This window comes from Massilia sp. Root335 (assembly GCF_001425685.1).
Lineage (GTDB): Bacteria > Pseudomonadota > Gammaproteobacteria > Burkholderiales > Burkholderiaceae_D > Telluria > Telluria luteola.
The window spans coordinates 25,601-82,884 of record NZ_LMCY01000049.1 but is presented as its reverse complement, the minus strand read 5'-3'; the positions used below and the strand labels follow the sequence as shown (position 1 = coordinate 82,884).

The 57,284-nt window shown below is 67.6% G+C and carries 47 protein-coding genes and 1 tRNA gene (1 of these 48 cut by a window edge); 27 read left to right on the top strand and 21 right to left on the bottom strand.

Annotated features, from left to right (window positions below; all coding sequences use genetic code 11):
- The 5 genes in view from ASC93_RS25560 to wrbA are tightly spaced (at most 13 nt apart) and all read right to left on the bottom strand, a layout consistent with a single transcriptional unit that may run on beyond the window.
- Positions 1-971: the start of an FtsX-like permease family protein gene (locus ASC93_RS25560; protein WP_056449514.1), read on the bottom strand. The gene continues 1,579 nt to the left of window position 1, outside the view; only the first 971 of its 2,550 coding nucleotides appear in the window; it begins with the start codon at positions 969-971; its stop codon lies beyond the left edge, outside the window.
- An 11-nt stretch (positions 972-982) separates the two neighbouring features.
- Positions 983-1,417 (bottom strand): DUF4124 domain-containing protein, encoded by a 435-nt coding sequence (locus tag ASC93_RS25555; RefSeq protein ID WP_056449446.1) that lies wholly within the window; start codon positions 1,415-1,417, stop codon positions 983-985.
- Between the two features lie 13 nt (positions 1,418-1,430).
- A complete protein-coding gene (locus ASC93_RS25550; protein ID WP_056449441.1) occupies positions 1,431-2,840 on the bottom strand; it encodes an FAD-binding oxidoreductase in 1,410 nt (469 codons plus the stop codon).
- Entirely contained in the window at positions 2,833-3,231 is a 399-nt protein-coding gene (locus ASC93_RS25545) for a DUF2069 domain-containing protein (RefSeq protein WP_056449438.1), read from the bottom strand. The genes ASC93_RS25550 and ASC93_RS25545 overlap by 8 nt, the downstream gene beginning before the upstream one ends.
- Before the next feature lie 3 nt (positions 3,232-3,234).
- The gene (gene wrbA / locus ASC93_RS25540; RefSeq protein ID WP_056449435.1) at positions 3,235-3,846 is read right to left on the bottom strand and encodes an NAD(P)H:quinone oxidoreductase; all 612 of its coding nucleotides are present in this window, start codon (positions 3,844-3,846) and stop codon (positions 3,235-3,237) included.
- A 78-nt stretch (positions 3,847-3,924) separates the two neighbouring features.
- Here wrbA and ASC93_RS25535 point away from each other — a divergent pair, with 78 nt between their 5' ends.
- Complete coding sequence (locus tag ASC93_RS25535; protein ID WP_229412875.1) at positions 3,925-5,301, top strand: YihY family inner membrane protein; 1,377 nt, start codon at positions 3,925-3,927, stop codon at positions 5,299-5,301.
- Here the strand turns inward: ASC93_RS25535 and ASC93_RS25530 are convergent, their stop codons facing one another.
- The 3 genes from ASC93_RS25530 to ASC93_RS25520 are packed head-to-tail and all read right to left on the bottom strand — an operon-like array spanning position 5,302 to position 7,598.
- Positions 5,302-5,610, bottom strand: a complete 309-nt coding sequence (locus ASC93_RS25530; RefSeq protein WP_056449432.1) for a DUF962 domain-containing protein — start codon at positions 5,608-5,610, stop codon at positions 5,302-5,304.
- Between the two features lie 40 nt (positions 5,611-5,650).
- Positions 5,651-6,460: an alpha/beta fold hydrolase gene (locus ASC93_RS25525; protein ID WP_056449429.1), complete on the bottom strand. Its 810-nt coding sequence runs from the start codon at positions 6,458-6,460 to the stop codon at positions 5,651-5,653.
- Position 6,461: 1 nt separating this feature from the next.
- Positions 6,462-7,598: a PLP-dependent transferase gene (locus tag ASC93_RS25520; protein WP_056449426.1), complete on the bottom strand. Its 1,137-nt coding sequence runs from the start codon at positions 7,596-7,598 to the stop codon at positions 6,462-6,464.
- Positions 7,599-7,787: 189 nt separating this feature from the next.
- On the opposite strand from ASC93_RS25520, the gene ASC93_RS25515 reads away from it, so the two are divergent.
- Complete coding sequence (locus tag ASC93_RS25515; protein WP_056449417.1) at positions 7,788-8,243, top strand: CBS domain-containing protein; 456 nt, start codon at positions 7,788-7,790, stop codon at positions 8,241-8,243.
- 112 nt (positions 8,244-8,355) lie between these two features.
- Here the strand turns inward: ASC93_RS25515 and ASC93_RS25510 are convergent, their stop codons facing one another.
- A complete protein-coding gene (locus tag ASC93_RS25510; RefSeq protein WP_056449415.1) occupies positions 8,356-10,596 on the bottom strand; it encodes an EAL domain-containing protein in 2,241 nt (746 codons plus the stop codon).
- Positions 10,597-10,774: 178 nt separating this feature from the next.
- On the opposite strand from ASC93_RS25510, the gene aroC reads away from it, so the two are divergent.
- Positions 10,775-11,869, top strand: coding sequence for a chorismate synthase (gene aroC / locus ASC93_RS25505; protein WP_056449412.1), 1,095 nt, complete (start codon positions 10,775-10,777; stop codon positions 11,867-11,869).
- 161 nt (positions 11,870-12,030) lie between these two features.
- Here the strand turns inward: aroC and ASC93_RS25500 are convergent, their stop codons facing one another.
- Both ASC93_RS25500 and ASC93_RS25495 read right to left on the bottom strand, forming a co-directional pair.
- A complete protein-coding gene (locus ASC93_RS25500) occupies positions 12,031-13,524 on the bottom strand; it encodes an HDOD domain-containing protein (protein WP_056449406.1) in 1,494 nt (497 codons plus the stop codon).
- Positions 13,521-15,182: a bifunctional diguanylate cyclase/phosphodiesterase gene (locus ASC93_RS25495; protein ID WP_056449397.1), complete on the bottom strand. Its 1,662-nt coding sequence runs from the start codon at positions 15,180-15,182 to the stop codon at positions 13,521-13,523. Before ASC93_RS25495 ends, ASC93_RS25500 begins: the two co-directional genes overlap by 4 nt.
- A gap of 413 nt (positions 15,183-15,595) precedes the next feature.
- Here ASC93_RS25495 and ASC93_RS25490 point away from each other — a divergent pair, with 413 nt between their 5' ends.
- From ASC93_RS25490 to ASC93_RS25475, 4 genes are all read left to right on the top strand, one after another.
- Positions 15,596-17,287 carry an isovaleryl-CoA dehydrogenase gene (locus ASC93_RS25490; RefSeq protein WP_056449394.1) on the top strand — a complete coding sequence of 564 codons (1,692 nt, stop codon included), beginning with the start codon at positions 15,596-15,598 and terminating at the stop codon, positions 17,285-17,287.
- A 120-nt stretch (positions 17,288-17,407) separates the two neighbouring features.
- Positions 17,408-18,058: a uracil phosphoribosyltransferase gene (gene upp / locus ASC93_RS25485; protein WP_056449392.1), complete on the top strand. Its 651-nt coding sequence runs from the start codon at positions 17,408-17,410 to the stop codon at positions 18,056-18,058.
- Positions 18,055-18,429 carry an Hpt domain-containing protein gene (locus tag ASC93_RS25480; RefSeq protein WP_056449389.1) on the top strand — a complete coding sequence of 125 codons (375 nt, stop codon included), beginning with the start codon at positions 18,055-18,057 and terminating at the stop codon, positions 18,427-18,429. Before upp ends, ASC93_RS25480 begins: the two co-directional genes overlap by 4 nt.
- A gap of 295 nt (positions 18,430-18,724) precedes the next feature.
- Positions 18,725-18,928: a cold-shock protein gene (locus tag ASC93_RS25475; RefSeq protein WP_036166698.1), complete on the top strand. Its 204-nt coding sequence runs from the start codon at positions 18,725-18,727 to the stop codon at positions 18,926-18,928.
- 75 nt (positions 18,929-19,003) lie between these two features.
- On the opposite strand, the gene ASC93_RS25470 is transcribed toward ASC93_RS25475, so the two are convergent.
- A complete protein-coding gene (locus ASC93_RS25470) occupies positions 19,004-19,930 on the bottom strand; it encodes a LysR family transcriptional regulator (protein ID WP_056449386.1) in 927 nt (308 codons plus the stop codon).
- 173 nt (positions 19,931-20,103) lie between these two features.
- On the opposite strand from ASC93_RS25470, the gene aceB reads away from it, so the two are divergent.
- Positions 20,104-21,693 (top strand): malate synthase A, encoded by a 1,590-nt coding sequence (aceB, locus tag ASC93_RS25465; RefSeq protein ID WP_056449382.1) that lies wholly within the window; start codon positions 20,104-20,106, stop codon positions 21,691-21,693.
- Between the two features lie 38 nt (positions 21,694-21,731).
- Here aceB and ASC93_RS25460 read toward each other — a convergent pair whose 3' ends face one another.
- Positions 21,732-22,385 carry a 2-hydroxychromene-2-carboxylate isomerase gene (locus tag ASC93_RS25460; protein WP_056449373.1) on the bottom strand — a complete coding sequence of 218 codons (654 nt, stop codon included), beginning with the start codon at positions 22,383-22,385 and terminating at the stop codon, positions 21,732-21,734.
- A 7-nt stretch (positions 22,386-22,392) separates the two neighbouring features.
- Complete coding sequence (gene gloB, locus ASC93_RS25455; protein WP_056449362.1) at positions 22,393-23,190, bottom strand: hydroxyacylglutathione hydrolase; 798 nt, start codon at positions 23,188-23,190, stop codon at positions 22,393-22,395.
- A gap of 23 nt (positions 23,191-23,213) precedes the next feature.
- Between gloB and ASC93_RS25450 the strand changes: the two genes are divergently transcribed.
- The 5 genes from ASC93_RS25450 to ASC93_RS25430 all read left to right on the top strand — a co-directional run bounded on the left by ASC93_RS25450 (position 23,214) and on the right by ASC93_RS25430 (position 27,813).
- Entirely contained in the window at positions 23,214-23,999 is a 786-nt protein-coding gene (locus ASC93_RS25450) for a class I SAM-dependent methyltransferase (protein ID WP_056449359.1), read from the top strand.
- Between the two features lie 24 nt (positions 24,000-24,023).
- Positions 24,024-24,464: a ribonuclease HI gene (gene rnhA, locus ASC93_RS25445; protein WP_056449351.1), complete on the top strand. Its 441-nt coding sequence runs from the start codon at positions 24,024-24,026 to the stop codon at positions 24,462-24,464.
- A gap of 50 nt (positions 24,465-24,514) precedes the next feature.
- Positions 24,515-25,222 carry a DNA polymerase III subunit epsilon gene (gene dnaQ / locus ASC93_RS25440; protein ID WP_056449350.1) on the top strand — a complete coding sequence of 236 codons (708 nt, stop codon included), beginning with the start codon at positions 24,515-24,517 and terminating at the stop codon, positions 25,220-25,222.
- Positions 25,223-25,292: 70 nt separating this feature from the next.
- Positions 25,293-25,367, top strand: a tRNA-Val gene (locus ASC93_RS25435).
- A 283-nt stretch (positions 25,368-25,650) separates the two neighbouring features.
- Complete coding sequence (locus ASC93_RS25430) at positions 25,651-27,813, top strand: galactosylceramidase (protein WP_162251948.1); 2,163 nt, start codon at positions 25,651-25,653, stop codon at positions 27,811-27,813.
- A 31-nt stretch (positions 27,814-27,844) separates the two neighbouring features.
- Here the strand turns inward: ASC93_RS25430 and ASC93_RS25425 are convergent, their stop codons facing one another.
- The 3 genes from ASC93_RS25425 to acnA are packed head-to-tail and all read right to left on the bottom strand — an operon-like array spanning position 27,845 to position 32,163.
- On the bottom strand, positions 27,845-28,579 hold the full coding sequence (locus ASC93_RS25425; protein ID WP_056449347.1) for an ABC transporter substrate-binding protein: 735 nt from the start codon (positions 28,577-28,579) through the stop codon (positions 27,845-27,847).
- 20 nt (positions 28,580-28,599) lie between these two features.
- Positions 28,600-29,496, bottom strand: a complete 897-nt coding sequence (locus ASC93_RS25420; RefSeq protein ID WP_056449343.1) for a GntR family transcriptional regulator — start codon at positions 29,494-29,496, stop codon at positions 28,600-28,602.
- A 39-nt stretch (positions 29,497-29,535) separates the two neighbouring features.
- Positions 29,536-32,163, bottom strand: coding sequence for an aconitate hydratase AcnA (acnA, locus tag ASC93_RS25415; protein ID WP_056449340.1), 2,628 nt, complete (start codon positions 32,161-32,163; stop codon positions 29,536-29,538).
- Between the two features lie 212 nt (positions 32,164-32,375).
- Between acnA and ASC93_RS25410 the strand changes: the two genes are divergently transcribed.
- From ASC93_RS25410 to ASC93_RS25365, 10 genes are all read left to right on the top strand, one after another.
- Positions 32,376-33,449, top strand: a complete 1,074-nt coding sequence (locus ASC93_RS25410) for a lactonase family protein (RefSeq protein ID WP_056449336.1) — start codon at positions 32,376-32,378, stop codon at positions 33,447-33,449.
- Positions 33,450-33,467: 18 nt separating this feature from the next.
- On the top strand, positions 33,468-34,796 hold the full coding sequence (locus ASC93_RS25405; RefSeq protein ID WP_056449334.1) for an MFS transporter: 1,329 nt from the start codon (positions 33,468-33,470) through the stop codon (positions 34,794-34,796).
- 101 nt (positions 34,797-34,897) lie between these two features.
- Positions 34,898-35,962: a porin gene (locus tag ASC93_RS25400; protein ID WP_056449331.1), complete on the top strand. Its 1,065-nt coding sequence runs from the start codon at positions 34,898-34,900 to the stop codon at positions 35,960-35,962.
- A 106-nt stretch (positions 35,963-36,068) separates the two neighbouring features.
- Positions 36,069-37,694: a benzoate-CoA ligase family protein gene (locus ASC93_RS25395; protein WP_056449326.1), complete on the top strand. Its 1,626-nt coding sequence runs from the start codon at positions 36,069-36,071 to the stop codon at positions 37,692-37,694.
- Entirely contained in the window at positions 37,691-40,075 is a 2,385-nt protein-coding gene (locus tag ASC93_RS25390) for a bifunctional salicylyl-CoA 5-hydroxylase/oxidoreductase (protein ID WP_056449320.1), read from the top strand. Before ASC93_RS25395 ends, ASC93_RS25390 begins: the two co-directional genes overlap by 4 nt.
- Entirely contained in the window at positions 40,075-40,830 is a 756-nt protein-coding gene (locus ASC93_RS25385) for an SDR family NAD(P)-dependent oxidoreductase (RefSeq protein WP_056449315.1), read from the top strand. The genes ASC93_RS25390 and ASC93_RS25385 overlap by 1 nt, the downstream gene beginning before the upstream one ends.
- The gene (locus ASC93_RS25380) at positions 40,827-41,318 is read left to right on the top strand and encodes a MarR family winged helix-turn-helix transcriptional regulator (protein WP_056449312.1); all 492 of its coding nucleotides are present in this window, start codon (positions 40,827-40,829) and stop codon (positions 41,316-41,318) included. Before ASC93_RS25385 ends, ASC93_RS25380 begins: the two co-directional genes overlap by 4 nt.
- A 15-nt stretch (positions 41,319-41,333) precedes the next feature.
- Positions 41,334-42,188: an enoyl-CoA hydratase family protein gene (locus ASC93_RS25375; protein WP_056449309.1), complete on the top strand. Its 855-nt coding sequence runs from the start codon at positions 41,334-41,336 to the stop codon at positions 42,186-42,188.
- A 1-nt stretch (position 42,189) separates the two neighbouring features.
- Entirely contained in the window at positions 42,190-43,347 is a 1,158-nt protein-coding gene (locus tag ASC93_RS25370; protein ID WP_056449306.1) for an acyl-CoA dehydrogenase family protein, read from the top strand.
- The gene (locus ASC93_RS25365; RefSeq protein ID WP_056449303.1) at positions 43,347-43,736 is read left to right on the top strand and encodes a RidA family protein; all 390 of its coding nucleotides are present in this window, start codon (positions 43,347-43,349) and stop codon (positions 43,734-43,736) included. The genes ASC93_RS25370 and ASC93_RS25365 overlap by 1 nt, the downstream gene beginning before the upstream one ends.
- On the opposite strand, the gene ASC93_RS25360 is transcribed toward ASC93_RS25365, so the two are convergent.
- The 3 genes from ASC93_RS25360 to ASC93_RS25350 form a co-directional block, all read right to left on the bottom strand.
- Positions 43,733-44,329: a TadE/TadG family type IV pilus assembly protein gene (locus ASC93_RS25360; RefSeq protein ID WP_056449300.1), complete on the bottom strand. Its 597-nt coding sequence runs from the start codon at positions 44,327-44,329 to the stop codon at positions 43,733-43,735. The two genes, ASC93_RS25365 and ASC93_RS25360, sit on opposite strands and share 4 nt — an antisense overlap.
- Positions 44,326-45,819 carry a pilus assembly protein TadG-related protein gene (locus ASC93_RS25355; RefSeq protein ID WP_056449298.1) on the bottom strand — a complete coding sequence of 498 codons (1,494 nt, stop codon included), beginning with the start codon at positions 45,817-45,819 and terminating at the stop codon, positions 44,326-44,328. Before ASC93_RS25355 ends, ASC93_RS25360 begins: the two co-directional genes overlap by 4 nt.
- A gap of 63 nt (positions 45,820-45,882) precedes the next feature.
- The gene (locus ASC93_RS25350; protein WP_082548337.1) at positions 45,883-46,359 is read right to left on the bottom strand and encodes a TadE family protein; all 477 of its coding nucleotides are present in this window, start codon (positions 46,357-46,359) and stop codon (positions 45,883-45,885) included.
- Positions 46,360-46,633: 274 nt separating this feature from the next.
- On the opposite strand from ASC93_RS25350, the gene ASC93_RS25345 reads away from it, so the two are divergent.
- Both ASC93_RS25345 and ASC93_RS25340 read left to right on the top strand, forming a co-directional pair.
- Positions 46,634-51,382 carry a discoidin domain-containing protein gene (locus ASC93_RS25345; RefSeq protein ID WP_056449294.1) on the top strand — a complete coding sequence of 1,583 codons (4,749 nt, stop codon included), beginning with the start codon at positions 46,634-46,636 and terminating at the stop codon, positions 51,380-51,382.
- A 9-nt stretch (positions 51,383-51,391) separates the two neighbouring features.
- A complete protein-coding gene (locus ASC93_RS25340) occupies positions 51,392-52,012 on the top strand; it encodes an NF038129 family PEP-CTERM protein (protein ID WP_056449291.1) in 621 nt (206 codons plus the stop codon).
- 75 nt (positions 52,013-52,087) lie between these two features.
- Here ASC93_RS25340 and ASC93_RS25335 read toward each other — a convergent pair whose 3' ends face one another.
- Entirely contained in the window at positions 52,088-54,358 is a 2,271-nt protein-coding gene (locus tag ASC93_RS25335; protein ID WP_082548336.1) for a LamG-like jellyroll fold domain-containing protein, read from the bottom strand.
- A 421-nt stretch (positions 54,359-54,779) separates the two neighbouring features.
- On the opposite strand from ASC93_RS25335, the gene ASC93_RS25330 reads away from it, so the two are divergent.
- Together ASC93_RS25330 and ASC93_RS32420 are read left to right on the top strand one after the other, a co-directional pair.
- Positions 54,780-56,261 carry a glycoside hydrolase gene (locus ASC93_RS25330; protein WP_157202119.1) on the top strand — a complete coding sequence of 494 codons (1,482 nt, stop codon included), beginning with the start codon at positions 54,780-54,782 and terminating at the stop codon, positions 56,259-56,261.
- A 47-nt stretch (positions 56,262-56,308) separates the two neighbouring features.
- Positions 56,309-57,284: sugar-binding domain-containing protein (locus ASC93_RS32420; RefSeq protein WP_368854549.1), on the top strand; the 976-nt coding region annotated here is incomplete at its 3' end.

Sequence of the window (57,284 nt, the reverse complement as noted above, 5' to 3'; positions counted from 1 at the left end):
ATGCCGAGCAGGGCGCCGAGCACGCCCAGGATCGCACCTTCCAGCAGCACCTGGCGCAGCAGCGCGCGCCGTTCCAGCCCGAGCACGCGCAGCAGCGCGAACTGGCCGCGCCGGCGCAGCACGGACAGGGCCTGCGTGGAAAACACGAGGAACGCGCCGGTAAACAACGCGACGAGCGCCAGCACGGTCAGGTTCACACGGTAGGCGCGGCTGAGGTTATTGCTGCGGCTTTCCTGGTTGGCGTCGCCCGGCCGGCCGACCGTGAAGCGGCCCGGATAATCGCGCTGGAGCTCCGCCGCCAGCGCCCGTTCGAACGCGGCGCGGTCGACGCCGTCGCGCAGTTTCAGGTCGATCCGCGACAGTTTGCCGGTGAGATGGAAACGCCACTGCAGCGCGCCGATGTCCATCACGCCGAGGCGCTGGCCGCTGCGCGCGCGCAGGATGGGGCCCGCCACGCGCAGATGCAGGTCGTGCGTGCCGGCGCGCACGGCGATGGTGTCGCCGCGCGCCTTGCCCAGCCACGCCTGCGCGGCCGGGGACAGGAACACGGCGTCGTCGGCCAGCACGTCGTAGGGGTGCGCGGCATCCGGCACGCCCATCAGGTCGGGCGCGATGTAGCCGGCGCGGAAGGCGTCGAGACCCACGATCTTGAGCGACCCCTGGCCATCCGGGCGCGCGGCGTCCACTTCCAGCACGGGCGACGCGAGGGCGACGCCTTCATGCGTGGCGAGGCGCGGATAGATGTCTTCGTCGAACAGCGCTTCGCGGCCCGTGACCTGGACGTCGGCCTGGCCGGACAGGCTGTGCACGGCCGCGTTGAATTCGTTGAACGCGGCCGTGTTGATCAGGTGGATCGCAAAACCCATCGCCACGCCGACGGCGATGGCGACGACGGCCAGCACGGCGCGCATCGGATGCGAGCGCCATTCGCCGAACAGCAGCCAGCGCGCCAGCGTGTTCATGCCGGACATTACGCCGGACGTCACGCCGGACATTCCACCGCCATCGCCTCGCGTGCGCGCTGCGCCCGGCGTTGCGCCGCCACGCGCCCGCGGCCGGTCAGGCGCGCGGCGTCTTCCTCGGCCCATTGCCGGCGCAGGTGCAGGCGTGCGCATTGCTTGCGGTGCGCGGCGGCGGCGCGGGCCGTGCGCGCGTCCGCCTTGGCGCTGCGCTGCTGTTCCCGTTCGCGCGCGAGGCGCAGCTTTTCCAGCTCGACGAGCGTGCGCGCATCGCGCGTGGCGACCGTCTCCGCGCCTTCGGGGCGGATGCCGGCGGGCGCCGGCAGTTCGACGGATCTGCCTTGCGCGCAAGGGCGGTCCGCATAGGTCGTCCTGCCGTCGTGCGTGTACTTGTAGACGGGTTGGGCGAGGGCGCCGGACAGGACGCCGGCTGCCAGCAGGGGGAACAAACGCATCATGACGATCTCCCGGTCACAGGATTTTACCGGGGTTCATGATGCCGAGCGGGTCGAGGGCGGTCTTGATGGCACGCATCAGGTCCAGTTCGACCGCGGATTTGTAGCGCGGGAGTTCGTCCCGCTTCAGCGCGCCGACGCCGTGTTCGGCCGAGATCGAGCCGCCGTGCGCCGCCGCGCTGTCGTGCACGATGCGGTTGATGGGGCCCTGCTGCGCGAGGAAATCGTCGTGGCGGATGCCTTCCGGCGGTGCCACGTTGTAGTGCAGGTTGCCGTCGCCCAGGTGGCCGAAGCAGACCACCTGCACGCCCGGATAATCCGCCGCCAGCCGGGCGTCCGTCGTCTCGATGAAATCGGCGATACGCGAGATGGGCACGGAGATGTCGTGCTTGATGTTCTTGCCGGCCGCCGCCTGCGCGAGCGGGATGTGCTCGCGGATGGCCCACAGCGCACGCGACTGGGCGATCGACGTCGCGACGACGGCGTCCCGCGCGACGCCGTCTTCCAGCGCCCGTTCGATGGCGCGCTCCAGCAGCGCGACGCCGTGTTCTTCCGATTCGTGGCTCGACAATTCGAGCAGGGCGTATTGCGGATAGCGTTCCGGGAACGGTTTCGGCAGGTCGGGGAAGTGGGCGGCGACGAGGCGCAGGCTGACGTCGCTCATCAATTCATAGCCCGTCAGCGTCGGGCCGCACGCCGCCTCCACGAGCTTCAGCAGCGCGAGGGCGTCGCGCGGGCTGGCCAGCGCGACGAGCGCGGTGATCGCCGCCTTCGGCTGCGGGAACAGCTTCAGCACGGCCGCCGTGATGATGCCGAGCGTGCCTTCGGCCCCGACGTACAGGTCGCGCAGGTCGTAGCCGGTGTTGTCCTTGCGCAGGCCGCGCAGCGCGTCCCACACGTCGCCCTGCGCCGTGACGACTTCCAGGCCCAGGCAGAGTTCCCTCGTGTTCCCGTAGCGCAGCACGCCGGTGCCGCCCGCATTGGTGGACAGGTTGCCGCCGATGGTGCAGCTGCCCTCCGCCGCCAGCGACAGCGGGAACAACAGGCAGTGGGCGCTGGCCGCCTGCTGGATGTCGTGCAGGATGCAGCCGGCGTCCACCGTCATCGTGCGGTTGAAGGTGTCGACGGCGCGGATGCGGTCGAGGCGCCGCAGCGACAGCACGATGGCGTCGCCGCTGGCGTCCGGCACGCTGCCGAGCACGAGGCCCGTGCGGCCGCCCTGCGGGACCACCGGCACGCGCAGGTCGCGGCACAGGCGCACGACGGCCGCGACTTCCGCCGTGTTCGCGGGCCGGACGACGGCGCGGGCGCGCCCCGTGAAGCGGCCGCGCCAGTCGGTGAGGTACGGGGCGGTGTCGTGGTCGTCGACGAGGACGTTCGCCTGGCCGACGATGGCGCTGCAGCGTTCGATGAAGCCGTCAGTCATGCGGTACTTTGACCTTGTCGAGCAATTCCTTGGCCAGCTTCTGCGCCTGTTTCTTGTACGGGCGCAGGTACAGCAGGGCGAACAGGAAGTAGGCGCAGACGAGCAGGGTTTCGCCCAGGGCCATCATGCGCGAGATTTCCGTGCGGTCGCTCCAGGCGCGCACGATGCCCTCGACCAGGTAGATCAGGATCACCATCGACGACCATTGCAGCGTGTACAGGTCGCGTTTGAGCACCCCGCGCAGCGGCAGCAGCAGCGGCAGGGCCTTGAGCGCGAGCAGCGAGCCGCCCGGATGGAGCGGCGCCACGGCGATTTCCCAGGCCAGCAGCCAGGCGAACAGGATGACCAGGCTGGTCACCGCGCCCGTATGAAACACCCTTAGCACTTGCATTGCTTAATCCGTCCCCTGCAGTTTGCGGCTTGCTTGTGCGAGGCGCCGGCCGAGCGCGATCGCAAGCCGCTTCTCGTCTTCGGTCACCGGGCGGTTGCCGTCCACGCCGGACCAGTGGGTCGCGCCGTAGGGACTGCCGCCGCTGGCGGTGGTCATCAGTTCCGGCTCGGTGTAGGGCAGGCCCATCACCATCATGCCGTGGTGCAGCAGCGGGATCATCATCGACAGCAGGGTCGATTCCTGGCCGCCGTGCAGGCTGCCCGTCGACGTGAACACCGCGGCCGGCTTGCCGGCCAGCGTGCCGGACAGCCATTGCGCCGAGGTGCCGTCGAGGAAATATTTCATCGGCGCCGCCATATTGCCGAAGCGCGTGGGCGAACCCAGCGCCAGTCCGGCGCATTCGGCCAGGTCCTCGAGCTCCACGTAGGGCGCGCCGGACCGCGGGATATCGGGTTCCGTCGCTTCGGCCACCGTCGATACCGCGGGGACAGTCCGCAACCGGGCTTCCAGCCCCGGTACGCTGTCGATGCCCTGGCCGATCAGTTCGGCCAGCCGGCGGGTCTTTCCATGACGCGAGTAATACAACACGAGGATAATCTGATTGGTTGGGTTCATCGTTGGTATTATAGGGCGCTTTACAAGATGACACGTTCGCGCAGGATGCTTTTTCTCGCCGGCGCGGCGACCCTATCGATGCTTTCCAAGACCGTCACCAACCTTTCCCGCAGCACGACCGAGATGATCAACACGGGCGTCGACCGGGTGCGCGGGTTGACGTGGAACGAGGCGCGCGACCTCGTGCGCTTCGCGCGCCGCCGCGTGACCGAAGAAAAACTGCCGCAGGTGGCCGGCAGCCTGACGTTCACGACGACCTTGGCGCTGGTTCCCCTGCTGACCATCGTGCTGGCCATCTTCACCACGTTTCCCATGTTCGGCAAGCTGCGCACGGCGCTGGACAATTATTTCGTCCAGATGCTGATGCCCAGGGCCATCGCGAACACGATCACGGCCAACCTGACGCAGTTCGCCAGCAAGGCGACCGGCTTGTCGGCCGTGGGCGGTATCGCGCTCGTGTTCACGTCGGTCGCCATGATCAGCACCATCGAGCGCGCGTTCAACCAGATCTGGAAGGTGCGCCAGCCGCGCCCCCTCGTCCAGCGCGTGCTCGTGTACTGGGCGCTCGTCACGCTGGGGCCGCTCGCGTTCGGTATCTCGCTGACCCTGACGTCGCAGCTGTTTTCCGCCACCAACGGCCTGACGAGCCTCGTGCCGTTCCTCGGCGCGGTCTTCTACACGGTCGTGTCGGTCGCGCTGACGACGGGCGCCTATGTGCTGCTGTACATGACGGTGCCGAACCGCGACGTCGACTGGCGCGACGCCGTCTGGGGCGGCCTCGTCGCCGCGATCGCGTTCGAGGTCGCCAAGCGCGTGTTCGCCATCTTCATCCGCCAGTTCCCGACCTACGCCATCATCTACGGCGCGCTGGCGGCGCTGCCGCTGTTCCTCGTCTGGATGTATCTGTCGTGGATGATCACGCTCGTGGGCGCGCTGCTGACGGCGGCGCTGCCGATCGTCAAGTACGAGCGCTGGTGGTACGAACCCGTGCCGGGCGGCGCGTTCGTCGACGCGATGGCCGTGCTCAAGGTCCTGCAGGGCGGCGCGCGGATCACGGGCACGGCGATGGTGTCGAACGCGCAGATCCGCGCGTGCACCCGCATCGGCTACGACGAGATGACGTCGTTGCTGGAGCAGATGGTGGCGGCAGGCTGGGTCGGCCGGGTGCAGGCAGAGACGGCCGTCGCGCTGCGCTGGGGCCGGGGCGCGCGTGCCGGGACCCAGTGCTGGGTGCTGCTCGTCGATCCGCGCCTGATCCGCCTGGCCGACGTCTACCGCCTGTTCGTGTTCGGCGGCATCGGCAGCGAGGGCGGTCCGGCGGGCGCGGCGGCGCAATCGCCGCTCGCGCTGGATACGGCCGCGCTGGCGCGCCAGGTCGAGGCCGCCGTCGAACGGGGCCTGGACGAGACGCTGGCCGAGCATTTCGAGCGCACCGGACCCGGCCCGCTCGGCTGATTACCAGCTGAGCTTGCCCGTCAGCATCTGCCAGTACATCACCCAGTCCGCGCGGAACGAATACCACGGGTAGTCGAACGTGGCCGGGCGGTTCTTTTCGAAAAAGAAGTGTCCGATCCAGGCGCCGCCGTAGCCCGTCACGACGGCCACGAGCAGCCACCAGGGGTTCAGGCTGTCGATGTACTGGGCGATGCCCGCGATGGCCGACGACGTCCCGAGGAAGTGGGCGCGCCGGCACAGCTGGTTCTCGTGCTGGGCCAGGTAGTACGGATAGAACTGCGCGAAGCTGTCGTAGCGAACGGCGGCCATGCCATGTCTCCTGATCGTTGCCCCCGCTGCCCAGTGTAGATCAATTCAGGCCGCGCACGAAGTCCGCCAGCGCGGTGCTCACGGCATCCGGCTGTTCCGTCATCATCGCATGCCCGCAATCGATCGCCACCACCCGCGCGTGCGGGATCGCGGCCAAGAGCGCCTGCGCCGAGCGGGGCGGCGTCATGACGTCGCGCCGGCCTTGCACGAACAGTGTCGGACACGCGACGGCGCCTGCCGCCGCGCCGCCGTGCGCATACGTGTTGCATGCGACGAAATCGGTGTGGAACAGCTGTGCCGGATTCAGCTGCGACAGCCGCTGCATCAGCCGGCGCGAGGCGCCCGGCGCCCAGAAGCCTTGCGGGCTGCCGGCCGCCGCCGGCGCGATGCTCGCGTGCGACCACAGGTTGACCATGTCGATGGCGCCCGCTTCATCCGTGCGGGCCGTTTCCAGCAGGGCGTCCGAGACCTTCATCGGCCACGTGCTGCCCAGCAGGGCGAGCCCGCGCACGCGCGCCGGCGCGCGGGCCGCGGCGTCGAGGGCGATCAGCGACCCCATGCTGTGGCCGGCGAGCACGGCGCGTTCGATGGCGGCGGCGTCGAGGAGGGCGAGCAGCCAGGCGGCCATCCCGTCCACCGTCGCCAGCGCGGGACCGGCGCTGCGGCCATGGCCGGGCAGGTCGACGGCCAGCACGTCGTGGCCCTGGCGCGCCAGCGCGCGGGCCTGGGCCGTCCACACCGAATGGTCGTTCTGGGCGCCGTGGATGAACACGATGGCGGGGCGGCCCGCGGCCGGGGCGGTGCCGGCGGTGTAGGCGTAGGCGGTGTTGCCGTTCACGTCGATCAGCATGTCAGGCTCCTTTTTGTGCCAGTTTCAGGGCGCGGGCGAGGTCGTCCAGCAGGTCGTCGGCGTCTTCCAGGCCGAGCGCGAGGCGGACCGCGCCTGCGCTGCCCGCAGTCGCCTGCGAGCGGGCGCCGCCGCCGTCGTGCGCGCAGCCGAATACCTTGAGCGCATCGAGGAAGCGGGCGGCGGCCGCCGGGCCGCCCTGCAGCGTGAACGGGACCACGGCGCCGCAACCGCGCGGCAGCAGGCGCTGGGCGGTCGCGTGGTCGGGGTGGCTGTCCAGGTCCGGATACGCGACGCCGGCGACGGCAGGATGCGCGGCGAGCGCTTCGGCCACTTTGCGCGCGACAGCGACGTGGCGCTCCATGCGCACGCCCAGCGTTTCCAGGCCGTGCAGCATGGCGGCGGCATCGTGGGCGCCGAGCGTGGCGCCGAAAGCGCGCAGCCCGGCGTGGCGGGCGCGCAGCGCGAAGGCGCCGACCGTCGACTCTTCGGCGAAGACGCGGCCGTCGCAGCCCGGGTCCGGCGCGCACAGGCCGGCGAAACGGCCGGTGCGCGCATGGGCCGCGGCCCAGTCGAACGTGCCGCCGTCGACGAGCAGCCCGCCCGCGGCAAAGGGCTGCCCGGCGAGATAGCCGGCGCCATGGAACACGAGGTCCGCGCCGTGGTCGAACGGGGTCAGGAGCCACGGCGTGGCGAGCGTCGCGTCCACAAGCAGCGGCAGGTCGTGTTCGTGCGCGATGGCGGCGACCTGCGGAATGTCGAGCACGTCGAGGGATGCATGGCCCAGCGCTGCGCCGACCAGCAACCGCGTGTCGGGCCGGATGGCGGCGCGCCAGGCGTCGGGATCGCGCGGGTCGACGAAGGTCGTGGCGACGCCGAAGCGTCCGAGGCCGTACGCGAGCAGCGCTTGCGCGTCGCCGTGCAGATTGCGCGCGGCGACGACGTGGCGGCCGGCGCCGGCCAGCGTGGCCACGGCCAGGTGCAGGGCGGCCTGGCCGCTGGCCGTGGCGATGCCGGCCACGCCGCCTTCGACGGCGGCGATGCGTTCTTCCAGCGTGGCGGCGGCCGGGGGCGAAACCTGCGCGCCTGCGGCCGTGTGCAGCGCGAGGGTGGTGAAGCCGGGATATCGGGGTCCGCTCATGGCGTGCTGTTCCTGAAGACGAAGACGGCGCATGCTAGCATTCGATAGCGCTAACCGTTTCATTTATTCATCATCATGGTGCGTTGTGCACGGTTGTAGGGCGGAAAGCTGGATTTTTTGGGGAGCTTAGGCTAGAGTCACCTTATGAGTTATACAACGCAGCACGCATCTCCAATCAAGGGGGTCCAAATGAAGGTATCGGAAATCCTGCAGGTCAAGGGCGACATCCTCTATACGGTATCGCCGGACACCGACCTCGCCAACGCCGCCGCCACGATGGCCGAGCGCGACATCGGTTCGCTCGTCGTGATGGAATACGGCGACCTGGTCGGCATGCTGACCTTCCGCGAGGTCATCAAGGCCTTGCATGCGCATGGCGGCTCGCTGGAGCCGGCGGGCACCGTGCGCAAGCACATGGACGACAGTCCGATCACCGTCACGCCGGACACCGAAGTCAACGAAGTGCGCCGCATCATGCTGGAAAAGCACGCGCGCTACCTGCCCGTCATGAACGCGCGCACGCTGCTGGGCGTGATCTCGTTCTACGACGTCGCCAAGGCCGTGCTGGAAGCGCAGAGCTTCGAGAACCGCATGCTCAAGGCGTATATCCGCGACTGGCCCGCGGAGCAGATGGCCGACGACTGACGGTTCGGCGCAGGCATGTCGTAGGGTGGGCACCCTGTGCCCACGATGGCGTCGCTACGGATGCGTTTGGTGGGCACGGGGTGCCCACCCTACTGCGTTGACCGCGTGCTGATCACGCGGCGCGCGTCAGCGCGTCGTTGCCGAGCCACTCGATGAGCGCCTCCGGCGCCAGCGGCCGCGCGAACAGGTAGCCCTGCGCCAGCGGGCAACCCAGCGTCTGCAGGATCTGCGCCTGGCGCTCGTCTTCCACGCCCTCGGCGATGATCGACAGGCCCAGGTTGCGCCCCAGCTCGATGACCATCTCGGCGATGCTGCTGCCGCGCGCCGCGTCCGTGATTTCGGTCACGAAGGCGCGGTCGATCTTCAGGCGGTCCACGCGCAGGCGCTGCAGATACGACAGCGACGAAAACCCGGTCCCGAAGTCGTCGATGGCGATCGATACGCCGGTGCGCTTGATCTCGGCGAGGCGTTCGATCAGCAGGTCGGGCTCTTCCATCGCCATCGATTCCGTGATCTCCAGCTCCACGCGTTCCGGCGGCGCGCCGGTGTCGGCCAGTGCCTGGCGCAACATGTCGATGAAATGCGGGTGGCGGAACTGCACCTGCGAGACGTTGATCGACATCGTGAAGTCCACGTGCCCGGCCGCGCGCACGCGCACGAGTTCCGCGCACGCTTCGCGCAGCACCCACGCGCCGATGTCGATGATCAGGCCCGAGTATTCGGCGATGGGGATGAAGCGGTCGGGCGGCACGAAGCGGCCGTCCTCGGTGCGCCAGCGCAGCAGGGCTTCGGCACCGAACGTGCGGCGCGCCGCGAGTTCGACCTGGGGCTGGTACGCGAGAAACAGTTCGCCGCGGGCGAAGCCGCCGCGCAGCGCGTGCATCAGGCGGACGCGTTCGCGGATCTCCACGCCCATGCCGCGCGAAAAATAGAAATGGCCGCCGCGACGCTGGCTCTTCGCGCGCTTGAGGGCGATGTCGGCATCCTTGAGGGCGTCGGCCGCGCTGCCGTCGTGTTCGAGCAGGCGCACGAGACCGAGCGTGGCCGACACCTGCACGTCCTGGCCTTCGATCGAGAACGGGGCCGCGAACAGGTCCTGCACGGCGGCCGGTTCGATCAGGTCGGCCTGGCCCAGCAGGCAGAAGATGTCGCCGCCGATGCGCGCCAGCGCCAGGCCGGCGTCCAGGCGCAGGCGCAGGCGTTGCGCCACGGCCCCGAGCAGCGCGTCGCCGAACTGGTGGCCGAGGGCGTCGTTCGTTTCCGCGAACTGGTCGATGTCGACGAGGCACAGGGTCGCGTCGGCGCGGGTCTGCAGGCTGTCGTCGATGAGTTCGACGAGGCGCGTGCGGTTCGGCAGGCCGGTCAGCGCATCGTAGAACGCGGCGCGGTGCAGGTCGGTCATCAGCGCGACGTTGTCCAGGCCGACGGCGATGCTGCTCGTGAAGACGTCGATGAGGCCGCGGCGCAGCGCGTCCAGCGGCCGCGCCAGCCGCACCCACGCGGCGAAGTCGCAATGCGCCTTGCCGCTGAAGTAGAGGGCGAGGTGGTCGTCCTCGTAGACGTTGCGGCGCCCGGCCAGCGCCAGCGCGATGGCGGCCGCCGGTCCTTGCGTCGAGGCGGGCAGCATGCCGTCGCGCGCCAGCGCCGCGCTGGCCCCGCAGCTGGCCAGCACCTGCCAGCCGGCGGCGGCGCCCGGCGGGCACGCGCACAGCAGGCCGTCGGCCGGCTGGCCGGCGAGGGCGGCCACCTCGCGCAGGATGCCCAGGGTCATCTCGCCGACCGAATGCATGGCCATCAGCTCGCTGTTCGCGCGCACGACTTCGGCCAGGCCGGTGCGGCTGTCTTCCAGCGCGTGGATCTGCTGGTAGGCGCGGATGGCGGCGGCCACGCTCGTGTAGAGCTTCGTGCGGGTGAGTTCGGACTTGGTGCGGTAATCGTTGATGTCGTAACCGCGGATGGCGTCCATTTCCGGCGCATAGCCGGGCTGCCCCGTGCGGAGGATGATGCGCACGTCGTGGCGGCCAAGGGTGTCGCGCACGTGACGCACCAGGTGCAGGCCGGCGTCGGCCTGTTCCATCACGACGTCGAGCAGGATCACGGCGATGTCGTGCTCGCGCTCCAGCATCGCCATGGCCTGGGCGGCGGAGTAGGCGTGCAGGAATTCCAGCGGCCGTCCGTGCATCTCGAGGGCGCCCAGCGCGAATGTCGTCGTCGAATGCACGTCGGCATCGTCGTCGACGATCAGCACGCGCCATGCCCCGCTGCCTTTGCCGGGCGCGACTGCCGGCGTCTCGTCAGCGAACACCAGGTCATCGTCCTGCGCGGCGCCGGCGGGCGTGTTCGGTGCGGGCATGTGCTGCGTCTCCAGGTTAAGCTCCGTGATTGCGAACCAGTATATATGCAATGCTAGCAACTCCGGCAGAAAAATTCCACAAAGAAACATTTTTCTTGATGCATATAGGGCGTTTCCCCGCCCGTCTGCCCATGCTGGTAAAATCTTTCATTCCATTCGCACAACCCAACGAGAATCCATGTCCGGCAACACATTTGGCAAGCTGTTTTCCGTAACCACTTTCGGCGAGTCGCACGGTCCCGCGATCGGCTGCGTGATCGATGGCTGCCCGCCGGGACTGGCGCTGTCCGAGGCCGACATCCAGCCGGAGCTGGACCGCCGCAAGCCGGGCACGTCGCGCCACGTGACCCAGCGCCAGGAAGCGGACCAGGTCAGGATCCTGTCCGGCGTCTACGAGGGCGTGACGACGGGCACGCCGATCGCGCTGCTGATCGAGAACACGGACCAGCGCAGCAAGGACTACGGCAACATCGCCGACACCTTCCGCCCCGGCCATGCCGATTACACCTACTGGCACAAATACGGCGTGCGCGACCCGCGCGGCGGCGGCCGCTCGTCGGCGCGCCTGACGGCACCCGTCGTCGGCGCCGGCGCGATCGCCAAGAAGTGGCTGCGCGAAAAATTCGGGACCGAGTTCGCGGGCTGCATGAGCCAGCTGGGCGACATCGCCGTGCCGTTCCAGGACTTCAAGCACGTGCACGACAACCCGTTCTTCGCCGCGACGGCCGACGCCGACCTGATCGCGCGCATGGAAACGGCGATGGACGAACTGCGCCGCGCCGGCGATTCGATCGGCGCCCGCATCGACGTGGTGGCGAAGAACGTGCCGGTCGGCCTCGGCCAGCCGATCTACGACAAGCTCGATGCAGACATCGCTTATGCCATGATGGGCATCAACGCGGTCAAGGGCGTGGAGATCGGCGCGGGCTTCCACTCGGTCGAGCAGAAGGGTTCCGAGCACGGCGACGAACTGACGCCCGAGGGCTTCGTGGGCAATAACGCGGGCGGCGTGCTGGGCGGGATTTCGACGGGCCAGGACATCACGGTGTCCATCGCCATCAAGCCGACGTCGTCGATCCGCACGCCGCGCCGGTCGATCGACAAGGCGGGAAATGCGGTGTCGGTCGAAACGTTCGGCCGCCACGACCCGTGCGTGGGCATCCGCGCGACGCCGATCGCGGAAGCGATGCTGGCGCTGGTGCTGATCGATCACGCGCTGATGCACCGCGCGCAGTGCGGCGACGTGCACGTGGACACGCCGCGGCTGCGCTGAGCAACGCGGCATTCGATACGTCGCCCCCGCGCAGGCGGGGGCCCAGGTTGCGCACGCTTGATGCGAGCGCGAAAAAATTGGATCCCTGCCTTCGCAGGGATGACGCCTACTTCGCAGGGACGACGTTTACGCGCCGGCTCTTGAAAGCGCCGGCGCTTTGGTCACGCCCGGTTCGCCACCGCTTCCAGCGGCTGGCGCCGCTCGACGCTCTTCACGACGAGGCCGCGCAATTCGTTCAGCAGCGAGAATTCGGTCTGGCTCAGGTAGACGGACGGGAAGCGGTCGTCCCAGTCGCCGTAGATGAAGCCGACCGGCTCGCCGCGGGTGCACAGCGGGATGATCACGAAGCAGCGTGCCTCGAGCAGCGTGCCTTTCCACCAGAGCGGCAGCTTGCTCGAGAATTTCGGGTCGCGTGCGTTCTCGATGAAGATCACGCGGTCGCTGCCGAGGGCGGCGAAGAACACGTTCGGTTCGTAGGTGTCGTCGAAGGCCAGCTTGGGCGCGAGCGTCTTGGCGTTGTCGCCCAGGCCGATCTTGGCCGTGTAGCGGCCGTCGCGGCGGTTGCGCAGGAAGCCGAAGGCGCGCGTGAACGACAGGCCGTGGTATGCCGTCTCGAGCGCCATCGACACCATCTGGCCCGGCGTTGCCTGGGCCGCGGCGTCGCGCATGTCGACCACGCCGTCCAGGAGAATCTTGTTGCCGGCTTCGCGCATGCGCGTGACGGCGGCGGCGCGGGCGCGCTTCTCGGGCGGATTCGCGAGCGGCGCGATCGACAGGTCGGCGGCCGCTTCGACCTTGGCCTTTTCGATGGCGCCGACGATGTTGTCCGGCTCGATGCCGAGCAGCGGCGCGAAGCCGGCCGCAAGCAGCCGGACCTGTTCGGCGCCCGCTTCGTCGCCATGCCACAGGCTGTTCGCGCACTGGGTCGACATGGTGCCGAGGGCGGCGAGCCAGTCGTCATGGCCGAAGTCGGCGCCGCGCTCGCCCGGTTCCACGCGGCGCATGCCGGCGATCAGGTTGCGCGGCAGGCCCCAGTGCTCGGCCGTCGCGCGCCCGATCTGTTCCAGCGGCAGGCCCAGTTGGGCGACGGCGATCGCATCGATGTCGCCCCGGCCGGCGGCCTGCTGCATCAGCGTCCAGTGTTCGGGCAGGTAGAACGTGACCATCATCCGGCCCAGCGAGTGGAGGATCGAGCAGACGACCGCTTCTTCCGGATCGCGCGTGGCCGCTTCGCTGGCCACCTGGTGCGCCACCATGCCGGCCAGGACGGCTTTTTCCATTTCGATGTGGGCCTGCAGCGAATCCGGCGTGGACCTGGACAGTTCCTCGATCAGCTTCAGGCCGAGGGCGAGGTGGCCGATGGCCTCGGTGCCCAGCACGAGGATCGCCTTCGAGACGGTGTTGACGCGCTGGCCGAACGCCGAGTACATGCCGCTGTTCGCCAGGCGCAGCACCTTCTGGGTGAGCACGGGGTCGGACAGCACGGTCTGGGTCATGGAAAAGTCGCGCTCGTCCTCGCCGCGCATCGTGGCGAGGATGGCGTTGATGGCCTTGGTGAAGCCCGGCATGTCGCCGCGCCGGCGGATCCGCTCCCACAACAGGGCGAGGGTGGCGTCGGCTTTCGGCGATCGTTCGATGGTAGCAGTCTGGTTCATGTGAGGCCCGCCCGTAATTCGTCCGGCAGCAGTTCCGTGTACAGGTTTTCCTTGAGCGCGGCCATGGCCACGTGGGCCGGCATCGGTTTTCCGGTCAGGTAGCCTTGTATGTAGTCGCACCCGCGCGACTCGACGTAGGTAAGTTGTTCTTCGGTCTCGACGCCTTCGGCCACGACGGACAGGTCGAGGTGCTTGGCCAGGTCGAGCACGGCGTTGCAGATCGCCGCGTCCTTGGTCGAGGCGGGCAGGTCCTTGATGAAGGCGCGGTCGATCTTGAGCACCGAGATCGGGAAGCGCTTCAGGTACGCCAGGCTCGAATAGCCGGTGCCGAAGTCGTCGATCGCGATGCGCGCGCGGCGTTCCGCCATCTTGGTCAGGATCGCTTCCGCGTGGACCGGGTCGATCATCAGCGTGCCTTCCGTGATCTCGAGCACGAGCTTGTCGCCGGGCGCGCCGGAAAACGCGAGGGCGTCGTCCAGCACGTCGAGGAAACGGTCGTTGCGGAACTGGCGCGGGCTGATGTTGACCGAGATGTACAGGTCGCGCTTGGCCACTTCCTCGAACTGGCCCAGTTGCACGAGCGCCGCCTTGAGCGCCCAGGCGCCCAGCAGGTTGATGAGGCCATTCGTCTCGGCGATCGGGATGAAGCGCACGGGCGGCACCATGCCGAGCGTCGGATGCTTCCAGCGCATCAGCGTCTCGAACCCTTCGATCCGGCGGGTGCGGCTGGACACGATCGGCTGGTAGTACAGCAGGAATTCGCCTTCGCGCACGGCCTGGAACATCGCGGCTTCGAGCGAGATGTCGTGCTGCGGCGGTCCGCTTTCGCGTACGCTGTAGACGACCGTGCGGCCCTTGCCCGTTTCCTTGGCGCGGCCCATGGCGGCATCGGCGAGGGCGATCAGCCGGATCTCGTCCTCGGCGTGGTCGGGATAGATCGACACGCCCACGGACGCGCCCAGGTACACGGTATGCCCGTCGACCTCGAACGGCGCCTGCAGCGCGGCCAGCAGGCGGCCGCTGACCAGTTTGATCTGGTCGGGCGTGAACGTGCCCGGCAGGACTCCCACGAATTCGTCGCCGCCGACGCGGGCCAGCGTGTCGCTGTCGCGCAGCGTCTTGCGCAGGCGGCTCGCGGCCTGGCGCAGGACGGCGTCGCCGACCGGGTGGCCGAGGCCGTCGTTGACCTTCTTGAAGCCGTCCAGGCCGATCGTGGCGATGCAGAAGCCCTGGCCGGAGCGGCGCGCGTTGGCGATCACCATGCGGATGCGGTCGGACAGCAGCAGGCGGTTCGGGAGCTCCGTCAGCGCGTCGTGCGTGGCCATGTGGCGCAAGCGTTGTTCGGTGGCGCGCTGGGCCGACATGTCGCGGCCGACGGCCAGCAATTCACGGCTGCCAGGCAGCGCTGCGATGCGCAGCTCGAACCAGGTGTCCTTGCCGGGGCAGCGCAGCCGCACTTCGACGAGCACCGGGTCGCCGGCCGTGCCGGCATCGACGAGGGCATTGCGCAGGGCGGCCTGGTCGGCGTCGAGGGCAAGCGTCGTCAGGACGGTGCCGGCCAGCGGCTGGGTGCCGAACGCGCGCTGGGCGCGCTGGCTCGCGTATTGGATCAGACCGGAAGGATCGAGGCGGAGCGCGACGTCGCCCACCGCTTCCATGTAGCCGTCCGGGCTCGCCGCCGGGGCCGCATGGCGCGGATCGTTCGGTACTGCGGGTGAACTGGCGCGCATTGTCGAAATATCTGCTTTCTAATCGTGGCAGCAAAGCCTGGGGTAATGCTGGAGTGTACCAAATCAACAAGGAATGTATCACCGAAAGATGCCGGCGAGCACTAAAAAGCACAATGCCCGCTATCTTTCCGCCCTTGCTTGATGCGCCGCAGTTCCCGGATCGGACGGGTCGCGCTTGCCCGGCACAGGGCTTTAGGCTAGCCTTGTTGCTTAACCGATAACCACGAGCTGCGGCACGAAGGTTTATTGTCGCCGATACAGTGCGAAGAGGAAACTTTTGCACCGATATTATGATGCTCAGTTGCAACAGCTGGGCGTGCGGGCCACCCGGAGGAGACGCCATGAACCGTTTCGACACCCACGAGGTTTTCAACCAGGCGCCGCCGTTCGGGGACGTCAACCTGTTCGCCTGCGACCCCGCGCTGCGTGAAGCGCTGGAGCACGAAGGAGCCGGCTGGGCGGGCGCCGACCTCGACCGGCTGGGGCAGGCGCTCGGCGCTGCCGGCGTGCTCGACCTGGGGCGGCTGGCCAACGAGTTCCCCCCGCGGCTCGTGAACTTCGACCGCGGCGGCAATCGGGTCGACGAGGTCGAGTTCCATCCGGCATGGCATGAACTCATGCGCCTCCTGATCGATTACGGCGCCCATTCGCTGCCGTGGGAAGCGGCGCGTCCCGGCGCCCAGGTCGCGCGCGCGGCGGCCTACCTGCTGTTCGGCCAGGTCGAGAACGGCTCGCAATGCCCGGTGACGATGACGTACGCGGCGGTGCCGGCGCTGCGCCAGCATGCGGGCATCGCGGCGCACTGGCTGCCGAAAATCCTGTCGCGCACGTACGATCCGCGCTCGCTGCCGATCGAGCGCAAGCACGGCGCACTGATCGGCATGGGCATGACGGAAAAGCAGGGCGGCACGGACGTGCGCGCCAACACGACGCGGGCCACGCGCATGAGCCCGGACGTCGCCGCCACCCGCTTCGGGGCGGCGTGGCGCGACGCCTGGAGTCTCGTCGGCCACAAATGGTTCTTTTCGGCGCCGCAGTCGGACGCCCACCTCGTCCTGGCCCAGGCTACCGAGGGCGGCAGCGCCGGACTGTCCTGCTTCTTTGTCCCGCGTTACCTGCCGGACGGCACCCGCAACGCGATCCGCGTGCAGCGCCTCAAGAACAAACTGGGGAACAAGTCGAACGCGTCGTCCGAGGTCGAGTTCTGCGATGCCGTCGGCTGGATGATCGGCAAGGAAGGGCGCGGCATCCCGACGATCCTCGAAATGGGCAGCCACACGCGCCTGGACTGTGTGACTGGCACGGCCGGCATCATGCGCGCGGCCCTGTGCCATGCGCTGCACCACGCCCGCGCCCGCAGCGCGTTCGGGCGCCGGCTGGCCGAGCAGCCCCTGATGCAAAACGTGCTGGCCGACCTAGCGCTGGAATCGGAAGCGGCCACCGCGTTCGCGCTGCGCCTCGCGCGCTGCGTCGACGTGGGGCCGGACGGCGCCGTGGACCCGCGCGAAGCGGCGCTGGGCCGCATCCTGACGCCGGCCGGCAAGTACTGGCTGTGCAAGCGCGGGCCGGCATTCGGCGCCGAGGCGATGGAAGTCATGGGTGGCAACGGCTACGTGGAGGACGGCCCGCTGGCGCGCCTGTATCGCGAATTTCCCGTCAACTCCATCTGGGAAGGTTCGGGCAACGTGATGTGCCTGGACGTGCTGCGCGCGTTCGCCAAGGGCCCGGAACCACGCGACGCGCTGGCCGCGGAGCTGGCGCTGGCTCGCGGCCGCGACCCCCGCTTCGACGCGTATTGCGCGCGCCTGCTGGATGGGCTGGGCACCCCGGCGGCCGACGAATTCGGCGCGCGCCGCCTCGCCGAGCAACTGGTCGTGGCCGTCCAGGCCGGGCTGTTGCTGCGCCGTGCGCCGTCTTTCGTCGCCGCTGCGTTCGTGGCGTCGCGCATCGCGGTCGACGTCGGCGGCGCGTTCGGCCGGCTGCCGGACGGCGCCGACTGCGCCGCGATCCTGGCGCGCGCCCTCGTCGAGTGAACGTCGCCATGAAACTTCGACAAAGGACGGGACAAACGGGCGCGTGGCTGGGATAATGCTCGCCATTTACCGAAAACCATGCCGGCGCCACAAGTGACGGCCTACGCACGATTCCCACTCATGAAACAAGATCCGCGCTTCCCGAACCTGTTCATCCTCAACCATCCCCTGATCCAGCACAAGCTGTCGCACATGCGCGACCGCGGCACGTCCACGCGCACGTTCCGCGAACTGCTCCGGGAGATCACGCTGCTGATGGGTTACGAGATCACGCGCGACCTGCCGCTGACGACGCGCGAGATCGACACGCCGCTGATGACGATCGATGCGCCCGTCATCGCGGGCAAGAAGCTGGCCATCGTGCCGATCCTGCGCGCCGGCATCGGCATGAGCGACGGCCTGCTGGAGCTGGTGCCGTCGGCGCGCGTCGGCCACATCGGCGTATTCCGCGACCCGGATACGCACATGCCCGTCGAATACCTGGTGCGCTTGCCGGACACGGCCGAGCGCACATTCATCCTGTGCGATCCGATGGTCGCGACGGGCAACTCGGCCGTGCACGCGGTCGACGTGATGAAGAAGCGCGGCGTGACGGACGACCAGATCATCTTCCTCGCCCTCGTCGCGGCGCCGGAAGGCGTCGCGGTGTTCCACCAGGCGCATCCGGGCGTGAAGCTGTACGTCGCCTCGCTCGACAACAAACTGAACGACCACGCGTACATCGTGCCGGGCCTGGGCGACGCGGGCGACCGTATCTTCGGCACCAAATGAGTGCGAGTGCGGATGCGGAGTTCTTCGCGCGCCTGGCGGAGCTGAACGATAAATTTGCGGCGAGCCTGCCGCAGACGCTCGGGCGCCTGTCGGCTGCGCGCAACGAATTCGATTCGAGTCATCCGCCGTTGGCGCTGATCGAACAAATGCATGCGGTGCTGCATACGCTGGCCGGCTCATCCGCCACGTTCGGTTTCCGCATCCTCGGGCAGCAGGCGCGCATGCTGGAACAGCGTTTGCGCGTCCTGATGACGTTCGACGGCGTCGCGCGGCAGGAATGGGATGCATGGCTGGCCGAACTGGACGTGTTCGTTGCTTGGGGAATCGTCGACCCGAAAGCGGCCTATCCCGGCGACGACTCGGCCGTTTAGCGTTACGGCAAAGAAGCTGTCCCTGAATCGTTTGATTTAGGACAAACTTTATCTGCTTCCATGCCCTATATTTTGCGTACTGCCGAAGCAAACGGGATCGGTAAAAGGTTGATGATAGGAATTGTTACTGATCCCGGTTTTATTTTGCGAAAACCGTGTACGTGCGGGTTTATTCGGTATAATTAGGGATCGTTGGATTCGCGGTAGCAGTGCAGTTAGTCTGTCATTTGTTTCTTGCTTCTTCAAACGATCGTAAACGGACTTCTGTCCACTTCAACTGAAATAGGAAATTGTAATGGCAACTGGCATCGTAAAATGGTTCAATGACTCCAAAGGCTTCGGGTTCATCACCCCGGACGAAGGCGGCGAAGACCTGTTCGCGCACTTCTCGGCGATCCAATCGCAAGGCTTCAAGTCGCTGCAAGAGAACCAGCGCGTTTCTTTCGACGTGACCTCTGGTCCGAAAGGCAAACAAGCATCGAACATCCAGCCGCTGTAATCGGCTGAATGTCTGACAAAAAATCCTCGGGTCTCCGAGGATTTTTTTTTGCCCATCCGTTTCAGGGCATCGCGTTCATATCTCCCGCATCTTGCCCAGGCTGTTCCGCCAGTAATCCGGCTGCGAATAGGCGTGGCGCAGGAAATCGACGAATACGCGGATCCGCAGCGGCAGGTGACGGCGCTGCGCGAACACCGCATAGATATCGTTGCCCGGCGCCGCGAACTGCTCCAGCACCGGCACCAGCAGGCCGCTTTCGATTTCCGAACTGACTTCCCACATCGACCGCCAGGCCAGGCCGCGGCCGGCCATCGCCCAGTCGTGCAGGACTGCGCCGTCGTTGCATACCATGTTGCCGCCCACCTTCATCGTGACGATCTTGCCGTGGTCGCGGAACGTCCAGCCCCGCTGGCTGCCCTGGCTGCTGATCGCCAGGCAATTATGCTTGCCGAGATCGTCGAGCGTCTGCGGCGTGCCGTAGCGCTTCAGATAACCCGGGGTGGCGACGACGACGCGGTGGTTGTCGGCCAGTTTGACGCCGACCAGGTTCGAGTCCGTCAGGCTGGCGATGCGGATCGCGATGTCCACGCCTTCGCCGATGACGTCGACGACGCGGTCGGACAGGTTCAGGTTGACGCTCACCTCGCGATGTTCGGCGAGGAAGGAGGGCACGAGCGGCGCCACGTGCTGGCGCCCGAAGCCGGCCGGCGCGGAGACGACCAGGTGCCCCGTCGCCCGCGCGCTCCGTTCCGACACGGCCGCTTCCGCTTCTTCGAGCTCGGCAAGGATGCGCTGGCAATCCTCAAGGAACGCCGCGCCTTCGTCCGTCAGCGCCAGCTTGCGCGTGGTACGCTGTAGCAGCTTGACGCCCAGCCGCGCTTCCAGCGCATCCAGGCGGCGTCCGATCATGGCCGGCGCAATCCCTTCGGCCCGTGCCGCGGCCGACAGGCTGCCGCGGGCGATGACTTCGACGAACGTCGATATCTGACGAAAATGGTCCAACGGAAATCCCCGAGTCTGGTGTTGATCTGTGACAAAAACGCACAAATGAATATATTTTTTGTCTCGTTTAGGCAAGTAATAGTGAATATACTTGAAGCAATATCAAACGCCAAGGCGGCTTGTGCCAAGCCGGTGCGGTAAAGCCGAATTTCATACTAGAACAGGAGAAAGCAATGACCATCGCCACCCCAGCCGGAATGGAAATCCGGGCCGAGATCAAGCCCGGCTACGAACATATCCTGACGCCGGAAGCGCTCGCGCTGGTAGCGAAACTGAGCCGCGAATTCGAGCCGCGCCGCCAGCAATTGCTGGCTGCCCGCGTCGAGCGCGCCAAACGCCTGGATGCCGGCGAGCGTCCGGACTTCCTGCCGGAAACCGCGCACATCCGCAACGGCGACTGGAAGATCGCCCCGATTCCCAAGGCGCTGGAATGCCGCCGGGTGGAAATCACCGGTCCGGTCGAACGCAAGATGGTCATCAATGCGCTGAACTCGGGTGCGGACAGCTATATGACCGACTTCGAGGATTCGAACACCCCGAACTGGGACAACCAGCTCACCGGCCAGCTGAACATGCGCGACGCCGTGCGCAAGACGATTTCGCTGGAACAGAACGGCAAGCAATACAAGCTGAACGACAAGGTCGCCACGCTGGTCGTCCGTCCGCGCGGCTGGCACCTGGACGAGAAGCACGTGCTCGTCGACGGCAAGCGCATCTCCGGCGGCATCTTCGACTTCGCCCTGTTCATGGTCCACAACGCCAAGGAACAACTGGCCCGCGGCGCCGGTCCGTACTTCTATCTGCCGAAGATGGAATCGCACCTGGAAGCGCGCCTGTGGAACGATATCTTCGTCATGACGCAGAACGAACTGGGCCTGCCGCAAGGCACCATCAAGGCGACCGTGCTGATCGAGACGATCGTGGCCGCGTTCGAGATGGACGAGATCCTGTACGAACTGCGCGAACACAGTGCCGGCCTGAACGCGGGCCGCTGGGATTATATTTTCTCGTGCATCAAGAAGTTCAAGCTGGACAAGGACTTCTGCCTGGCCGACCGTCCGAAGGTCACGATGACGGCGCCGTTCATGCGTGCCTACGCGCTGCTGCTGCTGAAGACCTGCCACAAGCGTAACGCGCCGGCGATCGGCGGCATGTCGGCACTGATCCCGATCAAGAATGATCCGGAAAAGAACGAAGTCGCGATGGGCGGCGTGCGCAGCGACAAGGCACGCGACGCGACCGACGGGTACGACGGCGGCTGGGTCGCGCACCCGGGCCTCGTCGACCTGGCGATGACGGAATTCAAGAAGGTGCTGGGCGACCGTCCGAACCAGATCGACAAGCTGCGTCCGGACGTCGAGGTGACGGCCAAGGACCTGCTGGACTTCCGTCCGGAAACCCCGATCACCGAAGCGGGCCTGCGCTACAACATCAACGTCGGCATCCACTACCTGGGCGCCTGGCTCGCCGGCAACGGCTGCGTGCCGATCCACAACCTGATGGAAGACGCCGCAACGGCCGAAATCAGCCGTTCGCAGGTCTGGCAGTGGATCCGTTCGCCGAAGGGCGTGCTGGAAGACGGCCGCAAGGTCACGGCCGAGATGGTGCGTGCGATGATCCCGCAAGAGCTGGCCAACGCGAAAGCGGCCGCCCCGAACGGCGACAGCCCGACCTATGACCGCGCCGCCCAGATCTTCGAACAGATGTCGACGTCGGAAGACTTCGCCGAGTTCCTGACGCTGCCGCTGTACGAAGAAATCTGAGCGTGCCTTTGACGCAACCGCAGGTGACGGCGGTTGCGTCAACGTTTGCGCTGCGCCAGCGGCGCCCGGCCGACGAATTCCCGCAACACCGCTTCATCGATCCCGTTGCCCTGCAGGCGCCAGAGCAGGGCGTCGATCCGGTCCGCGCCCCAGAACAGCGCGGCATCGTCCCCGATCCGGAACGTCGGCACCCCGAACACACCCTCCGCCGCGGCCTGTGCCGTCGCATCCGCGAGCGCCTGCTTGATGGTCGGCGTCCGCGCCGCTGCCAGCAGGGCGGTGCCGTCCTGCCCGGCCTCGTCCGCCAGGCGCACGAGCGTCGCATCGTCCATGAGGTTCTCGCCCCGCTCCCAGGTCGCGCAGGTGAAGGCGACCAGCAGCCTGCGCCGTGCCGCGTCCTCGTTCACCGCCGTGCACATCCGTAGCGCGGTCAGCGGATTGAACGGATGGCCGGGCGGACCGGCGAAGGGCAGGCCGCGCCGGGCCGCTTCGCGCATCACGTCGCGGAACAGGTAGCGGCGCTTGGCCTCCACCTCGGCGGGGCCGATATTCGCGTGCGCGCTCAACAGGCCCGCGAACAGCACGGGCACCATGACGATGTGCGCACCGGCCGCCTCGATGCGGTCGAGATCGCGCAGGCCCAGCCATGCATACGGACTGACCGGATCGGCATAGCAGCGCACCGCGATCACGGCGCGCTCAGAACACGTTCTTCCACTCGCGCAGCGCGGCGAACACGGCCACCGGGTCCGTATCGGCACCGAGGCGGCCGGCCGCCGCCAGGCTGGCGATGATCGTGGATTCGCGCGTGCGCAGGAAGGGGTTGGTTGCCTTTTCGATCGCGATCGTCGACGGGATCGTCGGCAGGTGCGTGCCGCGCAGCTGGCTGTCGTTGGCGATGCGCATCTGCAGCGCCCGGTTGCCCGGTTCCAGCGCTTCGGCGAAGCGCAGGTTGGACAAGGTATATTCGTGGGCGCAATAGATCAGCGTATCGTCGGGCAGGGCGGCCAGCTTGGCCAGCGACGCCGCCATCTGCGCGGGCGTGCCTTCGAACAGGCGGCCGCAGCCGCCGCCGAACAGCGTGTCGCCGCAGAACAGCCAGTGGGCGCCGCCGTCCTCGCGGACATAGGCGATGTGGCCGTTCGTGTGGCCGGGGACGTCCAGCACGGCGAGGTCGAGTGCGAGGCCGGGCACCCGGACGCGATCGCCTTCGCCCAGCGGATGATTGACCAGCGCGATGCCGTCGTTGCGGGGACCGAACACGGGCACGTTGCTGTGTTCGAGCAAGCGCATCACGCCGCCGATGTGGTCAGCATGGTGATGGGTGAGTAGAATGGCGGTCAGGGTGAGCCCATTTGCCCGCAGGGCCGCGAGGATCGGTTCGGCGTCGCCCGGATCGACCGCAGCCGCATGGACCCCGTCATGGATGAGCCACAGGTAATTATCCTTGAACGCTGGCACGGTCAGTACGGCAAGTTCAGTGGGCGAGGGAGTCATAGGGGTATGAATAAAGGTTGGGCATGGACAGCGCGGCATCCGAAAAATCCATTATAGCGCTCGACCGCTGGCTGCAATCGCCGGCGGGCGCGTACGTGCGCGCGTGGGAGCAGGCGTGCCTGGACGAGTTGACGGTCGATATTTTCGGCTTCAACGCGATCCAGATCGGCGTGCCCCAGATCGACGCGCTGGCCGCCAACCGCATGCCCAATAAATGGCAGGCGGCGACGCGCACCTCGACGGCCGACGAACTGGCCTATGCGACGAAGGGCAAGCAGATCGCTGTGGCGCTCGACTTCGCCGACCTGCCGTTCGCGTCGCAGAGCCTGGACCTCGTCGTGCTGCCGCACGTGCTCGAGTTCGCGGCCGAGCCGCACCAGGTGCTGCGCGAGGTCGAGCGGGTGCTGATCCCGGAGGGCCAGGTGATCATCTGCGGCTTCAATCCGGCCAGCCTGTGGGGCGTGCGTCAGGGGATGGGGCGCATCACGAGCAGCGACTACCTGCCGGCCGCGGGCGAGTTCATTTCTATGCCGCGCCTGAAAGACTGGTTAAAATTGTTGAATCTCGGCGTCACGCGCAGCCATTTCGGCTGTTACGCGCCGCCGTTCCGGACCGCGCAGTGGCTCAACCGGTTCGCCTTCGTCGAAGGGGCGGGGCGGCGCTGGTGGCCGTATCTCGGCGCCGTGTACATGGTGCACGCGATCAAGCGCGTGAAGGGCATGCACATCATCGGTCCGGCCTGGAACAAGAAGCCGAGCAAGGCGCCGCAGGCGGTGCCGGCGACCAACCGCAACGAACATCACAAGTAACACGTACAAGGAAGAAAGCGCAGCATGACCAAAGTTGAGATTTTTACCGATGGCGCCTGCAAGGGGAATCCGGGCACCGGCGGCTGGGGCGCGCTGCTCGTGGCCGATGGCGGCCACGAAAAGGAGATCTTCGGCGGCGAGCCGAACACGACCAACAACCGCATGGAATTGCGGGCCGTGATCGAGGCGCTGACCACGCTCAACCGGCCGTGCGAGGTCGTGCTGCATACGGACAGCCAGTACGTGCAGAAGGGCATCTCGGAATGGATCCACGGCTGGAAGGCGCGCGGCTGGAAGACGGCGGCGAAGGAGCCGGTCAAGAACGACGACCTGTGGAAGGCCCTCGACGCCGCCCAGCAGCAGCACGCCGTCGAATGGCGCTGGGTGCGCGGGCACAACGGCCACCCCGGCAACGAGCGCGCGGACGTGCTGGCGAACATGGGCGCGGCGTCGGTAAAGCGCTGATTTTGCTATACTAATTGGTTCTTCTTAACGCTTTTTGAGTCTTCACGCGCATGCGCCAAATCGTCCTCGATACCGAAACCACAGGCCTGAATCCGCGCACCGGCGACCGCATCATCGAAGTCGGTTGCGTCGAAATCTTCAACCGCAAACTGACCGGCAATAACTTCCACCGTTATATCAATCCCGAGCGCGACTCGGACGAAGCGGCGCTGGCGGTCCACGGCCTGACGACCGAATTCCTCAGCGATAAGCCCAAATTCCACGAGATCGCCCACGAGCTGCGCGAATTCGTGCAGGGCGCCGAGATCATCATCCATAACGCGCCGTTCGACCTCGCGTTCCTGAACCACGAATTCGAACGCATGGGCCTGCCGCCATTCGTCGAACATTGTTCCAGCGTGATCGACACCCTCGTGCACGCCAAGGAACTGCACCCCGGCAAGCGCAACTCGCTGGATGCGCTGTGCGACCGCTACGGCATCTCGAACGCGCACCGCAAGCTGCACGGCGCATTGCTGGACTCGGAGCTGCTGGCCGACGTCTACCTGGCGATGACGCGCGGCCAGAACACCTTGTCGATGGACGTCGAGGTCGAAGCGGGCAGCGGCGGCCTCGTGCTTGAGGCCGGTCCGCTGGGCGACATCCTCGTGGTCCCGGCCAGCGCCGAGGACCTCGCCGAACACGACAACATCCTCGCCGCGCTCGACAAAGGCGTGAAAGGCGAATGTGTTTGGAGAAAATATTCTCCGCAGGGGTGACAAAACGCAAAACGCCCCCTATAATGCTCGTCATTGCAGCGATGCAATCGCAGCAAAGCAGTAGAAAGCAGGGCGGTTAGCTCAGGGGTAGAGCACAGCATTCACACTGCTGGGGTCGCAAGTTCGAAACTTGCACCGCCCACCAGGATTCAGGTCCCGATTCAATGAGTGGGGACAAGACAGAAGGCCAGCGATCAGCTGGCCTTTTTGTTTTCGTCCGGCGGTATGCCCGTTCCGCGAGCAGTTGCCGCAAATGCGCGTCCATGGCGTGCACCGTGGCGTTGCGGGTGCCGTCGCAGGCGCCAGGACGTGATCGATACCACTGCTTGAGTTACAATCGACGCTCACGTTCGCAGGCGCATCCGACGCTTTCCGGGGCAGATCGGGCGACGTGATCTTCGGAGATGTCGACAACCTATGGAGCATCCATGCATACACGCTTGACCCGCTTGCTGATGACGGCGCTGGGCGGACTGTCCGTGGCGATGGCGGCGCGCGCGGCCGAGCCGGCGCGCGCCGTCCAGACCGTGCAACTCGAGGGCGACGCCGGCGGCAGGCGGTTCGAAGGATTCGGCGTCGTCGACGGCGGCGGCGGCACGTCCGTGCTGCTGAAGGACTATCCGGAACCGCAACGCAGTCAGATCCTCGACCTGATCTACAAGCCGGACTTCGGCGCCTCGGTGAGCGCGCTGTACGTGGAAATTCCCGGCGACGGCAACTCGACCCAGGGCTCGATGCCCAGCCACATGCACACGCGCGACGACTTGAACTACGACCGCGGCTACACCTGGTGGGTGATGACGGAGGCGCACAAGCGCAACCCGCTGCTGGCGCTGGACGGCACCATCTGGAGCGCGCCGGGCTGGATCGGCGACAGCGGCGGCCTGTTCGGCGGCGGCAGTGGCGATGCGCGTTTCTTCTCGCAGGACACGGCGGACTATTATGTGGCGTGGCTGCGTGGCCTGCGCGATGTCTATGGGCTCCAGATGGACGCGCTCGGCATGCGCAACGAGAAGGGTGTCAGCTACGGCCTGGTCAAGGCAATGCGCAAGACGCTGGACGGCAACGGGTTCGGCAAGGTCAGGCTGCACGCATTCGACAACTGGCCCGACGAATCGAAGTTCGACTTCGTCAAGGACCTCGACGCCGATCCCGAGCTGGCCGCGGCGATCGGCGCGATCGGCGCGCACGTCAACACGGACACCTCGACCGTCCCCGCCGGCGTGCGCGCCACGGCGGCGCGGCTGGGCAAGCCGCTGTGGAACACGGAGGCGCATGTCTACAAGGCCGGCTACGAAGGCCTGATCGGGAACGTCGAATCGTTCAACGAGAACTATATCCGCAGCGGCATGACGCGCTTCGTCAACTGGTACGGCATCGCGGGCCTGTACACGATGGAGCCTTATTCCGGCGAAAAGGAAGCGGCGCTGCGCGCGAACTGGCCGTGGAGCGGCCATTACGAACCGAACCCCAGCCTGTGGGGCTATGCCCACTATGGCCAGTTCACGCGCGTCGGCTGGACCTACCTGAATGGTGCCAGCGGCGACCTGGCCGGGGGCGGCACGTATGTCACGCTGAAATCGCCCGGCAAGGATTACAGCGTCATCATCGAGACCCGCAAGGCCACGGCGCCGCAGCAGGTGCGCTTCGTGGTCGGGCGCGGCCTGGCGCACACGGGCCTCGCCGTTTGGCGCAGCAATACGCACGACTATTTCGCGCGCCAGGCGGATCTCGTGCCCGTCGGCGGGGCGGTCGCGCTGACGCTCGAACCGAACGCCGTGTATTCGCTCACGACGACGCGCGGCCAGCGCAAGGGCGGCTTCGCCGACGTGCCGCCGCTGCGGCCATTCCCGTTCCCCTACCGCGAGACGTTCGACGGGTATGGGCACCCGCGGCGGTGGGGCTACCTGCCGCGCTATTTCGCGGACATCGCCGGCGCGTTCGAACTGGCCGCTTGTCCGGCACGGCCCGGGACGTGCCTGCATCAGGCCGTGCCCGTGCCGACACTTTCCTGGGCGCCGGAATGGAAGCCCTATACGATCATCGGCGACGATGCGTGGACCGATTACGAGGCCGGCGCGGACGTGCACGTCGGCCCCGGCGAATCCGCGGCCGTGATGGGCCGGGTGAACCACGTGGGCACCGGCTTCGGCACCATCCCCAAGGGTTACTACCTGCAGCTGGAGGCGGGAGGCCGCGTGAGCCTCGTCGTCGTGCGCGGCAAGGCCGACAAGAAGGCGCTCGTCGGCGACGGCGAGCAGCAGGCCCTGATCAAGGCGCAGAACGAGGCCGGCGAGGGCGGCGAGAAGGTGCTGGCCACCGGTGCGGCCGCCGGCGGCGACGGCTGGCACACGCTCAGGTTGCGCTTCGAAGGTTCGACCATCCGCGGCTTCGTCGACGGCAAACTGGTCGTGCAGGCCGACGACGCGCTTTACGGGCACGGGATGGCCGGCCTGATGGCGGGGCCGACGAACCGGGGCTTCAGCATGCCGTATTTCGACAACGTCGTCGTCAACCGCATCGATGGCCCGCTGCCGGCCGCCACCGAGGCGCTGCCCGGACAGGCGCCGCTCTATCCGGGCAAGGACTGAGCGGCGCCGGCCATCGCACGCGGCGTCCCGTTCAACCCGCGGCCGGCGCGACCGACGCGCCCTCGACGCCGTGGCGGGCGAGGGCGTCGGCCACGAATCCGCCCGCCTTCATCCGTTCGACGAACTGCGCGAGGAACGCGGCCGCCCGCTCGCCGCGGCTTTTCGGCGTGCCCATCGCCTGCTGGATGACCATGAAGCGGCCGTCCAGCAGCCGCAGGCCGCTGGAGCGCCGTGCATCCGCTTCCAGTTGCTGTTTGACGCCGGCCGCCACGTCCGCGCCCGATGCCAGGAAGGTGTCGACGACGGCGGGCGAGGTCGGCGCGCGCACGATCTGCGCGTGCTGCAGCGTGCGCGTCAGGTACAGGTCGTAGGCGCTGCCCTTGCCGACGACGACGCGGTTGCCCGCCCGGTCGACTTCTTCGTTGGCGCGGATGGGCGACGCGTCCTTCACGAGATAGCAGCCCTCGATCAGCACATACGCCGCGCTGAACGCGATGTTCGCGCCGCGTACCGGGTCGATGGCGAAGAAGCCGACGTCCGCGGCCCCGGATGCGACGACGTCCACCGATTTGCCGGCCGCGTCCACGACGACGAGTTCCAGGTCCACGCCCAGCAGGCGCGCGAATTCGGCGGCCAGGTCGACCGACACGCCGCGCGCGCCGCCGTCCGCGCCCTGGTGCGCGAGGATGGGATTGCCCAGATTGATGGCAGCGCGCAGCGTGCCGGTCGGGGTGAAGGCGGAGCGGATGGAGGGCGAAGGTGTCATGGTCGGTGTCGGATGGGGGCTCAGGGTTGCAGGATGTGTTCGATTTTCGCCAGTGAGCGCAGCGTGTGTTCCAGGTGCTCGCGCATGAAGGCGGAGGCTTCCTCGTTGCGGTCGCGTTCGAGCAGGTCGAGGATGTGCAGGTGCTGGCGGCAGTGTTCGGGGTAGCGGTCGCGCTTCGTCATCGAGCGGTAGGACAGCAGGCGCCGCACGCGGTTGGCGCGCTTGATCGTATCGATGAAGAAGGGGTTGCCGGACGCTTCGACGAGGCTTTCGTGGAAGCGCACGCCGCGGTCGTGCAGCTCGTCCGCGGTTGCCGTCTCGATGCCGCCGTCCAGCAGCCGCAGCTCCGTCTCGCGGCACTGCTGGAGGATCTTGCGGTCCAGCTTGTAGCCCGGCTCGAGCAGGGCGGCCGGCTCCAGCGCCAGCCGCAGGCGGTACGACTGCAGCAGGCTGTCCGGCGTCGTCAGCATCGTCGAGAAGGTCCAGCCGTAGCCGGGCTTGCGCTCGGCCCAGCCTTCCTTGGCGATCCGCCCCAGCACGGCGTTCAGCTGCGCGGCCGTCAGGCCGTAGCGGGTCTTGATCAGCTGCTCGGAAAACGCTTGCGGCAGCTCGTTCTTCAACAGGTCGTCGGCGATCCTGAAATACACGCTCGTGACGACGTCCGGCTCGTCCAGGCCCAGGCGCTCGACGATGTTCGCGACCGGCTCGTCGAGTGACGTGGCGACGAAATAGCCGCGGTTGCGTTCGCGCGTGACGATGCCCCTGTCGTGCAGCAGGGCGAGCGCGCTGTTGACCGGCTGGCGCGACACGCGCAGCCGGTCCGCCAGCATCTGGGCCGGCAGGTGGCTGCCTGCCTCCCAGGCTTCGGTCTTGATCAGTTCGATGATCTGTTTCGGGATCGTTGTTTCGGCGTTCATGGTATTCGTGGATGACGGCCCGCGGGCCTCTTCCGAATATTATGACGTACGCTGCCCGGCGATGGACTTTTGCAGGATGTACGGAATCACGCCGCCCTGGCGCAGCAGGTCGACTTCGAGCCGCGTCTCGACGGCGGCCGTGGCGGCGTACGATTCGACGCCGCCGTCCGCGCGCAGCACGCGTACCGTGATCGTTGCGCGCGGCTCGATCGCATCCGCCGGGGCATCGATCCCGATCCGGTCGCCCGGCACGATGCGCAGGCGGTCCGGCGCGCATTCGGGCGGTACGCGCAGCGGGAGGATGCCCATGCCGATCAGGTTCGACCGGTGGATGCGTTCGAAGCTTTGCGCCAGCACGGCGCGGATGCCCAGCAGGCGCTGGCCCTTCGCGGCCCAGTCGCGCGACGAGCCCGTGCCGTAGCGTTCACCGGCCAACAGCACGACCGCGGCGCCGTCGTCGCGGTAGCGCTGCGCCACGTCGAAGATCGGCGCCACCGTGCCGCTCGGGACGTGCAGCGTCTGCCCGACGGGCGACTGCGGCCACAGCAGGTTGCGCAGCGACTTGCTGTAGAACGCGGCGCGCATCATGACTTCCCAATTGCCGCGGCGCGAGGCGAACACGTTCAGGTCGTCGCGGTCGTCGCCCCGTTCGACGAGGAAGTCGGCGACGAAGCTGTCCTTCGGGATCGCGCTGGCCGGCGAGATGTGGTCGGTCGTGACGTCGTCGCCCACGACCAGCAGCGGGTACGCCGTGTAGTGCCCCAGCTGGCTGCCTTCGGACAGCGACGCGAACGGCGGCCGGCGCAGCGCCGTCGACGCGGCGTCCCACGGGAACAGCGGCGCGGCCGGCACCGTCAAGGCGTGCCAGACCGGATTCAGGCTCGCGCGTGCGAAGGCCGTCGGGAAGTCGTCCGGACGCAGCGCGGCCGCCAGCACGGCGTCGACTTCCTCCGCGGCGGGCCACAGGTCGCGCAGGTAGACGGGGTTGCCGTCGGCGCCCGTCTGCACGGGGTCGCGGCCCAGGTCCAGCTCGGCGTTGCCGGCCAGCGCGAACGCGATGACGAGCGGCGGCGACATCAGGAAGCCGAGGTCGAGATCGGGATGGACGCGGCCCGGGAAGTTGCGGTTCCCGGACAGCACGGCGACCGGTTTGATGCGGCCGTGCGCCAGCGCGTCCTGCACGGACGCCGGCAGCGAACCGGAGTTGCCGATGCAGGTCGTGCAGCCATAGCCCACGATGTCGAAGCCGACGGCGGACAGGTCGTCGATCAGGCCGGCCCGTTCGAGATACGCGGCGGCGGCGGGCGAGCCCGGACCCAGCGACGTCTTGACCCACGCCGGCACCGTGAGGCCAAGCGCGCGCGCGCGCCGCGCCACGAGGCCGGCCGCCACGAGCAGGCGCGGGTCCGACGTGTTCGTGCAGCTGGTAATGGCGGCAATGACGATGGGATGGCGCGGCATCCCGTCCGCGCCGGGTGCCGGCTCGAAGGCCAGTCCGGCCAGGACGCGCGCCGTTTCCGTATAGGCCAGCAGGTCCTGCGGGCGCCTGGGGCCGGCCACGTGGATCGCGACCTGGTCGAGATCGATCTCGATCGTGCGGGTGTAGACGGGGCGCGCGTCCGGGTCGAGCCACAGGCCGTTGCGGCGCGCATACGCCTCGACCAGCGCCGGGCGCGCGGCCGCGCGGCCGGTCTGCGCGAGATAATCCAGGGTGTGCCGGTCGATGGGGAAAAAGCCGGTGGTGGCGCCATACTCCGGCGCCATGTTGGCGACCACGGCGCGCTCGCCCGCGCTCAGCGTCGCGGCGCCGGGGCCGAAGAACTCGACGAACTCGCCCGTCACGCCGAGCCGGCGCAGGCGCTCGGTGACGGTCAGCGCGAGGTCGGTGGCGACGGCGCCCGCCCGCAGGCGGCCCGTCAGGCGCACGCCGATCACGTCCGGCACGCGCAGCATCGTCGGCATGCCGAACATCACCGTCTGCGCTTCCAGCCCGCCCACGCCCCAGCCCAGGACACCGATGCCGTTGATCATCGGCGTATGGCTGTCCGTGCCGATCATCATGTCGGGCACGACCCAGGTCTCGCCGTCCCGTTCTTCCGTCGTGACGACGGTTGCCAGCTGTTCCAGGTTGATCGTGTGCATGATGCCCGTGCCGGGCGGATGGATCCGTACGCCACGCATGACTTTCGACGCCCAGCGCAGGAAGGTGTAGCGCTCCGCGTTGCGGCGCATTTCCAGTTGCAGGTTGCGGTCGACGGCGTCGCGTTGCGCGAAGAATTCGACGGCCAGCGAATGGTCGATCGAGATGTCGACGGGCAGGCCGGGATTCAGCACGGCAGGGTCCCAGCCTGCGTCGTGCAGCGCGTCGCGCATGCCCGCGATGTCGACCAGCGCCGGCGTGCTCGTCGTGTCGTGCATCAGCACGCGGCCCGGCTGGAAGGCGATCTCCGCCTCGCTCGTGCCGTGCGCGAGCCAGCCGAGGACGGCGGCGATGCCGGCGTCGCGCTCGCCGCCTGCCGTGTTGCGCATGAGGTTTTCCAACAACAGCCGCAGGACCACGGGCAGGCGGACGAGGTTGTCGCCGAAAGCGGCGGGCAGATCGACCATGCGGTAGCGGTGGCCGGCGTGGTCGAGGTAGGCCGGCGATGGGGGGCAAAAATTTTTCATGAGCCATTGTTGCATATTCGCGCTAAAAAATGCAATATATAAAAACAGAACATCAGAAATACACAGGAGACATCATGAAAATCCCCATCCAACCCGGGACGAGGACGCGGCGGCGCCGGGTCCTCCACGCCATTCTTTCGAGCGCAGGACTCGGCATGGCCGGCGCGTCCCCGGCGCACGCCGTTCAATCCCATCCATCCCAAGGAGTTCCGATGTTTGCCTATGCAGGCTCACGCACGACGCGCGAACGCAACGCCCGCGGCGAAGGTATCAGCGTATTCAAGGTCGACCAGGACCACGGCCGCCTCGAGCTCGTGCAGGTCGTGCGCGACCTCGTCAATCCCTCGTTCCTGGCACTCGACAAGACCGGCACGCATCTGTATGCCGTGCACGGCGACATGAGCGACATCAGCGCCTTCCGTGTCGATCGCGCCACGGGCACGCTGGCATTCGTGAACCGCCAGGGCACCGGCGGCAAGAACCCGGTGCACCTGGCGATCGATCCGGACGGCCGTTACGTCGTGGTCTCGAACCACCTCGGCTCCAGCCTGGCCGTGCTGCCGATCCGGGCGGACGGCAGCCTGGGCGCGCTGGAGCAGTTGGTCACGCTGGAAGGGCCGCTCGGTCCGCACCGCGTGGAACAGAAGCTCGCCAAGCCGCATTTCAATCCGTTCGACCCCAGCGGCCGCTTCGTCATCGTGCAGGACAAGGGCCTGGACCGCACGTTTTCGTTCCGCTTCGCCGCCGGCAGGCTGGCGCCGGCCGACCCGCCGTTCGTCGCCGCGCGCGAGGGCGCCGGGCCACGCCACATGGCGTTCGCGCCGCGCCGGGGCATGGCCTATGTGCTGAACGAGCTGGATTCGACCGTCACGGCCTATGCCTATTCCGAGCGCAACGGCGCGCTGGCGCCGCGCCAGATCCTGGGCACGTTGCCAGACACGTTCACGGGCAACAGCCGCGCCTCGGAAATCCAGATCGACGCCGGCCAGAACTTCCTGTACGCGTCGAACCGCGGGCACGACAGCATCGCCGTGTTCCGCATCGACCCGGCCACCGGGCTGCTGGCATTCCTGGGCGCGGACGCGGCGCAGGGCAGGACGCCGCGCTTCTTCTGCCTGAGCCCCAACGGCCGCTTCCTGTTCGTGCTGAACGAGGACAGCGACAGCATCGTCGCATTCGCCGTCGACCCGCACGGCGGGCGTCTGACGCCGACCGGCTTTGCGCTGCAGTCGGGCAGTCCGGTCTGCATGATCTTCTCCGCACCGGCCCAACCGTCCAATCCTTGACCGAAAGAGACAGAACACATGTCCGCCACCCCAATGCCGCAACCGATCGACGAGCGTGCGCTCGTCAGCAAGATCACGTGGAAGATCATTCCGTTCGTATTCATCCTGTACGTGATCTCCTACCTCGACCGGGCCAACATCGGCTATGCCGCCCTCCAGATGAACAAGGAGCTGGCGCTGTCCAGCGAAGCGTTCGGCCTCGTCTCGGGCATCTTCTTCATCGGCTACTTCCTGTTCGAGGTCCCGAGCAATGTCGCGCTGAACCGCTTCGGCGCCCGCATCTGGATCGCGCGCATCCTGCTGACGTGGGGCGTGATCTCGGTGGCGTGCGGCTTCGTGCAGAACGCCACCCAGTTGTACATCCTGCGCTTCCTGCTCGGCGTGGCCGAGGCGGGGTTCTTCCCGGGGATCATCGTGTACCTGACCTACTGGTTCCGCCAGAAGGAACTCGCCACGACGGTCGCGCTGTTCACGGCGGCGATCCCGGTCTCGTACATCGTCGGCGCGCCGCTGAGCACCTGGATCATGGACAACGTGAACTGGCTCGGCTGGAGCGGCTGGCGCTGGATGCTGGTGCTGGAAGGCGTGCCGGCGGTCGTTGGCGGCGTGCTGTGCTTCCTGTACCTGACCGACCGCCCGCACCAGGCCACGTGGCTCACGCAGGCCGAGAAGGACTGGCTGCAGGCCGAGCAGGACAAGGACCGCAAGAGCCGTCCCGCCGCCGCCCACCTGGACCTCGGCAGGACGATCGCCAATCCGCGCGTGCTGTACCTGTCGTTCATCTACTTCGTGTACCAGTGCGGCAGCCTCGGCACCGGCTACTGGATGCCGCAGATTATCAAGTCGTTCTCGGCCAGGCTGTCGCATACGCAGGTCGGCCTGATCGCGATGATCCCTTACCTGATCGCCACCGTTGCGATGATCTGCTGGTCGCGCAGTTCGGACAAGCGCAACGAGCGCCGCCTGCACTCCGCCATCCCGCTGGGCGTGGCCGCCGCCGCGATGCTGGCGACGGGCCTCGTGACCGATCCGGTCGCGTCGATCGCGATGATCAGCCTGAGCCTGGCCGGCCTGTATGCGTTCAAGTCGCCGTTCTGGGCGCTGCCGACCCTGTTCCTGTCGCGCGAGTCGGCGTCCGTCTCGATCGCGATCATCAATTCGATCGGCAACCTGGGCGGCTTCGTCGGCCCCTTCTTCATCGGCTACGTCAAGGGCAGCACGCACAGCGCAACGACGGGCCTGATGCTGCTGGCCGGCCTGGTCTGCGTGGCGTTCCTGATGACGGTCTTCATCCGCATCGACCAGCGCAAGACCGCCGCCGAGGGCGCGCGCGCCTCCGCTCACTGACCTGACCACACGGGCGTACGGGCCCGCCGCGCGCCCCCGCGCGCGGCGGATGGCGTCGTGCGTCCCGACGATCCATGCATCCAACCACAACGGAGACACCCATGAAACCATCGACCATCGCCTGCGCCGTCCTGACCCTGGCCTGCGGCGGCGCCCACGCACAAACCAACGTGACCGTCTACGGCGTCGTCGACGTCGGCATCAAGTACGACAACAGCAGCGCGAAATCGGGCACGTGGTCCGAATCGTCCGGCAACCGGCTGGGCAGCCGCCTGGGCTTTCGCGGCACCGAACAGCTCGGTGACGGGCTGCGCGTCGCGTTCACGCTGGAAAGCGGATTCAATCCGGACGACGGCAACCTGAACAACGGCGGCCGCCTGTGGGGACGCCAGGCCTGGGTCGGCCTGGAAGGCGGCTTCGGCGCGGCCTATCTCGGCCGGCAATACAGCTCGACCTACCTGGCGCTGAAGGCCATCGACCCGTTCAAGAATCAGGAAGCGGGCAACGCCCAGCGTACCTATGGCTATGGCATCGGCCAGGTCGATCCGATCTCGCGGGCCGACAACACCGTCACGTACGAGACGCCCGCGCTGAACGGCTGGCACGTCCGCGGCGGCTACAAGTTCGGCGAATCCGCGAACGGCTTCCGCACCAACAGCAGCAGGTTCGTCGGCCTGGTGCACGATGCCGGGCACTGGGTGATGCACGTCAGCTGGCAGGACAGCGACGGCGTCCCGCTCGGCGCCGCGACGACGCAGCTGGGCGGCATCGTCGCTGCCACCGGCCTCGGTGCATCCACCGTGCGCGTCAGGAATGCGCTGGCGGGCGTCGTCTACGACCTCGGCTTCATGAAGCTGCATGCGGGCTACGGCGACACGAAGCTGGCCGCGGCCGGCGCGACGGACATCCGCAACACGCTGCTGGGCGTGACCGTGCCGGTGCCGACGGGCACCGTGATCGCGTCGTGGAACCGCAGCGACCTGCGCGACCTGGCGCACGGCGTCGCCCAGCAGGCCGGCATCGGCTACAGCTACCCGCTCAGCAAGCGCACGACGCTCTATTCGTCCGCGAGCTGGACGCGCAACGAGAGCCAGGTCGCGCTGAACGCCTACGCCAAGGGCGCGAGCCAGCACGAGGCGCGCCTGGGTATCGTCCACACCTTCTGAACGGCGCCGCGCACGCCACCGTTCGATTCCGCTTGCCGCCGGAATTGCTTTAGGCTTAAAGTATCTTCCGGTACGCATCGACCGATCTTTTCTCCGGGGGCGCTTCATGACGGGCATGTCCGCTGCAGAGTTGAGTCCATCGGCCCACATCGACACGTTCGCGCGGGACCATCTCCCGCCCGTCGACCTGTGGCCGGACCTCGTGTTCGACCTGCCCGGGCTCCAGTACCCGGCGCGCCTGAATTGCGTGGCGGAGCTGCTGGACCGCCACGTCGCGGCCGGACGCGGCGCGCGCAGCGCCGTGCTGGGTGACGCGCTGACGTGGACCTATGCCGAGCTGCAGGCGCAGGTGGACCGCATCGCCCACGTGCTGCGCGCGGACATGGGGCTGGTGCCCGGCAACCGCGTGCTGCTGCGCGGGGCGAACTGCTCGACGATGGCGGCCGCGATCCTCGCCGTGTTCAAGGCGGGACTCGTCGCGGTGCCGACGATGCCGCTGCTGCGTGCGCGCGAACTGGGCATCATTCTCGACAAGGCGAAGGTGAACGCGGTGCTGTGCGCGCGCAGCCTGGCGGCGGAATTCGAGCAGGTCGAGGACCATCCGCCCGTCGTGTATTTTCACGACCCCGGCCATCCGGACGGGCTGGAGGCCCGCATGGCGCGGCACGATGCGCCGTTCGCGCCCGTGGCGACGGCGGCCGACGACGTCTGCCTGATCAGCTTCACGTCCGGCACGACCGGCGTCCCGAAGGGTACGATGCACTTCCACCGCGACATCCTGGCCATCTGCGACTGTTTTCCGCCGCATACCCTGGGGGCGCGCGCGGACGACGTCTTCATCGGCACGCCGCCGCTGGCTTTCACGTTCGGCCTGGGCGGGCTGCTGCTGTTCCCCATGCGCGTGGGCGCGGCCGGCGTGCTGCTCGAAAAGCTCACGCCCGAGGGACTGCTGGCCGCAATCGAGCGCTTCCGGGCCACCGTCTGCTTCACGGCGCCGACGTTCTATCGGCAGATGACGCCGCTCGCCGCGCGCCATGACCTGCGTTCGCTGCAGAAATGCGTGTCCGCCGGCGAGGCGCTGCCGCTGGCCACGCGCGAGGGCTGGAAAGCGGCCACCGGCATCGACATGATCGACGGGATCGGCGCGACCGAGATCCTCCACATCTTCATTTCCGCCGCCGGCGCCGACATCCGTCCCGGCGCGACCGGCAAGCCGGTCCCCGGCTACCGCGCCTGCGTGCTCGACGACGACGGCCATCCCGTCGGCCCGGGCGTGACCGGACGCCTGGCCGTCAAGGGCCCGACGGGATGCCGCTACCTGGCGGACGAGCGCCAGCGCGACTATGTGCTGGACGGCTGGAACCTGACGGGCGACAGCTACGAGATGGACGCCGACGGCTATTTCTACTACCGCTCGCGCACGGACGACATGATCATCTCGGCCGGCTACAACATCGCCGGCGCCGAGGTCGAAGAAGCGCTGCTGCGGCATCCGGCGGTGGCAGAGTGCGGCGTCGTGGGACGGGCGGACGAGGAGCGCGGCCAGATCGTCGAGGCGCACGTCGTCCTCAAGCCCGGCCACGAACCGACGCCCGCCACGGCGCGCATGCTGCAGGACTTCGTCAAGGCGCAGATCGCGCCGTACAAATATCCGCGCGCCGTGCGCTTCACCGACAAGCTGCCGCGCACGGAAACGGGCAAGCTGCAGCGCTTCAAACTACGACTGTCATGAACATCGTCTGCATCGGCGGCGGACCCGCCGGCCTGTATTTCGCGCTCTTGGCGAAGAAGCGGGAGCCCGCGCACCGCATCGTCGTCGTCGAGCGCAACCGGCCGTACGACACGTTCGGCTGGGGCGTCGTGTTCTCGGACCAGACGCTGGGCAACCTGGTCGCGGCCGACGAACCGACGGCGCGCAGCATCCTGCAGGCGTTCAACCACTGGGACGACATCGACGTGTTCTTCAAGGGCGAACGGATCACGTCGGGCGGCCACGGCTTCTGCGGCATCGGCCGCAAGCGGCTCCTGAACATCCTGCAGCAGCGCTGCGAGGAACTCGGCGTGGAGCTCGTGTTCGAGACGGACGTGCAGGACGACCAGGCCGTCGCGGCGCGCTATGGCGCCGATCTCGTGATCGCCGCCGATGGGCTGAACAGCCGCATCCGGACGCGCTACGCGGCGACGTTCCGGCCCACCGTCGAGACGCGGCGCTGCCGTTTCGTGTGGCTGGGCACGACAAAGAAGTTCGACGCGTTCACGTTCGTGTTCAAGGAGACGGAGTTCGGCTGGTTCCAGGCCCACGTCTACCAGTTCGACGGCGCGACGTCGACCTTCATCGTCGAGACGCCGGACGAGGTGTGGCGCAAGGCCGGCCTGGCCGACATGCCGCAGGACGAGGCCATCGCCTTCTGCGAACGGCTGTTCGCGGACCACCTGGACGGGCATCCGCTGCTGTCGAACGCGGCCCACCTGCGCGGCGCCGCGATCTGGATCGCGTTCCCGCGTATCGTCTGCGAACGGTGGGTGCACTGGAACGACGGCGTGCCCGTGGTGCTGATGGGCGACGCGGCGCACACGGCGCACTTCTCGATCGGCTCCGGCACCAAGCTGGCGCTGGAAGACGCGATCGAACTGGCGCGCTGTTTCGGCAGCCACGCCGGTAATGGGGGCGACACGCGCGCGGCACTCGACGCCTACCAGGCCAGCCGCGCCGTGGAAGTGCTGAAGATCCAGTCGGCCGCACGCAATTCGATGGAATGGTTCGAAAACGTGGAGCGCTACACGGCGCTGGACGCGGAGCAGTTCGCGTACTCGATGCTCACGCGCAGCCAGCGCATCTCGCACGAGAACCTGCGCCTGCGCGACCCCGGCTACGTCGCGCACTTCGAGGACTGGTTCGCCGCGCGGGCCTGCGCGCGCGCGGGCGTGGACCTGCCGCCAGGCGTGCGCGTGCCGCCGATGTTCACGCCGCTGCGCGTGCGCGACGTGTTCCTCAAGAACCGCATCATCGTCTCGCCGATGGCGCAGTATTCGGCCGTCGACGGCGTGCCGGGCGACTACCACCTCGTGCATCTCGGCGCGCGCGCGATGGGCGGCGCCGCGCTGGTGATGGCGGAGATGACCTGCGTGTCGGCCGACGCGCGCATCACGCCGGCCTGTCCTGGCATGTACGCGCCCGAGCACACGGCGGCGTGGCGGCGCATCGTCGACTTCGTGCACGGCCATACGGACGCGTGCATCGGCATCCAGCTCGGCCACGCGGGCCCGAAGGGCTCGACGCGGCCCATGTGGGACGGCATCGACCAGCCGCTGCCCGCGGACAACTGGCCGCTGATCGCCGCCTCGGCGCAGCAATACCTGCCGGGCATCTCGCAGGTCGCGCGCGCCGCGACGGACGACGATCTCGCGCGCGTCGAGGCCGATTTCGTGCGCGCCACGCGCGCGGCCGCCGAGGCGGGGTTCGACTGGCTCGAACTGCATTGCGCGCATGGTTATCTGCTGTCGTCGTTCATCTCGCCGCTGACCAACCGGCGCACCGACGACTATGGCGGCAGCCTGGAAAACCGCTGCCGCTATCCGCTGCGCGTGTTCCGCGCGATGCGGGCCGCGTGGCCCGCGGCCAGGCCGATGAGCGTGCGCATCTCGGCCCACGACTGGGTCGAAGGCGGCATCACCCCGGCGGACGCGGTGGAGATCGCGCGCCTGTTCAAGGCGGCCGGCGCGGACATGATCGACTGCTCGTCGGGCCAGGTGAGCAAACAGGAGCGACCGGTGTTCGGACGCATGTACCAGACGCCGTTCGCGGACCGCGTCCGCAACGAGGCCGGCATTCCGACGATCGCGGTCGGCTCCATCTTCGAGGCGGACCACGCCAACAGCATCATCGCGGCCGGGCGCGCCGACCTGTGCGCCGTGGGCCGGCCGCACCTGGCGAATCCCGCATGGACCCTGGCGGAAGCCGCGCGGATCGGCTTCACGGCCATCGCCTGGCCCAGGCAGTACCTGGCGGGCAAGGCCCAGCTGGAACGCAACCTGGAGCGCGAGCGCCAGCTGGCGGCGGCCGGCGCGGGCCTGTCGCCGCAACAGGTCGCGGCGCGGCTGCTGGAGGGCTGATGGACACTTTGATTGGAAAACATGCCGTGGTGACGGGCGCCAGCCGCGGCATCGGCCTCGCGATCGCGCGCGCCTTGCTGGCGCAGGGCGCGCGCGTGACCCTGATGGCGCGCGACGCGGCCGCACTGGAAGCGGCGGCGGCCGGCCTGGGCGGCGGCGCGGCGTGGCGGACGCTGGACGTGACCGATCCGGCCGGCGTCGCGCAAGCGTTCGCGGACGCGGGCGCCGTGGACATCCTCGTCAACAATGCGGGCCAGGCGGCGTCGGCGCCGTTCGGACGTACCGATGACGCGCTGTGGCAGCGCATGCTGGACGTGAACCTGACCGGCGCCTGGCACTGCATCCAGGCCGCGCTGCCGGGCATGGCGGACGCGGGCTGGGGACGCATCGTCAACGTCGCCTCGACGGCCGGCCTCACGGGCTACCGCTACGTGGCGGCCTATTGCGCGGCCAAGCACGGCCTCGTCGGCCTCACGCGCGCGCTGGCGCTGGAAGTCGCGCACCGCGGCGTCACCGTGAATGCCGTCTGTCCGGGCTATACCGAGACGGACATCGTGGCGGACGCCGTGGCCAACATCGCGCGCAAGACCGGCCGCTCCGAGGAACAGGCGCGCGCCGGACTGGCGGCCGCGAATCCGCAGGGCCGGCTGGTGCAGCCGGACGAAGTGGCGCACGCGGTCGCCTGGCTCTGCATGCCCGGTGCGGCCGCACTGAACGGCCAGGCCATCGCGGTGGCCGGCGGGGAGGTCATGTGAAGCCCGCGCACGATGCCCCGCCCGACCTGACGGCGCGCCTGACGGGCGAGCATCACCAGGCCCTCAAGCTGTGGCTGCGCATGCTGGCCTGCACGACGCGCGTCGAGGCCACGATCCGCGGCCGCCTGCGCGCCACGTTCGGCATCACGCTGCCGCGCTTCGACCTGATGGCCCAGCTGGAGCGCCATCCGGACGGCTTGCGGATGGGCGAGCTGTCGAAGCGGATGATGGTCACGGGCGGCAACGTCACGGGCATCGCGGACCAGCTGGAACGCGAACGGCTGGTCGTGCGGGTGGCCGATCCGCAGGACGGGCGCGCGTACATGGTCAAGCTCACGCCGCTGGGCCGCACGACGTTCGCCGGCATGGCGGCCGTGCACGAAGGCTGGGTGGCGGACCTGTTCCGCGACATCCCCGCCGCCGACAAGACGAAGATGATCGCGCTGCTGGACTCGATGAAGCGGCATCTGAACGACAACGACGACTAAAACCAGGAGCACACCATGCGTTACCTGCAGGGCGACCCGCATGCGCTGCCGCGCAACCGCACGACGCTGGCCGATTACCGCGCCGAGCATTTCCTGTTCGAAGCGGCGGACGGCGTGGCCACCATCACGCTGAACCGCCCGGAGCGCAAGAACCCGCTGACCTTCGAATCCTACGCGGAGCTGCGCGACCTGTTCCGCGCGCTCGCGTACGCGGACGACGTGAAGGCCATCGTCATCGCGGGCGCGGGCGGCAATTTCTGCTCCGGCGGCGACGTGCACGAGATCATCGGGCCGCTCACGCGCCTGGACATGCCCGGCCTGCTGGCCTTCACGCGCATGACGGGCGACACCGTGAAGGCGATGCTGGCGTGTCCGCAGCCGATCGTGGCGGCCGTGGACGGCGTGTGCGCGGGCGCGGGCGCGATCCTGGCGATGGCGTCCGACCTGCGCCTCGCGAGCACGCGCGCCCGCACCGCGTTCCTGTTCGCGAAGGTGGGCCTGGCCGGCTGCGACATGGGGGCGTGTGCCATCCTGCCGCGCCTGATCGGCCAGGGACGGGCCGCGGAACTGCTGTACACGGGCCGTTCGATGTCGGCCGAGGAGGGCGAGCGCTGGGGCTTCTTCAACCGCCTGTGCGCGCCGGACGAGGTGGTGGGCGAGGCGCTGCAACTGGCGCGCAGCCTGGCCGCGGGCCCCACGTTCGCCCACGGCATGACGAAGAAGATGTTGCAGCAGGAGTGGAACATGGGGATCCACGACGCCATCGAGGCCGAGGCCCAGGCCCAGGCCATCTGCATGGCGACCAACGACTTCCACCGCGCCTACCATGCCTTCGTGGCGAAGTCGGTGCCGGGCTTCGAGGGGGACTGACATGGCGGACAAGGGTTATCTCGAGTGGCCGTTCTTCGAAGGACGGCACGTCGACCTGGAGGCGGCGCTCGACGAGTGGGCGGGGCACACCGTGCGCGGCCTGCACGGCGCCGACGTCGACGCCGATTGCCGGCGCCTCGTGCGCCTGCTGGGCGAAGGCGGCTGGCTGCGGCATGCGATCGCGGGCGCGGGGACGGCGATCGATACCCGGGCCATCTGCCTGATCCGCGAGACGCTGGCGCGCCACAATGGCCTCGCGGATTTCGCGTTCGCCATGCAGGGCCTCGGCGCGGGCGCCATCAGCCTGTTCGGCACGGACGCGCAGCGCGAGCGCTACCTGCCGCGCGTGGCGCGCGGCGCGGCCATCGCGGCGTTCGCGCTGTCGGAGCCGGATGCCGGTTCGGACGTCGCCGCCATGCGCTGCGCCGCGCGGGCCGACGGCGATGCGTATGTCCTCGATGGCGAGAAGACGTGGATCTCCAACGGCGGCATCGCGGATTTCTACGTGGTGTTCGCGCGCACGGGCGAGGCGCCGGGCGCGCGCGGCATCAGCGCCTTCATCGTCGACGCGGACACGCCGGGATTCTCGATCGCGGAGCGCATCGCCGTGATCGCGCCGCACCCGCTGGCGCGGCTGCGTTTCGACGGTTGCCGGGTGCCGGCCGCGCAGCGCATCGGCTTGGCGGGGCAGGGCTTCAAGGTGGCGATGGCGACGCTCGACGTGTTCCGCACGTCCGTCGCGGCGGCGGCGCTGGGCTTCGCGCGTCGGGCGTTCGACGAGGCGCTGGCGCATGCACAGCACCGCCGGATGTTCGGCCAGACCCTGGCCGACTTCCAGCTGACGCAGGCGAAGCTCGCGCAGATGGCGACGTCGATCGATGCGGGCGCATTGCTGACGTACCGCGCGGCGTGGCAGCGCGACCGCGGCGCCAAAGTGACGAAGGAAGCGGCGATGGCGAAGATGACGGCGACGGAATCGGCGCAGCAGGTGATCGACGCGGCGGTGCAGATGTTCGGCGGGCTGGGCGTCACCAGCGGCCATCCGGCCGAGCGGCTCTATCGCGAGATCCGCGCCCTGCGCATCTACGAGGGCGCCACCGAAGTGCAGCAACTGATCATCGCGCGCGAACTGCTGCGCGAAGCCAAGGAAGGAACGTGATGGAGATCCTGCAACCACCGCTCTGGCCGCGCCCGCGCGGCTACGCGAACGGCATTGCGGCGAGCGGCCGCCTCGTGTTCGTGAGCGGGATGATCGGCTGGAACGCGCGCGGCGAATTCGAGAGCGACGGGTTCGCGTCCCAGGCGCGCCAGGCGCTGCTCAACGTGGTCGCCGTGCTGCGCGAGGCGCAGGCAGGGCCCGAGCACCTCGTGCGCATGACCTGGTACGTGGTCGACAAGCGCGAATACCTCGCGGCGTCGGCCGAACTGGGCGCGGCTTACCGCGAGATCATCGGCGCCCATTATCCGGCCATGACGGCCGTCGAAGTGCGGGCGCTGATCGAGGACCGCGCGCGGGTGGAAATCGAGGCGACGGCCGTGGTGCCCTAGCAGCCGCACGGCATCCCGGGCGGCATGCCCAGCGTCTCGGCCTTGGCGATCGTGGTGGCCCGTGGCAGGTTGAACGCGAGGGGGATGAGGGACACGAGGCCCTTGTAGGGCACGGGGTCGCAGCTGCCGCTGTCGCCGCCGGCCAGGCAGATGCGCACCCTGACGAGCTGGATGCAGTTCACGGCGTTCGGATCGCGCATGCAGTTCACGCGGTTTTCCTGGGGGCTGGCGGGCAACGTGCCGGTCATCGATACGGGCACCGACGAGTCCGAGGGTATCTGCAGGTAGTCGATCTTGACGTTCTGGTCGGTGATCGGGTCGCCAAAGGCCAGCAGGCCGGGGGACGTGCGGAAGACGGCCTGCTGACGCACGCTCTGCATCGCCGCGGCGTCGCTGAAATCCGTGTTCACGGCGAGTGCCGCCGCCCTGCGCGTGACTTCCTGCAGGGTGTTGCACAGGTACATGGCCCGCGCCAGTTCGATGATGCCGAAAAACAGCAGGAAGAAGATGACGGCGACGAGGGCGAACTCGATGGCGGCAACGCCCCGTTGTCGCGCCGGGCGCTGCCGGCGCAGGGTCGATAAGGTCTTCATGGGTACAACTCCACTTGGGCGCCCAATGATTGCTCGGGAACGAGTCCGGCGAATTCGCCGTAGAGCGAGCTGCTGGTGGCGGCGACCGGCATGAAGAATTTGCCGATGCCGAGTACGGTCGCCTTGCTGCCGGACACGGGGCATTCCAATAACGGCAGGTTCAGGACGCGCCGGTTGCGTACGCTCTTGTTCCCCGCCGGGGAGGTCTTGAAGAAGGTCGTCCCGTTCGTGTACGAATAGGGCGTGGGCGTGGATTGGCTCGTGGGGTACGGCGTCGTCGTCGACGTGGTGGGCTGGCCGGGATTATACAAAGTGGCCCAGGCGGACGTATCGTAGGTACTGTAGCCGCCCGCCGGTTCCGGTTCGCCCGCCTGTTGGTAGGCGGCATAGGGAACCGCCTTTGCGTACGACCACAGCACGCCGAATTGCGCATTCGTCGTGCCGCCGGGCGCCGTGTCCGGGCCCGCGACGGTCCAGCGCCGGTCAGTATCCAGCAGCAGGGCGGCCGATTGCGCCGTCGGTGTGACGCGCATCCAGGAGTTGCTGCCGTTGTAGGGATATTCCTTGATATTCGCGTCCGAGGGGGCCGTGCGGGCATCGCATGCGGCCAGCGGCGCGCTGTAGGAACCGAAGCGCGAATTCAGGTAGTAATAGAGGCTCCCGATCGGAAACGGGGACGAGACGGTGACTTTGCCGCCGGTCAGCCGGGTCATTGCCATCGTTCCGGTGCAGACGAAAGGGGCGAGGGTGGCCACGTCGCTGATCACGGCGCTGTTCGCGAACGGATTGACGAGGAACGTCTTCCCGGCGGCGGCGGCGGGCACGTTCAGGTCGAGCAGATTGTAGGCCACGCCGCGGCGGTAGCCGTATTCCTCCAGTTCGCCGTTGTGATTGCGATGCGATTCGCTGCGCATGGCGCAGATGCCCAGCGGGGTGACCCTGACGGCCGCGCGGCCGGCGACGGCGCGGCCGCTGGTCGACGCGTCGGACGAGCGCGTGAGGGTCCGGGCGAACAGCGTCGTGACCTTGCCGTAGTCTTGATCGAGGCCGCTCGTGTCGACTTTCGCAAAGAGCAGTCCGTCGGGCTGTGTCTTTGCCTCCGAGGCCGATTTCCACGGTCCCGCCGGACCCCGGCCGAACTCGATGGCCGCATCGGACCAGCTCATGGCGCTGTTGTTGTAGTGGTAAGTGAGCCCGGCGGGCGGCGCCGCGGTAAAGCGCTCCGCCGCTTTCTGCAGCGCGTTGGTAATGCCCTGGGTCGTGCCGTCGAGTTCCAGCGCGGCCGCCAATGCCACCGTATCCGCCGTATTCTGCAATTCCATTTTGCGGTTGTACATCTGGGACAGGTCGATGGCCAGGGCAAAAAAGCCGATCATGATAATGAGCCCGGCGGCGAACATGATCCCGATCGCACCGTCCTGCCGAAGCGGCATGGCCGGGGCGGGCCGCGGCGCCGGCCGGGCGGCCGCTACGCTGTTGATCGTTTCCATACGTTTTCTCCGACTCCGCATTATTCGAACGGGCCCGCGCCAGATCGAGACCGGGAATATCGGTCAGTCCCCGGCGTAAAGCATCGTGACGTGGCTGTTGAGGGTCATGTTGGTATTGCCCAGATATTCCGACGTCAATGGGCTGAGAATCGTGTCATGCAGGCCGATCTGGATATCGGCGCGTACCGTCGCCGGCACGGCGCCGCCACAGACGATCGAGTCGCACAGGAGCGTGATGTTGATGCCGTCCGTGAACGGAAGAATCTCCTCGAGTTCCTGTTGCGCGATCCAGCGGGCGACCGCCGGCACCTTGGCCTCGCTGAAACCGCCGCCATAGGTCCGCATTTCCGCCTGGTTCGCCATCGACAAATAGCGGGCGGCGTCGTGCGCCGCCTTTTCGCCGACGCTGTAATACCAGAACACGCGGGCGAAAAAGAAGGGAACGGCCAACAGCAGGATGAAGATCGGCAGGACAAACGCCATTTCGACAGCGATATACCCGCTCGCGGCATTCCTGGAAAATTTGCGTCGCGTTAACATTTCCGCCTCTTCAGGATCATTGGCCCTCTGCCGATTCTAGTCCCCGTGTTCAGGGGATATTTGACTTGGCCCAATTGCGCTAGCGCATGCCCCAGGCCGCGCGGACCTGGCGGTCGACCCGCCGCGGCGCCACCGCGCCTTCTGGTTATCGATCACAAATATTTCGCGACAGGATATTTTGTTCCGGCCTGCGCATGCTAGACTTTACGCGGGGTATCGATAACATAGACGTGGTCGACGATCCCGCAAAAACAAAACCATGGAGGAGACTCAAATGAAGAAAACCGGTACCCGCGCCCCCCTGCTGCGGGCAGCGGCGCTGGCCGTGTCGCTCGCCATCGCCGCGATGGGCCCCGGCGCGCACGATGCCTTTGCCGCCGACACGATCCAGACCATCGTCACGACCTACCAGCCGACCATCAACGAATCGATCGACGCGAGCGGCTTCAAGCATCCCGGCGTCGGCCTGACGAAGGACGTGCTGGAGACCATGCGCGCCGAGGTGCTGGCGCAGAAGGAACCCTGGAACACGTATTTCAACCGGATGCTGTTGTCGGGCGCTGCCTCGAAGACGATCTCGTCGAACAACCAGAGCGGTTCGGACCCGACCAGGCCGGGGACGGTCGCCTTCAACAGCCAGGGCGTGGAATCGAAGTTCATCGCGGACGCGCTCAAGGCCTACACCCAGGCCATCCTGTACTACGTGACGGGCGACGAGACGTACCGCGCGAACGCCATGCGCCTGATCCGCATCTGGGCGCAGATGGACCCGAACCAGTACGCCTATTACACGGACGCCCACATCCACACGGGCATTCCCATGAACCGGATGATGGCGGCGGCCGAGATCATGCGCTACACGAGCTGCCAGACGGCGGCGCTGGCGTGGACCGACCAGGACACCGCGAACCTGACGAACAACCTCATCGTACCCGTCACCGAGACGTTCAACCACAGTCCCGACCACTTCATGAACCAGCACCTGTATCCGCTGATCGGGTCGATGTCCGGCTATATCTTCACGGGCAACCGGGCGCGCTGGAACGAGGGCGTCGAGTGGTTCACGATCAACAAGACGGCCGTCGACCAGGGCCAGAACGGCTCGATCAAGCAGCTGTTCCGCCTCGTGACGAAGAACGACCTCACGGGAGAAGCCGTCACGCCCATGGTGGAGCACGTGGAGATGGGACGCGACCAGGCGCACGGCGCCGGCGACGTCACGAACATGAGCATCCTGGCGCGCCTCCTGATGTCGCAGGACACGAAGATCGATCCCGTCGACGGCACGGCGTCGACGGCGCCCGATGCCGTCGGGCCGTACGAATTCCTGAACGACCGCATCCTGGACGCGACCGAATACTTCGCCGGGTTCATGCTCGGCTACGACACGCCGTGGGTGCCGACGGCCGCGCACACGGACCCGAACGGCGTGCCGACCGTGGTCTACAAGACGCTGCAGGGCGGGTACCGCGGCCGCCTCACGCAGAACACGTGGGAGCCGTACTACTATTACAAATACACGCGCGGCCTGGACATGAGCCAGCGCGCGCCCAACTTCACGCGCATGTTCGCGGACCGGACGACCTACAACTGGGACGGCGTGGACGGCGGCGGCGATTTCTGGCTCTTCATTCCGCCCGCGGCGGAAAGCGAGGGCACGCAATTCCTCGTGAAGCCCATCGTCGACCCGCTGCGCGAAGTGGAAGACCGCTTCACGTCGCTGGACGGCTTCGGCACGGCCATGCAGGACGACGCGGCGTCGTTCGTGCGCGTCGCGGCCACCGGGGCGGGCAGCAGGCTGGCGGTGTTCGGCTACGCCAACGGCACGCGCAGCGTCGCGTTCCGCGTGCGCACGAACGGCGAAGCGTCGATGGACGCGTTCGGCGACACGATCCTGCTGCCGGACACGCAGGGCCAATGGCGCTACGTGAGTTACGCATTCAACCAGTACCAGGGCCTGGGCGACTACCTGCCCCTGACCATCAAGGGCGCGGGCACGACGGTCGACATCGACCACCTGAACGTCAACCCGGGCACCGCCATCACGCCGCCCGTGTTCACCAGCGGCGATGCGGCGCTGAGCCTGTACACGAACGCGGGATCGACCGCCACCGTCGCGTACAGCTTCGCGGCGACGGACGCCACGGCCACCGACGTCCTCACCTACAAGATCGACAACCTGCCGCCGGGCGCCCGGTTCGACTCGACGACCGGCGCGTTCTCGTGGGTGCCGACCCAGGCCGGCACCTATGACTTCATCGTCACGTCGACCGACGGCACGGTGGTCACGTCGAAGGCCGCGCGGATCGTCGTCAGCGCCGACCGCCAGTCCGCGATCGCGGCCGTCACGGCCGCGTACAAGCCCGGCACGCTGTACACCAGCCAGACGCTGGCCGTCTACAACGCGGCCTATGCGGACGCGACGAATGCGGTGGCGACGGCGGGCGACGACCAGTTCTACCAGAAGCTGGGCGCGCTGCAGGCCGCCATGACGGGCCTCGCGGAACTGACGCCGCTGCTCGCCGACGGCAGCATGAACTTCGCGAACATGTTCGTCTCGTCCACGTTCGGCACGGCCGTCCCGAACCTGCTGGACGGCAGTTCCGATTCGTTCGTGTTCTACGGCCAGGCGCAGAACCTGACGCACACCATGGATTTCGGCCCCAGCTACAAGGTCAACGCCAGCGCGTTCCAGCTGCAGGTGCGGACCAGCTTCCCCGAGCGCATCGGCGGCGTCACCGTGTTCGGTTCGAACGACAACGAGAACTGGGTGCGCCTGACCCCGGGCATGACGGCGGTCACGGAAGACATGCAGACGCTGGACGTGAGCGACGACCTGAAGAACCAGCAGTTCCGCTTCCTGAAGCTGCAGATGATCGAGCCGTCGAGCACCATGTTCGAAATGGCGGAATTCCGCATCTTCGGCATCCGGCACGAGACGGTCAACCAGCTGTCGTCGGTGTCGCTCGCTTCCGACCAGGCGCTGAAGAAGCGCATCGTCCCGGGCAATACGGTCAAGCTGAATTTCCAGGCCGCGGCGCCGATCAACGCCGTGACGGCGACGATCCAGGGCCAGCCCGCGCAGGTGAGCACGACCGACAACGTCAACTACACGGCGACGGCCGTGATGCCGGGCGACGTCAAGCCGGGCAACGTCAAGTTCCTGCTGAACTACAAGACGGCGGCCGGCGTCGATGCCGAACCCGTGCTGTTCACGACGGACAGCACGTCGCTGTTCATCGCCGACCAGACGAATTACCTGGACAATCTGCTGGCCATCACGAGCCTGAAGGATTCCAGCGGCCGGAATGCGACCGACCTGCTGGCGACCGTGAACACGCTGTTCGACAGCAACCTGGCCAGCGGTACCGATTTCCGCGTGAACGGCAGCGGCTACGGCGGCTGGGTGATGTTCGACTTCAAGGAGGGCGGGCAGGCGACCATCCAGCGCGCCGAAGTGATCGGGCGCCAGGACCAGTACTCGTCGCGCATCAACGGCACCGTGGTGCAGGGCTCGAACGACAACACGTCCTGGACGACGATCTCGAACGCGGCCGGCAACACGGCGGACTGGCAGACACTGACCGTGGGCAGCCCGCAGCCATACCGCTACATCCGCATCACGAACGGCAATAACTGGTACGGGAACATGGAGGAGCTGCGCCTGTACGGCACCGCCGCATCGTCGAACAAGATCGCGACCGTGTCGATGAGTTCCGCGCAGGCGCTGCGCACGCGCATCGTGCCCGGCAACGCGGTCAAGCTGACGTTCACGGCCAAGGAAGCGGTCAGCAACGTGGCCGTCGCGATCCAGGGCGTCCCGGCCGCCGTGACGACGACCGACAACATCAACTTCACGGCCACCGCGACGCTGAACGAGGGCGTGGCGGCGGGCGCCGTCAAGTTCGCGATCAGCTACAAGCAGGCCAACGGCGCGGACGGCTTCACGAGCACGGCGACGACCGACAACACGGGACTGACGCTGGTGGACGAGGCGGACACGATCCGTAACGTGGCCGCCGTCGCCACGCTGATCGACTCGAGCGTCAACCGTCCCGCGTCCACCACGCTGGGCAACGTGAACAACCTGTTCGACGCGAACCTCGGCTCGATCTCGGACTTCCGCACCGGCAGCAACAACTCGGGTGCGGGCAGCTTCATCACGTTCGACTTCAAGTCGGGCAACCAGGTCAACCTGACGGGCGTGGAACTGGCGGCGCGCCAGGACCAGTATTACACCCGTGCGAAGGGCACCGTGATCCAGGGCTCGAACGACAACACGAGCTGGACGACGCTCACCAGCCCGGCCGCCTCGACGCCGGAATGGCAGACCTTCCCCGTCGCCAGTGCGGCCCCGTACCGCTACATCCGCATCTACAACGGCGGCACGTGGTTCGGTAACCTGTCGGAAGTGCGCCTGCACGGTTCGCTGCACGGCGCCGACACCACGCCGCCCGTCACGACGGCTGCCACGGACCCCGCGTCCGCGGCAAACGGCACGCCCGCGACGAACGTGACTGTGACCCTGTCCGCCAGCGACGTCGGCGGCAGCGTCGCGGCGACGTATTACACGGTGGACGGCGGCGCGCGCCAGACCGGCACGGCGCTGGCGCTGGCCACGACGGGCAGCCATACGGTGGCCTACTGGAGCGTCGACGCAGCCGGCAATACCGAGGCGCAGCACACGCTCGCCGTGAACATCGCGCCGGCCGACGTGAGCACGGGCGTCAGGATGACCCAGCAGGGCGCCACGCTGAACCGCGCGACCGGCAAGTACGTGGGCGGCGTGACCGTCACGAACACTGGCGCGACGGCGCTGGCCGGCCCGCTGTGGCTCACCTTGAACGGGCTCACCGCGGGCGTGACGCTCGACGGCGCCGCGGGCACGAACGGCGGCGCGCCCTACGTCGTCGTGGGCGGCCCGCTCAATCCCGGCGCGACGCTGACCGTGCCGCTGACGTTCACGAATCCGGCCCGCGGCATCGTCGGCTACACGCCGGCGCTCTACCAACCCCATTTCTGAGGACACGACATGCACACCCGATTCAAGAACCAACTTGCCGCCCTGTGCACCCGGGCGGCCCTCGCCGCGCTGCTGGCGGCCGGCGCCGGGGCGGCGTCGGCCGGCACGATCCACGTGGCGATCGACACGTCGACGTTCGGCGTGGCCGACGGCTACATCGACATGAACCTGAGCGCCGGCAGCGGCGTGCCGCTGGCGACGGCCGTGGTCGACCACATGGTCGGCTTCGACGGCAGCGCGTACATCGACTCCTGGGGCCTGACGCCGGTGCCGGGCGGGTACGCGTTCCGCAACGACACGGCGAACGATCTGTTCCACGCCGTGGATTTCGGCGGCGTGCTGTCGTTCGACCTGACGTTCGCCGGCGAGCCCGACCCGCTGGCGAGTTATGTATCGCATTTCGTCGTGTCGGCGTTCGACGACGCGTTCGCGCCGCTCGGCCATTACGATCCGGTCTCGGGAGCGCTGGCGGACTTCGCCTGGACCCCGGCGACCGGCGCGCAAGGGCAGGGGAGCGTCGCCGCCACCCTGAACGATCCCGCGGTGACGGCGGTGCCCGAGCCGGCCGCCTATCTGCTGGCGGGCATCGGACTGACGGCGCTGGCCCTCGCACGCCGCCGCCGGCGCTGACACCGCGCTGAAGCATCCGGCCGGCCCGCGTCGCGCGACGCGGGCCGGCTTTTTTACGCGCTCAGCTGGACGCGATCAGCTGGACGCGATCAGCGCCGCGATGTCCGCCGCGCTGAGTGCTCCGCGATAGATGCGGAACTCGTCGATCCTGCCGTTGAAGTAAGGGTCGGCCGCATACTGCGAACGGCCGATCCAGTTCTGGCTCGTGCCCCCCAACTGCCACGGCGGCAGGAACTCGGCGCTGTTGGTGCCGGCCACGGCGCCGTTGACGTACAGCGTCGCGGTCCGCCCCGACAGTGTCACGGCCACGTGCACCCATTGCGAGGTCGGCAGTGCGGTGGTGCTCGATACCGCCTGCTCGCCGTGGCCGCCGTCGACGGTGATCGCGAAGCGCGCGCCGCCGCTGCCGGAGCGCGGCGTGAGGAACATGTAGCGGCCCGTGCCCGAACCGAAGTCGAAGATCCGCTCCCAGGTGCGCGCTGCGTTCCAGTACACCCAGCAGGCCACCGTGAAGTCCGTCAGGTCCGTCACCAGGTTGGCCGGCAGGTTCACATAGTCCGTGCTCCCGTTCAGTGCGACGGCGCTGCCCGACTTGCCGGTGCCCCAGGCGGCGCTGCCCGTCAGCGTGCCGGCGTGTCCCTGGCCGCTGGCATCGGACACCGCCGTGCCGGTGCCCTCGTTGCACGCCAGGTAGGTATGGAGCGTCTTGCCCACCTTGGCCGTGGCGCGGTTGGAATCGGCCGTTTCGCCGCCCGGCGTCATGGCGGAGACCACGTAATACCAGGTGCCGGTGCCCGGATTGTCGGTGTACGTCAGCAGGTCGGTGATGCCGCTCGCGATGGTGGTCCAGGGACCGCTCGTCGACGTGGCGCGCTTGACGTTGTAGCTGGTGCCGTAGGCGCTGCCCCACCACGACAGCTCGACCTGGCCGGCCGGCGTGCGCGCCTTCAGGCCGCTGGGAGCGGCGCCGGCCGCGATCGCATCGCGCGTGCAGGTGAGGGTGCCGTAGCCCAGCTGGTCGTAACCGCCGCTGTTCGGGCCGTAGTTGCCGCCGCCGCCTTCCGGCTGGATCTGCAGCGCGAACATCTTCGAATACGGCGCCGCGAGGCCCTTGCGGTTGACGTAATGGTTGTAGACCAGCGCCCAGCACGGGCGGACGTTGCCCTGGCTGTTCGTCGAGAAGACGCCCTGGTAGACGTTGTCGGCGTTGTTGTAGGGGACGTAGGGCACCGTGTAATAGGTCGTCCCCGACTGGATCAGGTTCGCTTTCGCCACGTATTCCGCGCCCATCAGGAAGCGGTTGTTATCGTAGCCGTACAGGTCCACGCTCTGGTTCCACGCCATCTCGCAGAGGGCGCCCATCAGCGCGATGCCGAGGGTGTTGTGGCCCTGGTCGCGCCCCGATTCCTGCCATTGGCCCAGGAAGCCCGGGTGGATGTAGTACACGGCCTGCGCGACGGCGCCGTTGCCCGCGCCCGACTGGAAATAGGTGACGGCTTCGTCGAACAGGGTGCGGTCGTCGCACAGCACGCCGATCGCCATGATCGACGCCATCTGGCACAGGTCCCAGTTGGCCCAGTAGTGCGTGATGTCCGTGCCGTTGTGGCGGATCAGGAAGTCGTGGTTGATGGAATAGAAGACATTCCGCATCATGTTCTGGAAACTCGTGATGTCCGCCGCGGCCCATCCGGTATAGGTGCGCATGATTTCGCCGGCGTTGGCGAATTCGTAGCCGTAGATGCCGGCGGCCAGGGCGGCGTCCGTCGTGCCCTGGATCGACGTGAGCGTCGACGACCAGGCGTTCATGATCTGCACGGCCTTGTTGGCGTAGTTGATGTCGCCCGAGATCTTCCAGCGCAGTGCGCAGGCGTAGGCGGCGGCCACGTCGTTGAACAGGGTGCTGTAGTTCTCCGCGTGGGTGCCGTCGTAGCCGCGGTACACGATGGTCTGCGGATGCGGCGTGTACGTCAGGCTCGCGTGCGAGTTGTTGACCAGGATGTTCCAGCTGCCGGACCAGGGCGCGGTCGTGTACTTGACTTGCATGCGGTCGAAGTCGGCCTGGGTGTGCAGCAGGCCCGGATGGACGAAGGGGCCGGTCGATGCGCCGGTCCCGCTCATCGTTCCGGTTGCCGTTGCACCTGCCGTCCCGCCGGAGAGCAGGCTGGCGGCGGGGCCGTCGGCGCCGCCCGCGCCGCAGCCGGCGAGGGCAATGGCGCCGAGACTCAGGAGGAAACTGCGGCGTCCCAGCTCGGCGCGCGAGACGGCGTCGGGCGCCTCCGCGGGCGTGAGGGCGGGGCGGGTCGGGCTGGCGGGTTCGTTGCTGTCGTGCGGTTCGATTCTCTTCATGTGGCGTCTCCATGCCATGCAGGCGTGTGTTGGACTGCGATCGAAGTGCTGCCGTACTGCGGCGCCGATGCTAGCATGGATCGCCCTTGTTTTGTTATCGTTAACCACGACGCGAATCAAGCTGTCGCGCGCCCGCCATGGCCGGTGACGGGAGTGCATCTGCCATGTGCAAAAGATATCCGTTTCGATAAAAAACATATGGGTCGCCGTCGGCCGCCGCCGTTATCATCGGCAGGTGACGATGGCCGCGCTCCATTGCGAAAGCGGACATGGTCTTGACAGTCGCATCAGATGTGATATAAATGTAATTGAGGCTGTTATCGATACCAACGACGGCGGGGCAGAGTCCGATCCCGCCGCAACCAAACGATAAACCCGGCGGCGGCGCGGTCCGCATGCACGGGTAAAGGAGACGATGTTGTTGTCCACGTTACGTGCGTTCGCACGCCTGTGCACCTTGCCGCTTGCCGTTCTGTGCGCCGGCCTGTTCGCCGGCATCGCGCCGGCCCACGCCGGCGAGAACCGGCTGCAGGTGCACCCGTTCCCGAACCCGATCCGCTATTCCCACCACAACGACGACTACACGGTGCGCGTGCGCGTGCCCGGCGGCGCGTGGCAGGACCTGTACGAATACAACGTCAAGGTGGACCTCGACAAGCCCCAGGATGCCTCGATGGTGTACTTCAATTTCGACGGCGCGGTGGAGGTGGCGGTCCAGAAGAACAATGGCATGTTCTCGAAAGTGACCATACGGCCGGATGCGAAGGGCGTCAAGCCCGTCGTGCGCGACGGCATCGTCTACTTCACGCTGCGCCGCCCTGACAACCTGAGCGTGGAATTCGACGACGACCACCTGCACAACCTGCACGTGTTCACCCACGCGATCCGCGCCGACATGCCGGCCGTGCCGGCGGACCTGTCCTCGTACGACGTCGGCACGGGCACGACGCCCGACATGACGCAGAGCACCGTGTTCTTCGGGCCCGGCATCCACAGCGGCGAATTCCGCGTGCGTTCCCACACCACGGTGTATATCCACGGCGCGGCCATCATGAAGAATCCCCTCGTAATCGACGGCGTGGAAGACGTCAAGGTGATCAGCGACGGCCTGTTCGACGGCGTGGACATGATGATCGTGCGGAATTCGCGTCACGTCGAGATCGACGGTCCGATCTTCATCAACCAGCCGCACGGCACGATGCGCTGCATCACCTCGCAGGACCTCGTCGAAAAGAACATCCGCACGATCGGCGCGGGCCAGTGGTCCGACGGGCTGGGACATTTCGCCTGCGAGCGCGTGACGATCGCGGACAGCTTCGTGCGCACGTCCGACGACTGCGTCACGTTCTACAACCACCGCTGGGACATCTGGGGCGACACCCGCGACGTGCAGGTGAAAGACTCGACCCTGTGGGCCGACGTCGCGCACGCCGTCATGATCGGCATCCACGGCAACACGCCGACGCCGGCCCACCCGCAAAGCGAGGTGCTGGAGCGCCTGCGCTTTTCCAACATCGACATCCTCGAGCACGACGAGGACGAGCCGGAATACGAGGGCGCGCTCGGCATCATGGCCGGCGACGACAACCTGGTGCGCGACGTCGTGTTCGACGACATCCGCGTCGACCGCATCGAGGAGGGCAAGCTGTTCAACCTCAAGATCGCCTACACGGCCAAGTACAACACGAGCCCCGGCCGCGGCATCGAGAACGTCACCCTGCGCAACATCCATTACACGGGCCGCGGCGCGCCGAGCGCCGCGCGCATCACGGGCCGCGACGGCGCGCGCATGGTCAGGAACGTCACGATCGAGAACGTGACCGTCGGCGGCAAGCGCTTGAGCGCGCCCGAGGCGGGACTGCTCGAGGTGAACGAATTCGTCGACGGCCTGCATTTCCGCTGAAGGACAGGCCCATCATGCACCGACAACGAGAAAGAGGCAGGCACTTCATGGCATCAATGAACATCATCGCGACCGTCGTCCTCGCCGCGGCGGCGCTGCCGGCGCTGGCGGCCCGGCCGCAACCGGCCGAGTGGGAACAGCCGGAAGTCGTGGCCGTCAACCGCGAACCGATGAAGGCGACGTTCTTCAATTTCGAATCGCGCGACAAGGCGCTGGCCGGCGACAAGGCCGCGTCGCAGTACTATCTGTCGCTGGACGGCACGTGGTCGTTCAAGTATTCGCCGAACCCGGAAGCGCGCCCGAAGGAATTCTTCAAGCCGTCGTACGACGTTGCCAAATGGGGCCACATCCAGGTGCCGGGCATGCTGCAGGCGCAGGGCTACGGCAAGCCGATCTTCACCAACATCAAGTACCCGTTTCCGCAGAACGAACCGTATATCCCGCATGACCTCAACGAGGTGGGATCGTACCGCCGCGAGTTCGACGTGCCGGCGGCCTGGCACGGCCGCGACGTGTTCCTCCAGATCGGTGCGGCGGGCGCAGCGTACTACGTCTGGGTCAACGGCAAGCGCGTCGGCTATTCGGAAGATTCCAAGCTGCCGGCCGAATTCGACCTGACCCGCTACGTGCACCCGGGCCGCAACATGATCGCGATCGAACTGTATCGCTGGGCGGACGGTTCGTACCTGGAAGACCAGGATTTCTGGCGCGTCAACGGCATCGAGCGCAGCGTGTACCTGTATGCGGAACCGAAGACGCGCCTGCGCGACTACCGCGTGACCGCGGCGCTGGACAAGCCGGCCTACCGCGACGGCAGCTTCGCGCTGGTGGCCGACATGGCGGGCGTTCCGGCCGCGATGCAGGTCGACGCCCGCGTGCTGGACGGCGCGCGCGAAGTCCTGCACGTGCGGGGCAAGTCCGGCGCGGACGGCAAGGCGGCGCTGGCTGGCGCCATCCCGTCCGTCAAGCCCTGGTCGGCCGAGACGCCGAACCTGTACACGCTCCTCGTCGAGGTGTCGGATG

What these genes read in the sequence shown, in the direction of transcription:
- ASC93_RS25555 (WP_056449446.1), bottom strand. Translation starts at nt 1,417, where the DNA reads ATGATGCGTTTGTTCCCCCTGCTGGCAGCCGGCGTCCTGTCCGGCGCC.
- ASC93_RS25550 (WP_056449441.1), bottom strand. Translation starts at nt 2,840, where the DNA reads ATGACTGACGGCTTCATCGAACGCTGCAGCGCCATCGTCGGCCAGGCG.
- ASC93_RS25545 (WP_056449438.1), bottom strand. Translation starts at nt 3,231, where the DNA reads ATGCAAGTGCTAAGGGTGTTTCATACGGGCGCGGTGACCAGCCTGGTC.
- wrbA (WP_056449435.1), bottom strand. Translation starts at nt 3,846, where the DNA reads ATGAACCCAACCAATCAGATTATCCTCGTGTTGTATTACTCGCGTCAT.
- ASC93_RS25535 (WP_229412875.1), top strand. Translation starts at nt 3,925, where the DNA reads ATGCTTTCCAAGACCGTCACCAACCTTTCCCGCAGCACGACCGAGATG.
- ASC93_RS25530 (WP_056449432.1), bottom strand. Translation starts at nt 5,610, where the DNA reads ATGGCCGCCGTTCGCTACGACAGCTTCGCGCAGTTCTATCCGTACTAC.
- ASC93_RS25525 (WP_056449429.1), bottom strand. Translation starts at nt 6,460, where the DNA reads ATGCTGATCGACGTGAACGGCAACACCGCCTACGCCTACACCGCCGGC.
- ASC93_RS25520 (WP_056449426.1), bottom strand. Translation starts at nt 7,598, where the DNA reads ATGAGCGGACCCCGATATCCCGGCTTCACCACCCTCGCGCTGCACACG.
- ASC93_RS25515 (WP_056449417.1), top strand. Translation starts at nt 7,788, where the DNA reads ATGAAGGTATCGGAAATCCTGCAGGTCAAGGGCGACATCCTCTATACG.
- ASC93_RS25510 (WP_056449415.1), bottom strand. Translation starts at nt 10,596, where the DNA reads ATGCCCGCACCGAACACGCCCGCCGGCGCCGCGCAGGACGATGACCTG.
- aroC (WP_056449412.1), top strand. Translation starts at nt 10,775, where the DNA reads ATGTCCGGCAACACATTTGGCAAGCTGTTTTCCGTAACCACTTTCGGC.
- ASC93_RS25500 (WP_056449406.1), bottom strand. Translation starts at nt 13,524, where the DNA reads ATGAACCAGACTGCTACCATCGAACGATCGCCGAAAGCCGACGCCACC.
- ASC93_RS25495 (WP_056449397.1), bottom strand. Translation starts at nt 15,182, where the DNA reads ATGGAAGCGGTGGGCGACGTCGCGCTCCGCCTCGATCCTTCCGGTCTG.
- ASC93_RS25490 (WP_056449394.1), top strand. Translation starts at nt 15,596, where the DNA reads ATGAACCGTTTCGACACCCACGAGGTTTTCAACCAGGCGCCGCCGTTC.
- upp (WP_056449392.1), top strand. Translation starts at nt 17,408, where the DNA reads ATGAAACAAGATCCGCGCTTCCCGAACCTGTTCATCCTCAACCATCCC.
- ASC93_RS25480 (WP_056449389.1), top strand. Translation starts at nt 18,055, where the DNA reads ATGAGTGCGAGTGCGGATGCGGAGTTCTTCGCGCGCCTGGCGGAGCTG.
- ASC93_RS25475 (WP_036166698.1), top strand. Translation starts at nt 18,725, where the DNA reads ATGGCAACTGGCATCGTAAAATGGTTCAATGACTCCAAAGGCTTCGGG.
- aceB (WP_056449382.1), top strand. Translation starts at nt 20,104, where the DNA reads ATGACCATCGCCACCCCAGCCGGAATGGAAATCCGGGCCGAGATCAAG.
- gloB (WP_056449362.1), bottom strand. Translation starts at nt 23,190, where the DNA reads ATGACTCCCTCGCCCACTGAACTTGCCGTACTGACCGTGCCAGCGTTC.
- ASC93_RS25450 (WP_056449359.1), top strand. Translation starts at nt 23,214, where the DNA reads ATGGACAGCGCGGCATCCGAAAAATCCATTATAGCGCTCGACCGCTGG.
- rnhA (WP_056449351.1), top strand. Translation starts at nt 24,024, where the DNA reads ATGACCAAAGTTGAGATTTTTACCGATGGCGCCTGCAAGGGGAATCCG.
- dnaQ (WP_056449350.1), top strand. Translation starts at nt 24,515, where the DNA reads ATGCGCCAAATCGTCCTCGATACCGAAACCACAGGCCTGAATCCGCGC.
- ASC93_RS25430 (WP_162251948.1), top strand. Translation starts at nt 25,651, where the DNA reads ATGCATACACGCTTGACCCGCTTGCTGATGACGGCGCTGGGCGGACTG.
- ASC93_RS25425 (WP_056449347.1), bottom strand. Translation starts at nt 28,579, where the DNA reads ATGACACCTTCGCCCTCCATCCGCTCCGCCTTCACCCCGACCGGCACG.
- ASC93_RS25420 (WP_056449343.1), bottom strand. Translation starts at nt 29,496, where the DNA reads ATGAACGCCGAAACAACGATCCCGAAACAGATCATCGAACTGATCAAG.
- acnA (WP_056449340.1), bottom strand. Translation starts at nt 32,163, where the DNA reads ATGAAAAATTTTTGCCCCCCATCGCCGGCCTACCTCGACCACGCCGGC.
- ASC93_RS25410 (WP_056449336.1), top strand. Translation starts at nt 32,376, where the DNA reads ATGTTTGCCTATGCAGGCTCACGCACGACGCGCGAACGCAACGCCCGC.
- ASC93_RS25405 (WP_056449334.1), top strand. Translation starts at nt 33,468, where the DNA reads ATGTCCGCCACCCCAATGCCGCAACCGATCGACGAGCGTGCGCTCGTC.
- ASC93_RS25400 (WP_056449331.1), top strand. Translation starts at nt 34,898, where the DNA reads ATGAAACCATCGACCATCGCCTGCGCCGTCCTGACCCTGGCCTGCGGC.
- ASC93_RS25395 (WP_056449326.1), top strand. Translation starts at nt 36,069, where the DNA reads ATGACGGGCATGTCCGCTGCAGAGTTGAGTCCATCGGCCCACATCGAC.
- ASC93_RS25390 (WP_056449320.1), top strand. Translation starts at nt 37,691, where the DNA reads ATGAACATCGTCTGCATCGGCGGCGGACCCGCCGGCCTGTATTTCGCG.
- ASC93_RS25385 (WP_056449315.1), top strand. Translation starts at nt 40,075, where the DNA reads ATGGACACTTTGATTGGAAAACATGCCGTGGTGACGGGCGCCAGCCGC.
- ASC93_RS25375 (WP_056449309.1), top strand. Translation starts at nt 41,334, where the DNA reads ATGCGTTACCTGCAGGGCGACCCGCATGCGCTGCCGCGCAACCGCACG.
- ASC93_RS25370 (WP_056449306.1), top strand. Translation starts at nt 42,190, where the DNA reads ATGGCGGACAAGGGTTATCTCGAGTGGCCGTTCTTCGAAGGACGGCAC.
- ASC93_RS25365 (WP_056449303.1), top strand. Translation starts at nt 43,347, where the DNA reads ATGGAGATCCTGCAACCACCGCTCTGGCCGCGCCCGCGCGGCTACGCG.
- ASC93_RS25360 (WP_056449300.1), bottom strand. Translation starts at nt 44,329, where the DNA reads ATGAAGACCTTATCGACCCTGCGCCGGCAGCGCCCGGCGCGACAACGG.
- ASC93_RS25355 (WP_056449298.1), bottom strand. Translation starts at nt 45,819, where the DNA reads ATGGAAACGATCAACAGCGTAGCGGCCGCCCGGCCGGCGCCGCGGCCC.
- ASC93_RS25350 (WP_082548337.1), bottom strand. Translation starts at nt 46,359, where the DNA reads ATGTTAACGCGACGCAAATTTTCCAGGAATGCCGCGAGCGGGTATATC.
- ASC93_RS25345 (WP_056449294.1), top strand. Translation starts at nt 46,634, where the DNA reads ATGAAGAAAACCGGTACCCGCGCCCCCCTGCTGCGGGCAGCGGCGCTG.
- ASC93_RS25340 (WP_056449291.1), top strand. Translation starts at nt 51,392, where the DNA reads ATGCACACCCGATTCAAGAACCAACTTGCCGCCCTGTGCACCCGGGCG.
- ASC93_RS25335 (WP_082548336.1), bottom strand. Translation starts at nt 54,358, where the DNA reads ATGAAGAGAATCGAACCGCACGACAGCAACGAACCCGCCAGCCCGACC.